This is a genomic window from Pseudomonas asturiensis (genome assembly GCF_900143095.1).
In the GTDB taxonomy this organism is placed as follows: domain Bacteria; phylum Pseudomonadota; class Gammaproteobacteria; order Pseudomonadales; family Pseudomonadaceae; genus Aquipseudomonas; species Aquipseudomonas asturiensis.
Map to the genome: position 1 here is coordinate 166,313 of NZ_FRDA01000001.1, position 56,278 is coordinate 222,590.

Below are 56,278 nucleotides of genomic sequence, written 5' to 3' on the forward strand. Positions count from 1 at the left end.
CGCCGGCGTTTATCGCCTTTGGTGCCAACAACCGTTCAGCGATGGTGCGGGTCCCTTATGGCCGTCTGGAATTCCGTCTGCCGGACGCCGGTTGCAACCCGTACCTGGTCAGCGCCGCGATCATCGCCGCAGGCCTGGACGGCATCGACCGCCAGCTGGAAATCGACCACGTCTGCAACGAGAACCTCTACAAGCTGAGCCTTGAAGAGATCGCCGCCCGTGGCATCAAAACCTTGCCGCAATCGCTCAAGGAAGCCTGCGACGCGCTGGAAGCCGATCCGTTATTCGCCGAAGTGCTTGGTAACGAGATCGTCGGCGAGTTCGTGCGCCTCAAGCGCATGGAATGGGTGGAATACAGCCGCCATGTCAGCGATTGGGAAGTGAAGCGCTACATCGAATTCTTCTGATCCAGCGGATCGTCACGCAACCGTTTTCGACGTCTTGCCGCTGGGCGGGACGTCTCTGCCCAGGAGTTGAGTCATGTGTGGAATCGTAGGGCTTTACCTGAAAAATCCGGCGCTGGAATCGCAGCTCGGCCAGTTGTTCGAACCGATGCTCGAAGCCATGACCGATCGTGGTCCTGACAGCGCAGGGTTCGCGATTTACGGCGATGAAGTGGCCGATGGCTGGATCAAACTGACCTTGCAGGCAACCACTGAGGCGTACGACTTCAAGGCGCTGATTGCCGAGATTGAAAGCACGCTGAACGTGCCACTGGACTGGTTTCAGAACGCCAGCGCCGTGGTCCTCAAGATTCAGGCAGAAGAAGCGACGGTGCGTGCTGTGTTGGCGCAACTCGCGCCGACCGTGCGCATCATGAGCGCCGGACAAAGCATTGAGATCCTCAAGGGCATGGGTCTGCCAAGGGAGATTTCCCAACGCTTCGGGCTCAGTTCGATGAAGGGCAGTCACATCATCGGCCACACCCGTATGGCCACCGAAAGCGCAGTCACCATGGAAGGCAGTCACCCGTTTTCCACCGGGGCTGACCTGTGTCTGGTTCACAACGGCTCGCTGTCCAATCACTTCCGCCTGCGCCAGAACCTGCGCCGCGAAGGCATTCATTTCGAGACCGACAACGACACCGAAGTGGCCGCCGGGTACCTGGCCTGGCGTCTGCAGCAGGGCGACAGCCTCAAGCAGGCTCTGGATAAATCCCTGGAGGACCTCGACGGTTTCTTTACCTTTGCCATTGGCACCCGCAATGGCTTTGCGGTGATTCGTGACCCGATAGCCTGCAAGCCGGCGATCCTCGCCGAAACCGACGATTACGTCGCCATGGCCTCGGAGTATCAGGCGCTGTCCAGCCTGCCGGGGATCGAGAACGCCAGGGTCTGGGAACCTGTCCCGGCCACCATGTACATCTGGGAACGCGAGTCGGCCTAAGGAGCACGCACATGAAAACCATCGATCTGTCCAACGCCACCGTGCGTGACCTCAATCAGGCCCTGCACGATCAGGTGAAAGCACTGGAAGACCGCGAGTGGGTGGTGACTCACCCCGACGGCGCTCATAACCTGGCGGTTGGCGTCAATGAAGCCATTTCCATCGATATTCAGGGCCATGCGGGCTACTACTGCGCGGGCATGAACCAGAAAGCCTCGATCACCGTGCATGGCAATGTCGGGGTTGGCTGCGCAGAAAACATGATGTCCGGCGCGGTCCGGGTCAAGGGCAGCGCCTCCCAGGCGGCGGGTGCCACGGCCCACGGCGGACTGCTGGTGATCGAAGGCGACGCCGGTGCCCGTTGCGGGATTTCCATGAAAGGCATCGACATTGTGGTCGGCGGCAGCATTGGTCACATGAGTTGCTTCATGGGCCAGGCCGGTCGACTCGTGGTCTGTGGCGACGCAGGCGATGCGCTGGGCGACTCGCTGTATGAAACCCGGATCTATGTCAAAGGCACCGTCGAGTCGCTGGGCTCGGACTGCATTGCCAAAGAGATGCGCGAAGAGCACCTGCAGGAATTGCAGGAACTGCTCAACCGCGCAGGTTTCAACGAGAGGGCGGCGGACTTCAAACGCTATGGCTCGGCCCGTCAGCTGTACAACTTCAAAGTCGACAACGCCTCCGCGTACTGATCCAGGAGCAAGACCATGAGCGATTCCACCTCTCCCAAAGCCCCGGTCCTGCGCGAGTCGGCCACGTTTGATCGCCTGACCATTCAGGAAATCCAGCGCGCCGCCGAAACCGGCATCTATGACATTCGCGGCGGCGGCACCAAGCGCAAACTGCCGCACTTCGATGACCTGCTGTTGCTCGGCGCCAGCGTGTCCCGGTATCCGCTGGAAGGCTATCGCGAGAAGTGCGGCACCGACGTGGTGCTCGGCAACCGTTTCGCCAAGAAGCCGCTGTACCTGAAAATTCCGGTGACGATTGCAGGCATGAGCTTCGGTGCGCTGTCGGCCAACGCCAAGGAAGCCCTGGGCCGCGGTGCGACCATCGCGGGCACCAGCACCACCACCGGTGACGGCGGCATGACGCCGGAAGAACGCGGCCAGTCCCAGCACCTGGTCTACCAGTACTTGCCGTCGCGCTACGGCATGAACCCGGATGATCTGCGCAAGGCCGACGCCATCGAAATCGTGCTGGGGCAGGGCGCCAAGCCAGGTGGCGGCGGCATGCTGCTGGGCATGAAAGTCACCGAGCGAGTCGCGGGCATGCGCACCTTGCCGGTGGGCGTCGATCAACGGTCGGCGTGCCGGCATCCCGACTGGACCGGCCCGGACGATCTGGCGATCAAGATTGCCGAGATTCGTGAAATCACTGACTGGGAGAAGCCGATCTACGTGAAGATCGGGGCCAGCCGTCCGTACTACGACGTCAAGCTGGCGGTGAAGGCGGGTGCCGATGTGATCGTGCTCGACGGTATGCAGGGCGGCACGGCGGCGACTCAGGAAGTGTTCATCGAACACGTCGGTATCCCGATCCTGCCCGCCATTCCGCAAGCGGTTCAGGCGCTGCAAGAGATGGGCATGCATCGCAAGGTGCAGTTGATTGTCTCCGGTGGCATTCGCAATGGTGCCGACGTGGCCAAGGCCATGGCGCTGGGGGCCGATGCGGTGGCGATTGGCACGGCAGCGCTGATCGCGCTGGGCGACAACCATCCGCGTCTGGATGAAGAACTGAAGAAGATCGGGTCGGCGGCTGGCTTCTACGATGACTGGCAGAACGGCCGCGACCCGGCAGGCATCACCACACAAGACCCGGAACTGTCCAAGCGCCTTGACCCGGTGGAAGGTGGTCGCCGTCTGGCCAACTACCTGCGCGTGCTGGTGCTGGAAGCCCAGACCATGGCCCGCGCCTGCGGCAAGTCGCACCTGCATAACCTTGATCCTGAAGACCTGGTGGCCTTGACCGTTGAATCCGCAGCCATGGCCCGCGTGCCACTGGCCGGAACGTCGTGGATTCCTGGAGGTGCCAGCGGGTATTGATTGGCTGAGTACAGATACAGTGGGAGGCGGCTTGCCGGCGATGCGTTTTTCCAGTCTGCCCATGAGTGACTGGCCCGACGCAATCGCCGGAAAGCCGCCTCTCACAGGGTCTGCATCTATCCAGTGAGACCTGCGTAGCTATGCGTGCTCTACGTGGGTAGCGCGCTGCGATCAGTGTGAGGGCTGAAGATGATCGTGCCCATGCTCCGCGTGGGTATGCAGCCCGTGACGCTCTGCGTCAAAACCGCGCCGCACCGTCATGGCGGCAAGTCACCCATAAGAGGCCTTGAAGGCCCATTGCTTCAGATAACTACCTTGGTTTACTGCCCGGCACTTTTCCATTCATTTGCAGGAGCTTTGAACATGGTCAATCGTCTACTCGGCAAACCCCTTCTGGCCTCACTTGTCCTCGGTATCTTTGCCCCGCTGGCACAGGCCGCAGAAACCCCCGTCCTCAATACCGGCAGTACCGCCTGGATGATCACGGCAGCGGTGCTGGTGCTGTTCATGTGCCTTCCGGGTCTGGCGTTGTTCTACGGCGGGTTGGTGCGCGCCAAGAACATGCTGTCATTGTTCACCCAGTGTTTCGGCATCGCGGGTGTGGTGGGCGTGCTGTGGGTGATGTATGGCTACAGCATGGTGGTGGATACCAGCAACATGGTCGAAGGCCAGGTGACCTTCAACAGTTTCGTGGGCGGGCTGAGCCGTGCGTTTCTGGCGGGCATGACGCCCGACAGTCTCGTCGGCGATATTCCGGAAGGCGTATTCGTGACCTTCCAGATGACCTTCGCCATCATCACACCGGCGCTGATTGCCGGCGCCTTCGCGGAACGCATGAAATTCTCCGCCGCCCTGCTGTTCATGGCGCTGTGGTTCACCTTTGTCTATGCGCCAGTGGCGCACATGGTCTGGGGCGGGGCGGGGGCGCTGATGCATAACTGGGGTGTACTGGATTTCGCAGGCGGCACTGCCGTACACATCAACGCAGGCGTCGCGGCGTTGGCGGCTTGCCTGGTGCTGGGCAAGCGCAAGGGTTATCAGAACGCTCCGATGCCCGCCCATAACCTGAGCCTGACCATGGCCGGTGCAGCCATGCTCTGGGTCGGCTGGTTCGGTTTCAACATCGGCTCTGGCGGTGGACTGAGCGGCACGTCCGGCATCGTCATGCTCAACACCCAGGTGGGAGCCTGCGCCGGGATTCTCGGCTGGATGTTCACCGAGTGGTTCAAGGTCGGCAAACCGAGTGCGCTGGGTCTGGCCAGCGGGGCGTTGGCAGGTCTGGTGGGGATCACGCCTGCATGCGCCTATGTCGGCGTCGGTGGCGCACTGGCGATTGGCGTTTTGTGCGGGGTGTTTTGCTATCTGAGCGTCACGGTATTGAAGAAACGCCTGGGCTATGACGACAGCCTCGATGTGTTCGGCCTGCACGGCATCGGCGGCATGATCGGTGCGGTTCTGACCGGCGTGTTCTGCGTGCCTTCTATGGGTGGCCTGGTGCCGGACGTGACCATGGGGGCGCAGGTTGTTGCGCAGATCAAAGGCGTGCTGTTCACCACGGTCTATTGCTTCGTGGTCAGTTGGGTGATTCTCAAAGGGGTCAAGGCGCTCATTGGCTTGCGAGCGCATGAAACCGTCGAAGAGCTGGGGCTTGATCTGTCCGAGCACAACGAGCGCGCCTATAACCATTGAGGTAAGGTACGTTTTTGTGGGAGGCCCCACCACTTCTTCGAGTTAGCGCTGTCGCGCAGCAAGCACCGGACTGTGGGAGGCGGCTTGCCGGCGATCTGCCGGGAACCGGCAGCAAAACCTGCGCAAGCGTTGTAATCAGATGCATTCAAGGGCTGCTGCGCAGCCCATCGCTGCCGTCGTAACCTGCGAGAGCTCCCACGCCCTCCGGGCAGAAGCAGATTCAACGCTTCTTCAACAGTCCGGTGTCTGCGGCGAGACTTTACCGAAACGCTGGCACCACGTGTTTGATGAACAGCTCCAGCGACTTCTTCTTTTCGGCGTGCGGCAGGCTGTTGTCGCACCAGAAGCTGAACTCGTCGACACCCAGTTCCTGGTAATACTTGATGCGCGGGATGATCTCATCCGGTGTGCCGATCATTGCCGTCTTGTGCAGGCTGTCGAGGGCGAATTCCGGGCGTTCGGCAAACTTCTCTTCCGGGCTGGGCGCGAGGAAACCGTTGACCGGTGTCTGCTTGTTGCCAAACCAGGCATCGAAGGTGCGATAGAACTTCGAGATTGCCCTGGCACCGACTTTCCAGCCTTCAGGATCATCTTCGGCATGCACGTGTGTATGCCGCAGTACCATCAGCTGCGGGCGCGGAACGCCCGGGTTGTTGGCCAGTGCGGCTTCGAATTTGTTTTTCAGGTCGACGACTTCCTCGTCGCCCTTCATCAGCGGCGTGACCATTACGTTACAGCCGTTGGCCACCGCGAAATTGTGTGAGTCCGGGTCGCGGGCGGCGATCCACATCGGCGGGGTGTTGATGGGCTTGGGCACGCAGGTCGACGTGGGGAATTTCCAGATATCGCCGTCATGGGCATAGTCGCCTTGCCACAGCGCACGCACTACCGGAACCATCTCACGCAGCGCCTTGCCACCTTCGGACGCGGGCATGCCGCCTGCCATGCGGTCGAACTCGACCTGATAGGCGCCGCGTGCAAGGCCCACTTCCATGCGCCCGTTGCTGATGACGTCCAGCAAGGCACATTCGCCAGCGACTCGCAGCGGATGCCAGAACGGCGCGATGATGGTGCCTGCGCCCAGGTGAATGGTGTCGGTTCTGGCCGCCAGATACGCCAGCAATGGCATGGGGCTTGGCGAGATGGTGTATTCCATCGCATGGTGCTCGCCGATCCAGACCGTGCTGAAACCGCCTTTTTCGGCCATCAGCGTCAGTTCGGTCAGGTCTTCGAAGAGCTGGCGGTGGCTGACAGTCTCGTCCCAGCGTTCCATGTGCACGAACAGCGAAAATTTCATGACGCTTACCTCGATCGGACCGGGGTGCGCAGGTGGCAGCACCCGTATTTTCAAATGGATGTGGAAAAAACCATGTACGTCAGGTGAGCGCGGGCAGGGTGCTCATCTTGCCTCGGCAGTACACCATCGGGTCGACAGGCTGTTGGGGCTGAATCAGGTTCTTGATCGCGCCGACCATAATCGCGTGATCGCCACCCTCATACTCGCGCCACAATTCGCACTCGATGATTGCCGTGGCGTTGTTCAGCAGCGGATTGCCTAACTCGCTCAATGTCCACGCGATGCCTTGCGCCTTGAGCTTGCCTTTGCGGGCGAACGCATAGGCTTCTTCCTGCTGACCGCCGGAAAGCAGGTGAATGGCAAAGCGTTTGCTTTTGATCAGCGTGGCGTACGAGTCGGAGCTGTAGTTGGGGCAGAAGAGGACCAGCGGCGGGTCCATGGACAGGGAACTGAACGCGCTGGCAGTGAGGCCGACGACTTCGCCATCCTCATCGAGTGTGGTGACAACGGTGACACCCGATGGAAAGGAGCCCATGACGTTCTTGTAGTCAGTTGCGTCGATCATTTGCTACCTCTGCTCGGTGTACCGACAGCGACAATTATTGTTTGTCTGATGGTATACCGTAATATTCGGTGTGCAAATGTTTTTTTCGATCAGATGCGCAGGCGGTTACGCAGCGCTTTTTGTCGAGCGCCGCGTTGGATTGATTCGTCGAATGTGGCTGTGACGCTCTGCAGAGACCGGTTACCTGTAGCGGTGAACGTGCCCACGAAGACTGACGTTCGCAAAAAGCACGTTGGCTGAATGGATCGCCCTCACTGACTGATGAGGGTGAGCCGCTTAGCTGCAGGCTTCGGTCTGAATGTACTCGGCGGTGGAGTCGCGAATCACCGGGCCCATGCCGCTGACCGCTTGAGCGCTTTCCATGATCTCCAGCGTTGAGCCGGTGCCCACCAGGTTGACCGTGTGGTTGGCGCAGTTATACACGCGTTTGGAGTAGATCACGCCCAATAGACTTTCGCGGCGGGTCACGACTATCCGGTTTGTCGGGGCACCGGTCTTTTCCACCAGTGCGTGCTGACCGGTCGGGTCGTGCGGGACCACAATATTTCTACCTTCGGCGTGTGCCGACATGGCGGGGATGATGAGTAGTAAAAACCAGGCATGAAATTTCATCGGTGCTCCTGCAGATGAATAAGGCTTCATTGGATCCAAACGTACGGCGATGTACGCCGGTTGGGTAGCCAGTGGCCATGCCTTCTGTCGGGTTTGCAGCGGGTTCCTGACGGGCGGTGATCCACGCCTGCCGTTTGTCGTCAATGCGCGTTTTTGAGTGAGCAGAATTCTTTTTCTGCCGATGTATCTGGTGAGGCTATGACGACGTATTCCTGAGCATCAGGCAAACGTCCGGGTGACCAGCGCAGCCACTACCAGATAGCGCAAGCCCTTGGCCAGCGTGACGATCAGCACAAAGCGCCAAAGCGGCTCTCGCAAGGCACCTGCGATCACTGTCAGCGGATCACCGATAACGGGTATCCAGCTCAGCAACAGCGACCAGTAGCCATACTTCAAATAAAATCCCTGAGCTTTTTCCAGCTGCGCTTCGCTGGCCGGAAACCAGCGTTTGTGGCGAAAGCGCAGGATGGAGCGGCCAAGCAGCCAGTTGAGAACAGAACCCAGCACGTTGCCGACGGTTGCGACCCACAGCAGCACCACCACCGGATAGGCTTTGCTGATGAGCATTGCGGCCAGTACGGTTTCCGATTGCATGGGCAGCAGCGTCGCCGCGCCCAATGCCGCCATGAACAGACCGAAGTAGCTTGAGAGTTCGAACATCGAAGGATGCCTTGTGCATGCAGGACCTTCGTGGGTGAAGGTGCCGCATTGTGTTGCAGCCGACAGGCTCCCACAAGAACACACACTGTTGCCTGGGCAACACCTGCTCGACACCTTTGCGGTCTGTCGACAGCGACTGTTCTCAATCAGGCTGATTAACTTATTGATCTTTAAGGAAATAACAGGCTGGCACGGTTGCTGCTCTGTCACTGGGTATCAAGCCCGCTCGATTCTTGCGCTCGGGACCCTGAAGCCGGAGGAGTAACGATATGAGTCAAACCCCTATCAAATTTGCGTACTGGGTACCCAACGTCAGCGGCGGCCTAGTGGTGAGCACGATCGAACAACGCACCAGCTGGACCATCGACTACAACAGAAAGCTGGCGCAGATTGCCGAAAAATCAGGCTTTGAATACGCATTGACGCAGATTCGCTTCACAGCCGGCTACGGTGCCGAGTACCAGCACGAGTCAGTCGCCTTCAGTCATGCGCTGCTGGCGGCCACCGATAAACTCAAGGTCATCGCCGCGATTCTGCCAGGGCCCTGGACGCCTTCTGTGGCGGCCAAGCAACTGGCGACCATCGATCAACTCACTGCCGGACGCGTAGCGGTCAACATTGTCAGTGGCTGGTTCAAGGGCGAGTTCACCGCCATCGGCGAGCCCTGGCTTGAGCACGACGAGCGTTATCGTCGTTCGGAAGAGTTTATCCGCGCGCTCAAAGGTATCTGGACCACAGACAATTTCACGTTCAAGGGCGATTTCTATCGCTTTCACGACTACACCCTCAAGCCCAAGCCGATCCAGCGTCCGCATCCGGAAATCTTCCAGGGCGGCAGCTCCAGAGCCGCGCGGGACATGGCTGCCCGTGTATCGGACTGGTACTTCACCAACGGCAATACCGTGGAAGGCATCAAGGCCCAGGTCGATGACATCCGTGCCAAGGCCGCCGCCAACGGGCATTCGGTGAAGATTGGTGTCAACGCGTTCATCATTGCCAGGGACACGGAGGAGGAGGCACACGCCGTGTTGGCGGAAATCGTCGACAAGGCCGACCCGGAAGCGGTCAATGCCTTTGGTGACGCGGCGAAACAGGCCGGCAAGGCGAGCCCGGAGGGCGAGGGCAACTGGGCCAAGTCCACCTTTCAGGATCTGGTGCAATACAACGACGGCTTCAAGACCAATCTGATCGGCACACCTGCGCAGATCGCCGAGCGCATCGTGCAGCTCAAGGCCGTGGGCGTTGATCTGGTGCTGTCCGCCTTCCTGCACTTTCAGGAAGAAGTCGCTTATTTCGGCGAGCATGTACTGCCATTGGTTCGTGAGCTGGAAACCGCGTCTGCGCATACCGCTGTGCAAAGCGCCGCAATAGCCTGACCCGTTCAGCACCCTCGCAACATACCCGCCCCACTTGCCGTGAGCCATCGCGCTCACGGCCCTTCAAAAAAAATTCCTGAGCATGTGATCCAATGTGCGCACTTGCGCGTATGTTGCCCCCTGTTTGCTGCTTGATCGGACGTGTTCAATTGCCAGGCGCAGCGTCGGGCGCTGAAGCTTGCGACCATTGGTGCCGATACAGGAATATCGATGTATCTGAACATTCATGCCCAGGTATCGTGCGCATCAGTTGCGCGAGCTCTCATTCGCTACGGAGGCAGGCTTTGAAACGCGATCTCAGGCTTGCCTCTTGGCTGATCTGTACAACCTGTACCTGTGTTGTGCTGCTCATGGTCTGGCAAACCTGGACTGCGCGCCAGAAAACCTTTGAAAACATCCAGACCAACAGCGCAAATCTGGCGAGCGCGCTAAGCACCTACACCGACGGTATTTTCAAACAAAGCGAAGTCATGCTGCTCGGCCTGACCGAGCGGGTTGAAAAGGACGGCACGGGGCCTGCGCAAATTGAACGCTTGAGGTCGGTCGTTGCACGTGGAATGGGAACGCTACCGCAGATCAGCAGCGTGTCGCTTTACGACGCCGAAGGTAACTGCATCTTTTCCACCAATGGGAACGCCATTGGCATCAACAGCACACAGCGTGAATATTTTCAGCATCACGCCAGGAACACCAGCCGTGCCACCTTCGTAGGCCCTACGATTCGCAGTCGCGCAACGGGTGAGTGGGTCATCTCGGTCAGCCGGCGCATTGATAATCGCGACTCAAGCTTCGCGGGTCTGATGGTCGCGACCATCGGTATCGATCACCTGCTCAAATTCTATTCCAACATTCAGATTGGCGAGTCAGGCGTCATCAGCCTGACCACCGCGACAGGTCAGGTGCACGTGCGGTACCCGTATCGCGAAGGTGACATCGGCCGTGATCTGTCTTCGACACCTATTTTCAACCTGTACCCTGACCAGCGATCCGGGACCACCGAGTTCGTTTCCCGGCTGGACGGGGTGCCTCGTTTTTACGCTTTTCAGCGCAGTGATGCCTACCCGCTGGTGACGGTGGTTGCACTGGGGCAGCAGGAGGCCATGCACGCCTGGATGGTGCAAGCCAAACAGTCGTTGTTACTGGTGTTGGTGTTGCTCGTGCTGGTGGTCGGTCTTGGCGTTCGCCTGATCGTCCACATTCACAGCCGCATTCGCGCCGAAGACGAATTGCGTGTGTCCCAGGCGACCCTGATTGAGCTCAACCAGCATCTGCAACTTATTGCATCCGAAGACAAGTTGACGGGACTTGCCAATCGCAGGCGCTTCGATCAGTTCATCGAGATCGAATTCAAGCGTGCCCGACGCGAGCGCAACATGCTGTCGTTGATCCTGCTCGATGCTGACCATTTCAAGCGCTACAACGACCACTTTGGTCATCTGGCCGGGGATGAGTGCCTGGTCGCGATCAGCCGGCTCGTCGAGCAGTGCATTCGTCGTCCGGGCGACATCGCCGCCCGCTATGGCGGCGAGGAGATCGCCGTGGTGCTGCCCAATACCGATGAAGCCAGCGCCCGTCAGGTGGCTGAAGGCATTCTGAAAAAACTGCAGGACAGCCGCATTGAGCACCCGGCGAGCCCTTTCGGGATCGTGACCGTCAGCCTGGGGGTGGCGACGTTTATCGGCACCGATCGGCAACTGGACCAGCGCGGGCTGATCCAGCTGGCCGACCGGGCGTTATATGCTGCCAAGTCACAGGGACGCAATCGGGTCAGCGTGGCGTCCGACGTCGTGACCGATACGGTGCCCGCCTGGACGCAGGGGCCACACCTTGCCGCGGACGCTGCGGCGGCGGATCACACGCCAGACGCGCGGAACTGAACTGAACGGATAGTCCCCCTGCGCCGTTTTGTCGCACCCGCCGCGCAGCCCATGACAGCGCGGCTCGCCCGCCAGCACGTTTTTTGTAACAGCATTCGCGGTGTTCGCCAGCAGCCGTGAGTGGTAAATTCGCCGCCATGAATTTCGTCCGAACCCACCGCTCGCTCATCGCCTGGATGCTGTACGGCTTCGTCCTGTTCAATGGCGTGGCGTGCGGATTCGGTCACGGGCAAATGCTGTCGGCGCTTTCATCGGCATCGGCATCGGCAAACGATATCTGCGGTGATGCTGGCGATTCATCACCTGCAATGGACAAGAGCACCCACGCACAGGTCATGCAATGGGTCGCCTTCGATTGCGCCTTTGCCGGCAAGCTGACCCTGGCGCTGCTGTTTTTCATCGGGCTGGGCTGGTTGTCGCGCATGCTCACTATCAGGTTGCGCATCCCGCAAGGGTTGATTCGCCAGTCCCCTCGTCATGCCTCGCCCGGTTGCATCGCGCAGGCACCTTGAGCCTGCGCGCCTATGCTCATCGGTTGTGACAAGGCATAGCAACACGCCTGCCTTGTCTGTTTACGGGAACGGTTGCTGGATTGAAGGCCAGCGGCCGCGCCTTATCCTTCAAGGGACGTAATACATGACGCAGAATTTCACCCGCCGCGAAGTGGTCTCGGGCCTCTCGCTGCTCAGCCTTGGCCTGCTGGCCGGTTGTGGCAACTCCAATGCCCTGCCGTTCAAGCATGGCAAGGACATGAGCAACGAAATCGTCGGCCGCAATTTCAGGCTCAAGGACTCGAAGGGCGAGGTCAAGACACTGTCGAGCTTTCGCGGCCTGATGCCGATGGTCTTTTTCGGCTTTACCCAATGCCCGGCCGTTTGCCCCACAGCGCTGGCCCGTGCGGCGCAAATCAGAAAGCTGATGGGCGAGGATGGCAAGACCTTTCAGGTGGTGTTCATCACCCTGGACCCGGAGCGCGATACGCCAGAGGTCATCGACGCGTATGTAAAAGCCTTCGATCCGACCTTCGTTGCGCTGTCCGGCACGCTTGAAGAAACCGCTGCCACGGCGAAAGAGTTCGGTGTGTTCTTCGAAAAGGTCCCGCTTGGCGATACCTATACGATCTCCCACACGGCCACCAGTTATGTCTACGACACCCGTGGCGTGCTGCGCCTGGGGCTGTCACACAAGCTGACTGCCCAGCAATGCACCGAAGATTTGCTCACTTTGATGGAAGTATGTTGATGAATACGCTGATTCGTAACGCCGTAAAACCCATGCTGTTGGCCGTTTCGTTGCTGGGCCTGAGCGCTCAGGCGTTTGCCCAGACGCAGGTCGATGACGCCTGGGTGCGCGCCACCGTGCCGGGACAACCTGCCACCGGTGCCTTCATGCGTATCACCAGCAGCGAGGACAGCAAGCTGGTCGATGTCGCGTCGCCAGTCGCCAAAACTGTTCAGATCCATCAGATGAGCATGAAAAACGACGTGATGAACATGCAGCAGGTGCCTTCGGTCGACCTGCCTGCGGGCAAGTCAGTGGTGTTCGACGCCAACGGTTATCACGTCATGTTCATGGGGCTGGCGGCGCAGGTCAAAGAAGGCGATCAAGTGCCGTTGACCCTGACGGTGGAAAACGCCAAGGGCGTGAAGGAGTCGATCAAGGTAACGGCAGTGGCCAGATCCCTGACGACTGATGAACACAGCGGCCATGGCGACCACAGCGGTCACTGACCGCTACCGGCTGAGCGGCCATCTCAGCCTGACCGTCCAGGTGTAAGGTAGGCGGGCATCACGACTATTTTCTCTTTTTACCGGAGGTGAATATGAGTGCTCCCATGCTTTCCAAGACCCAGATCAACGGCTATCAGTTGATCAGCGTCAACCGCGGACCCTGGACGGTCTGTACACCCAAAGACCGACTCGCTTCATTCGACACCCGTCAGGAAGCCATGGCCTATGCCGCTTCCCTGCCGGTTCGTGAATGGCGCAGGTCGCGTCCGTCCTGACAGAAGCCCCCATCCTTCTATATTTCTTAAAAGAATAACAATCGAACCAAATATTCTTTTCAGGAACAAGCGTCTTTCAGCCATGATTGCCTTGCCACATCAACTTTGGAAAGGTGACTGATACCAACAGAACCTGGATTTTTATCAAAAAAATGCAGGAGTGTATCAATGGGCAATCTCCAGACCGCCGTCAGCGCACAGGCTGTGCCACGGCGCCAGACGCCGGGTGGCGACCTGGTCGATCTGGGGCGTCCTTTTCGTGGCCCCTTGTCGTCGTCGCGACTGCACAGCACCCCCAGACCTGTACTCGGACGTCGAGAAGCCATACTGCTGGGTGGATTTGCACTTGTGCTGCACGGCGCAGTGATTTACTGGCTGAGCCAGAAACCGACGCCCGTGTTGCCGGTTGTGCCGCCGGAAATACCGCCGATGACCATCGAGTTCTCCCAGCCTGCGCCGCCAGTCGTGGAGACGCCGCCACCGCTACCGGAGCCCATCGTGCAGCCCGTGGTCGAGGAACCGCCGCCACCCGTGGAAGACGAACTGGCCGTCAAACCGCCGCCACCTAAACCGATTCCCAAACCCAAGCCGGTCGCCAAGCCTGTGCCCAAGCCCGTTGCCAAACCGGTCGAACAACCGCCAGCGCCACCGGCTCCGCCACAACCGGTTGCAGCCCCGGCACCGCCAGCACCCCCTGCGCCCAAACCGGTGACGCCGGCCTCCGCCAGCGCTGGTTACTTGAAAAACCCGGCCCCGGAATACCCATCGCTGGCCATGCGGCGCGGGTGGGAGGGCACGGTGTTGTTACGGGTGCACGTATTGGCCAGCGGTAAACCCGGCGAGATCCAGATCCAGAAAAGCAGTGGCCGTGAGCAACTCGACGATGCGGCATTGGCCGCAGTGAAACGCTGGAGCTTCGTGCCCGCCAAGCAGGGTGATGTCGCCCAGGACGGCTGGGTAAGCGTGCCCATCGATTTCAAGATCAACTAAACCCACGCATTCGATTGACCATGCGGGCTACCTGACAAAAGGCGCATCGCGACACCCATGCCTTGTTCAGAGAGAGCTGCGCCATGAACCTACTTGCTTCGCCGTTTGAGTCCATTGAACACGCCGTTATCTGGCTGCTGGTGATCTTTTCCGTCGCCACGTGGGGCCTGGCCTTGCTCAAGGGCGTGCAGTTCTCGCGCCTCAAGTCCCAGGACCGCAAATTCCACACGCAATTCTGGGCCGCATCGAGCCTGGATTCCGCCGCTCAACTGGCTCACGAACACCCAGGTGCGGCGGCTCGCGTTGCGCTGGCCGGTTATGCTGCCATTCAGGTCAGTGAAGGCGCTCAGCCTCAAGATCTCAGTCAGTCCATCAATCATCAGGATCGACTGGAGCGGTCGTTGCGCCAGCAGATCGTGCGTGAGCGCCGTTCGCTGGAGAATGGTCTGGCAGTCCTCGCCAGTATCGGCAGCACCTCGCCCTTTATCGGTTTGTTCGGTACGGTCTGGGGCATCATGTCGGCACTCAAGGGCATCAGCGCCGCAGGATCCGCCAGCCTTGAAACCGTGGCGGGTCCCATCGGTGCTGCGCTGGTGGCAACAGGCGTCGGGATCGCGGTCGCCGTGCCCGCGGTGTTGGTTTACAACTATTTCCTGCGCCGCCTGAAGCTGACGGTTGCCGACCTGGACGACTTTGCCCACGACTTCTACAGCCTGGCGCAGAAGAGTGCCTTCCGGGTGCTGCTGCATCCTGTGCTCAAATCCGGCGCCAACAGCACCGGGCAAAAAGTGAAGGAGGCGTCCTGATATGGCCTTTTCCACACAAGACAGCGATGAGGTGCTGAGCGAGATCAACGTCACGCCGCTGGTGGATGTGATGCTGGTGCTGTTGGTGGTGTTCATCGTCACCGCGCCGCTGCTGACCAACTCGATCCCGATCAACCTGCCCAAGACCGAATCGGTCGCGCCAGTTGAGCAGAAAGACCCGCTGGTGGTGAGCATTGACGGGCAGGGCAAGCTGTTCATCAACAAGGACGAAATCCAGCCGGACCTGCTGGAAACCAACCTCAAGGCTGCCAAGGACAAAGCGCCGGACGTGCGCGTGCAGTTGCAGGCCGACAATGGCGTGAACTACGGCGAAGTGGCACGGGCCATGGCTTCTATCGAGCGTGCCGGGATTACCAAACTGTCGGTGATCACCGCCAAATAGAACTCCGCGCTCAAACAATTCATTTTTTCAGGGTCGTATTCTCAGGCAGATACGGCCCTTTTTTTATGGCTCATCCCGGCCTTTTTCGAGTTGACCAAAACGTTGCAGCTTATGCGTTATTAGTATTTAAAACCTGATATTTAATGGCGTTAAGCTATAACGCATCGGACCACCGCACCATTAATCCAAATCGTAATGATCGCCACCGTCCACCGCACGGATCGCTCGTTGTCACCAGAACACGATGTTCTGGATCAGGGAATTCAAGGGGTAGCGGTATGGGGAGCTTCAAACGCAGTGTATTGGCCACGGCGATTTTCTCGGCCAATGTGCTGGGCGCCGTTACGGTGAGTTCAGCAGCCTGGGCCGACGAGCCTGCGGAGCAAAGCAACAGTTCGACAACCTCCACGCTGGGCACTGTCATCGTGACGGGGACCCGCGCACAGGAGCGCACCGCCAGCGGTTCATTGTCACCTATCGACGTGATTTCCGGCGACAGCCTGCGCAGCTCCGGCTCCAGCGAGCTGGGCACGGTGCTGGCGCGGCTCATTCCGTCCATCAACTTTCCGCGTCCCAGCCTGGTGGACGGTGCCGAGCTGGCGCGGCCTGCGCAATTGCGCGGTCTGTCACCTGATCAGGTGCTGGTACTGGTCAACGGCAAACGCCGCCATACGTCGGCCTTCGTCAATCTGGGTGGCGCGGTAGGGCGTGGCTCGGCGCCTGCCGACCTGAATGCCATCCCGCTGTCGGCCATCGACCACATCGAAGTGCTGCGTGACGGTGCTTCGGCCCGTTATGGCTCTGATGCTATCGCCGGGGTGATCAACATCATCCTCAAGAACGCAGACCACGGTGGCTCGGTGTCGACGCGTTACGGTCAGTACAAGAAAGGCGACGGCATTCAGCGGCAAGTGGCGGGCAATACCGGTTTCGCACTGGGCAGTAATGGCTTTTTCAATCTGTCAGGCGAGGGCGCCAATAACGACTACACCAACCGCGCCGGCGATGATCTGCGCGCCTCCAGTGTCGGCTCCACGACCTATGGCCAACGCGTGTTCCGGCAGGGCGAGCCGGAAACCGAGGAGGGCAAGGTTCAATTCAACACCGAGTACAGTTTCAGCGATGCGCTGGAGTTCTACAGTTTCGGCGGATACAGCAAACGTCGCGGCGAAACCGCTGCCTTTTACCGGCCCAGCAACGCCTCGAACAACAACGCTGCGATTTTCCCCAATGGTTATCTGCCATTGATCAACGGCACCCTGCAAGACACCTCGCTGGTGGCAGGCTTGCGCGGCGAGCTGGCGGATGACTGGCATTACGACCTGTCGGCCAACTACGGAAAGAACAGCTATGAGATTCGCACCAAAACCATCAATACCTCGCTGGGCCTGGCCACGCCGCGCTCATTCGACAATGGCACGCTGACCAATGATCAAAAGCAGCTGAGCCTGGACCTGTCTCGGGAGTTCAGTGCGGCCTGGCTGCCGTATCCGGTGTCGGTGGCGTTCGGTGCCGAGTACCTGCGTCAGGGTTACCAGATTGAAGCAGGGCAGGCCGAATCGTATTTCCAGACCGGCAGCTCCGGATTGGGCGGGTTCCGGGCGGCTGATGCGGGCAGTTCTTCACGGCACAACTTTGCGCAGTATCTGGACGTGGAAACCAACCTGACCGAGAAACTCGGCGTGTCGGCGGCGGTGCGTCATGAGGACTACAGTGACTTCGGCTCCAACATCAGCGGCTCGCTGTCGGCCCGCTATGACTTCACCCCGCAGGTCGCCTTGCGTGGCAGCGTGTCGACCGGTTTCCGTGCGCCGTCATTGGCCCAGCAGAACTTCACTTTTACTTCATCGCAATTGATCGGTAACACCATTCAGGAGGCGGGCACATTCCCGGCGTCCAGCAATGTCGCGCAACTGCTCGGTGCCGAGGACCTCAAAGCCGAGAAGTCCCGCAACTACAGCCTGGGGCTGGTGCTGGAGCCGCTGGACAACCTGACTGTCACGGCCGATGTGTATCGCATCGACATTCGCGACCGGATCTCGCTGTCGTCCAACCTGGTGCTCAACAACACTGCCATCAACTACCTGCGCAGCAACGGCGTCGGCGACATCAATTACACCAGTGCCCGCTACTTCACCAACGCCACTGACACCCGTACCGACGGCATCGATCTGGTGGCCAACTATCGTTATCAGCTCGATAACGGGGTGCGTTGGAACAGCACAGTGGGCTACAACTACAACCACACCAAGGTCACCGACGTTAAAGCCAACCCAGGGATACTGGATCAACTGGGTGTGAATCTGGTGCGGGTCGATCGACGCGAACGCATCGGTCTGTTGGGGGACACCACGCCTCAGCACAAGCTGAGCCTGGGCAACGACTTCACGTTCGGGCCTTGGGCGTTGCATTCCAATCTGGTTCGCTACGGCGAGTTCACCAGCTATCAGGCCGACAAGGTCAACGATCAGACCTTCAGCGCGGCCTGGCTGCTGGACCTGGCGGTGGATTACACGCACAAGAACTGGGTGTTCACGCTGGGTGGCGACAACGTCACTGACAAATACCCCGAGAAGCTCAACGACTTTTCCTCCAGCGGCGGCAACCTGGCGTACAGCACGTTTTCGCCCTACGGGTACAGCGGGGCTTTTTACTATGGGAAGGTGACGTACAACTGGTAAGGGCTACAGAGCAGACGCCCGTTCTGCGGGCGTTCCCGTAGCGTTTCGACGCTACGGACTCGACTAGCAAGCGCAGTGCTCGTGGAAGCGAGCCTGCGCTTATCAAAAGCGGTTTTCGTAGGACAGCGCGTCGAAGACGCGCCTGGGGCTCAGCTGCCTTGGAGAGGTTTCGCATCCTGGAAGAAATAGTCTTTCCACGACGCGGGCTTGTTCTTGATTGCGCCGACGCGGTGCAGGAACTCGGCCAACGGGTAGGTGTTCCTGGGTGTAATGGTGAACTGGAATTCGGGCTGGTCGATGATCTTGAGCAGCTCGGTACGGTCGATTTTGGAGCGGGTCACGCGGATGTAAGTGTCGGCGGCAGCGCCGATATCTTTGCTGACCCACTGCTCTGCTTCGCTCAAGGCTTCGATGAAGGCCTTATAGGTCTTGGGGTTGTCGTTGCGAAACTTCTCGGTGGCGAACAGCAAGGTCGGCGAGTTCGGACCCAGCAGGTCGTAAGTGTTCAACACCACATGCACGTTGGGATTCTGCAGTTCCTGGTCCTGATAGGGCGGGTTGGAAAAGTGCCCGGTCAGTTCGGTGCCACCTGCGATCAGGCTGGCGGCTGCGTCCGGGTGCGGCAGGCTGACGGTGTACTTGTCCAGACGCGCGAACTCCTTGTCTCCCCATAGCCTGGCCGCAGCATACTGAAGGTAACGCGACTGCACCGAAACGCTGACGGCCGGCACGGCGATGCGGTCTTTTTCGGTGAAGTCGGCGATGGTCTTGACCTTGGGGTTGTTGCTGACCAGGTAATACGGAAAGTTGCCCAGCGACGCGACCGCCTTGACGTTCTGGCGACCGAGGGTGCGGTCCCAGATGGTCAGCAGCGGGCCGACGCCTGCGCCAGCAATGTCTATCGAGCCCGACAGCAGCGCATCGTTGACCGCCGAGCCGCCGGACAGTTGAGTCCAGTCGACCTTGATGTCCAGCCCATCTTCCTTGCCGTGCTTCTCTATCAGGCGTTGATCGCGCACCACGTTGAGCAGCAGGTAGACAATCCCGAACTGTTCGGCAATACGGATTTCCCCTTCAGCCTGCGCCGTGGCCGGCACCAGCAGCGATCCGGCGATCAGTGTTGCGCCCAGGCCAATGGCGGCAGCGAGTCGCGTGAGGCGTGAGGTGGGTGTGTCGGTCGTTGACATATGCCGCTCCAGTGAAAGGGGTGTTTTCTGAGCATATCGCTATAAAAAATATTATTTAAATAACGTTAATGAATAACCATAAGCCGCTTCGAAAGACCTTTCACGCGAGCTTGAATTGCCGATCCCATAGCGGTGACACATCAATCCGTTCACTCAACACACCCGCTTCGAAAAACACATCAGCCACTTCCTGTTGCGAGGCGATGGCCTGATCGTCAATGGCCCTGAGTTTCCAGGGCTGGCTGCGGTTCGCGATTTGATCGGCGAAGACGGCCTTGTCGATGCCCAGCAGTTTTCCGGATTTCTCCGCCCACTCTTCAGGGTGATCGTTGATCCATTCCAGGGTCTGGCGTTGGCGCCTGAGGTAATCGGTGATGGCCTGACGACGCAGCGGATCGGCCAGGGCAGCGGGGCGGGCGGCCAGCAGGTAGTTGCCGGACAAATAACCCAAAGCGGTTTTCAACACCCGTGCGCCGCTGCGAAATTTCGCCAACTGGATGAAGGTGCCGTACGTGACCCATGCGTCAAGCTGGCCGCTCTGAAAGGCGGTGAAGCCGTCCTGCGGCGTGAGCGCAATGGCTTTGACGTCCTCCATGCTCAAGCCTTGCTCCTTGAGCGCCTGGATCAGGAAGTAATGAGCGGTGGTGGCTTTGACATACCCGACGCGCTTGCCCCGCAATTGGGCAACCGATTCGACGCGGGAGTCTTTGGGAATCAGAAACACCTGGTTATTGACGTCACCTTCCATCACGGCGATCAATTTGGGCTGGCGGTGGCTCTGAATCGAAAAGATCGGTGGTATCTCGCTCATCGAGCCGATATCGATGCTGCCCGATGCCAGCGCTTCGACAATCAGATTGCCGCCTGGAAATTCGGAAAACTGCACCTTGTAGGGACGATTGTCGTTGCCGGCATTTTCGTTGAAGTTGGCATCTCCGCCCCGGTAGGTGGCGACCTGCAGCGTCAGGTCGGCCCATTGATCCTGGGCGAATAACCGGGGCGCCATACCCAGTGTGGCAGCGCCCAGGGTCACGGCGCTGGCAGTCAGAAAATGTCGTCGGTTGAATGTCTGGTTCATACGGTCTCGTCCTTGCGGTCCGGCAAGCCTGAAAGTGGACTGCTCCTGATTCACTCAGGAATATCGAGCGCCGATGTAAGCATAATGATGAATTTTAATATTCTATTTTTTTATAATTATCTTATAAGTAAATGTGCTTTTTAATTGATTTCTTATGCGCATAGTCTTGCGTCATCGATTGCCAATCACAGGGAGCCATCATGAGCAATGTCAGTGCCTTGCCAGTCCAGACGGACACGGCCACTTCGTCACAATCGAGCGTGCGGGACCGGGTTTCCCCGGAAGAATGGGAGATTCGGGTCAAGCTTGCCGCTGCCTATCGTCTCGCTGCTCTCAAGCGTTGGACCGATCATATCTACACACATTTTTCTGCCCGCGTGCCGGGGCCAGACGAGCACTTTCTGATCAACCCCTTTGGCCTGCTGTTCGATGAAATCAACGCGTCCCACCTGGTCAAGGTCGATATCGACGGCACGATTGTCGATGACCCGACCGGCCTGGGGATCAACTACGCAGGCTATGTCATTCACAGCGCCATTCACGCCGCGCGCCCGGACTTGCAGGCGGTGCTGCACACCCACACTCGGGACGGTATTGCGGTGTCGGCGCAGAAGGACGGCCTGCTGCCGATTTCCCAGCACGCCATCGCCTTTTCCGGTCGCGTGGCGTACCACGGCTATGAAGGCATTGCGCTTGATCTGGATGAGCGCGAACGGCTTGTGGCCGACCTGGGTGACAAGAGCGTGATGATCCTGCGTAACCATGGGTTGCTCACTGGCGGCGTCAGTATCGAGCACGCGTTTCAGCAACTGCATAATCTGGAATACGCCTGCAACATTCAGATTGCCGCGCAATCGGCAGGCAACGCCGAGCTGGTTTTCCCTCCGCAAGCGGTCATCGCCAAGGTTGAAGAGCAGGCCAAAGTCATCAAGGACGGACACGGTCCGGGTGTGGCGCGGCACTGGGATGCGCTGATCCGTGAACTGGAACGCACCGACACGACCTACAAGACCTGACTGACGAATCACCCGCACAAGGACGCACAGAATGGGTTTCACATATTGGGTCAGAAGCTGCGCTGCCTTGCTGTTTTTCAGTACGTTGGTGGGCTGCGGCAATGACGACAGGCAAGTGGTTTCCAGTAACGAAGCGGTGGACTGGTCGAAGGTCAAACTGGTGCTTGGCGATCAGGCCAAAGGCTTACGCACGGTCGTTGAAGCATCAAAGGCATTCGAGGGCCTGCCGTATCAGGTCGAGTGGGCCAATTTTCAGGGGGCAGCGCCGCTGTTCGAGGCCCTGCGCGCCGGAGCGGTGGACCTTGCACCTGCTGGCGATACCCCCGTGCTGGCGGCGGCCACTGGCGGTGCGCCGCTGCGCATTGTCGGCGTGCGGCGCAGTCAGTCGCGCAGTATCGCGATTCTGGTGCCCAAGGCATCTGCGATTCAATCCGTGGCCGACCTCAAGGGCCGCAATGTGGTGATCTCTTCCGCACGCGGCAGCATCTCCCAGTACCTGTTGATCCGTGCGCTGGCCAATGCCGGGGTCAACGAGGCTGACGTCAATATCGGTTTCGTCATGCCCACCGACGCGCTGCCTGCATTCAACGCTGGCAAGATCGAGGCCTGGGCCACGTTCGGCGTTTATCAGGCATTCGCCGAAGAGCAGGGCGCTCGGGTGTTACTCAGCGGCGAGGGCATCAACACGGGCCTTACCTTTATTACCGCGTCGGACGAAGTGCTGACCGATCCCGTCCGGCGTCAGGCCATCAATGATGTGCTGAAGCGCCTTGCCAGGGCGTTCGACTGGGCGCGCAACAACACCGATCAGTACGCCGAGGTCTTTGCCAGGGTCAACGACATTCCGCTGCCAGTGTCGCGTCGCTTGCAGAGTTGGGGGATCGAGGCGCTTGAACCGGTCGAAAACCGTGATATCGAGGCCTTGCAGCAGGTCGATGATCTGTTCGTCGAGAAGAAAATCTTCCCGCATGCCGTCAAGGTTGCCGAGCTGGTCGATCGGCAGGCGTTTGCGAAAGACCGTGATATCACGTCGCGATGATGCGAGGCGTCCTGGGTTGGTGTAGTGTGCGCACCCAAAACAAGGGGCGCACACATGCAAGACCTGCTGAACGAAATCCTCGATGAAGTAAGACCCTTGCTCGGTCAGGGCAAAGTCGCCGATTACATTCCGGCGCTCGGTGGGGTAAGACCCGATCAATTGGGCATCGCGGTGTACGGCAATGACGGTCAGATGTTCAGCGCCGGAGATGCCGAGACACGGTTTTCGATCCAGAGCATTTCCAAGGTCTTCAGCCTGGTGCAGGCCATCGGGCATTCCGGTGAGGACATCTGGCAGCGCCTCGGCCACGAGCCTTCCGGCCAGCCTTTCAACTCACTGGTGCAGCTGGAGTTCGAGCGGGGCAGGCCGCGCAATCCGTTCATCAATGCCGGTGCGCTGGTGATCTGCGACATCAATCAGGCGCGCTTCGCCGCTCCGTCGTTGTCGATGCGCGACTTTGTGCGGCGCCTGTGTGGCAACCCTTCGATCACCTCTGATTCCAAAGTGGCTGAATCCGAATACCAGCACCGTTCGCGCAACGCTGCAGCGGCGTACCTCATGAAGTCGTTCGACAACTTCCACGGTGATGTGGAAGACGTGCTGCGCAGCTACTTCCACCATTGCGCCCTGAGCATGAGCTGCATCGACCTGGCCCGTGCGTTCGGCTTTCTGGCCAACCAGGGTTTCTGCACCCACAGTGGCGAGCAGATTCTCAGCGCGCGGCAGGCCACTCAATTGAACTCGATCATGGCCACCAGTGGCCTTTATGACGAGGCGGGCAACTTTGCCTACCGTGTCGGTCTGCCCGGCAAGAGTGGCGTGGGCGGCGGGATTGTCGCGGTCGTGCCAGAGCGGTTTTCGGTCTGTGTCTGGTCCCCGGAGTTGAACGCGGCAGGCAATTCGCTTGTCGGTATGGCTGCACTGGAAAAACTCAGTGCGAGGATCGACTGGTCGGTGTTTTAAGCTAGAACACTGACGCCCACCTCTGAAGCACCGCCAGCGGAGTCATGGATTGAAACGACGTTTGTTCAAGTCGCTCACGATGAGCGTCGCGCTGATATTACTGGCCGCGTGCGGCACTCAGCGCCCCCAGGAACCTGAGCTGACGCCCGAGCAGGCGCGGGCACGTATTCTGCGCCTGATGCCGGCCACGGTCAGTGATCGCCAGGCGTGGGCTACGGATATCCATGCGGCCTTCGCTGCGCAGAAAATCCCCCTGACCACCGAAAACCTGTGTTCCGTGCTGGCTGTGACCGAGCAGGAGTCCACCTATTCAGTTGATCCGGCAGTGCCGAACATGGGCCGCATCGCGCGCGCCGAGATCGACCGCCGCGCGGCGCGACTGCACATTCCTAATGCCTTGATCGCGACCGCACTGCGGGTCCGCTCCCCGGATGGAAAAACCTACGGCAAGCGCCTCGATGCTGCCCGTACAGAGAAGGAACTGAGCGCGATCTTCGATGATTTCATCGGTATGGTGCCGTTGGGTCAGGCGCTGTTCGGCACCTTCAACCCGGTCAAGACCGGTGGTCCGATGCAGGTCAGCATCGCCTTCGCGGAAAAACGCGCCGAGGACTATCCCTACCCGGTAGATGGCTCGATCAGACGCGAGGTCTTTACCCGACGCGGCGGCATGTACTTCGGCATCGCACACCTGCTGGGTTACCCGGTGAGTTATGACAAGTCGCTGTATCGCTTCGCTGACTTCAATGCCGGCTGGTACGCAAGCCGCAATGCGGCCTTTCAGGCAGCCGTCAGCCAGGCAACCGGCATCGACCTGGCGCTGGATGGCGACCTGATTCGCTTCGACTCCACCTCGCCGGGTTCTACCGAGCTGGCCGTTCGGACCCTGGGTGATCGCCTGGGCATGAACAAGTCGCAGATATGGAGCCAGCTCAAGCAGGGCGATACGTTCGAGTTCCAAGACACCGAGCTGTACCGAAAGGTGTTCGCGATGGCCGACCGGGCGGCGGGTAAGCCGCTGCCTCGCGCGATTTTGCCGGGCATTACGCTGAAGAGCCCGAAGATCACTCGCAACCTGACCACCGCCTGGTTCGCCGAGCGCGTGGACGATCGGCGTGAGCGTTGCGTACAGCGTGCTCCGGCGGGGGTGTGACGCTGGACACACAGGACTCTGGAGCGGACTCAACCACTGACCCGCGTCACCGTCATCGCATCCAGCTCGCCATCGAAAAAGGTGTCCAGCACCTCCTGAAAAATCGTCCGGTCAGGCGCTGCGAGTTTGAACAGGGTCATGCTCGACTGCAGTTTCATGTCGTCCGGTGAGCCGAATATTTGCCGAGCCGTGCGTTCTACCTGAGGCGCTATGAGTCGGGCGCACTGCTCAAGGCGTGGGCCGAGCAGCGGGTGTTGCAGGTAGGCCCGCGCTTCATCGAGGCTGCCGATGGCGTAGCGCTGGGCCATGTCGCTGCGGCCCAGCCCACGGATTTGCGGAAACACGAACCACATCCAGTGACTGCGTTTCTTCCCGGCTTCAAGCTCCGTCAGTACTTCTGGAAACACGGGGTACTGAGCATCAACAAAGCGTTGCAGGTTGTGAGCATCGTTCATGATGGACCTCCTGTTTTTTAGCGAGCCAGCGTCTGCGGCCGTATGATGGCCGACCTCTACGGGGTTGGTTCTGTATCCAGAGTTCTTTTACGTATGCCGGTTCTCAAGCGTTTTTCATCTTTCATGCAGCAGGCCTTTCGCGCGATGCAACTGGTCTGGACCACCTCGCGGTGGCTGTCACTGGGGTTGATCCTCGCCACGTTGGTGGCTGGCCTGTTGCCTGCGCTGGCTGCCTGGTTGGGCCAGCGCATTGTGGACGCCGTGGTCAGTGCCATGCAATTGCATGCCAGCAGCGGTGAGGCTCCCCTCTGGCCGGTGCTGCGCTACGTGCTTTACGAAGCGGGCGTGCTGGCATTGCTGGCCGCTGCCCAGCGAGGCCTGTCGGTGCAGCAGGCATTGTTGCGCGTCTTGCTGGGGCAGAAGGTCAACACCTTGATTCTGGAGAAGGCGCAGACCCTGTCGTTGATGCAGTTCGAAGACTCGGAGTTCTACGACAAACTGGTGCGTGTGCGGCGTGAAGCCTCGACAAGGCCGCTGGCGCTCGTCACCAAGTCGCTGGGCCTGCTGCAGAACCTCATCTCGCTGATCAGCTTTGCCGTGCTGCTGGTGCATTTCTCGCCTTGGGCGCTGGCGATCCTGGTGCTGGGCGCGTTACCGGTGTTCTTTGCCGAGGCGCACTTTTCCGGCGATGCATTCCGGCTGTTCACGCGCCGCGCCCCGGAAACCCGTCGGCAGAATTACATCGAAACGCTGCTTTCTCACGAGGGCTATATCAAGGAGGTCAAGCTGTTCGGTTTCGCGCCGCTGCTGCTCAAACGCTATCGCGAGACCTTCGAACGGCTTTACGCCGAAGACCGCCGCCTGACCGTGCGCCGCGACGGCTGGGGATTTCTGCTGGGTTTGCTGGGCACTGCGGCGTTCTATCTGGCTTACGCGTGGGTGGTAGTCGATGCCGTCCATGGCCGCATCACGCTTGGCCAGATGACCATGTACCTGGTGCTGTTCAAGCAGGGGCAGGCAGCCGTGAGCAGCAGCCTCAGCGCGATCAGTGGCCTGTACGAGGACGGGCTGTACCTGTCGGATCTTTATGTCTATCTGGCCCAGCCGGTCATCGCACCGACCGGGAGCCTGGCTCACGGCGTATTGCCGGGTGACGGCCTGCGCTTCGAAGACGTGAGCTTCACCTATCCCGGCACCAGCCGTCCGGCGCTGGAACACATCGACCTGCATCTGGCGCCGGGCCGCAGCGTGGCGTTGGTGGGCGAGAACGGTTCGGGCAAGACCACCCTGATCAAACTGCTGACCCGGCTCTACAAGCCCGATCATGGGCGCATCCTGCTCGACGGCAGTGACCTTCAGGAATGGGACGAAGAGGCATTGCGTACCCGAATCGGCGTGATCTTTCAGGATTTCATCCGCTACCAGTTTCTGGTCGGCGAAAACCTCGGGGTTGGCGACACTGAAGCGTTTCATGACGAAGCACGCTGGCGCGAGGCCGCCGCTCAGGGCATGGCCGCGCCGTTCATCGAACAGCTCGACAAGGGTTACGAAACACAACTGGGACGCTGGTTCGCGGGCGGCCAGGAGCTGTCCGGCGGCCAATGGCAAAAGATCGCGCTGTCGCGTGCCTACATGCGCCGTGACGCCGACATCCTGATTCTCGACGAGCCGACTGCCGCGCTGGATGCGGGGGCGGAAGCGGCGGTGTTCGACCATTTTCGCGAGTACGCCAAAGGCCGCATGACGCTGCTGATTTCCCATCGCTTTTCCAGCGTGCGCAATGCCGAACACATTGTGGTGCTGGAGCATGGGCGTGTGCTCGAACGTGGCAGTCACGACAGCCTGATGGAGGCGGGAGGGCGCTACGCCGCGCTTTTCGACCTCCAGGCTCAGGGTTATCGCTAGATGAAAACTGTCATCAAAAGCAACAAAAGTCCTTGCAGTGCGTCACCTGTCGGCGTTTTATAGGGTTCGTTTTTTGTGGCGCCCCTGTGCGCTTTCCTATCTACCGGATGGAGTGATCAATGCAATTTCGTTCATTGGGCAAGACTGATCTGTCGGTCAGCGCCATCACCCTGGGCACCATGACCTGGGGCGAGCAGAACACGCAGGATGAGGCCTTCGAGCAGATTCGCATGGCCAAAGAGGCCGGGGTCAATTTCCTCGACACCGCCGAGATGTACCCGGTGCCGCCGCGTGGCGAAACCTATACCAAGACCGAAAGCATCATTGGCGAATACTTCAAGAAGTACGGCGATCGTAGTGACTGGGTGCTGGCCAGCAAGGTCGCAGGTCCCGGCCGCATGGAACACATCCGCGATGGCAATCCACGTCTGGATCGCCACAACATCATCACCGCGCTGGATGCCAGCCTCAAGCGCCTGAACACCGACTATCTGGACCTGTACCAACTGCACTGGCCGGACCGCAAGACCAACTTCTTCGGCGTACTGGGTTATACCCACGACCCTGACGACGTCGCCGTGGAAATCGAAGAAACGCTTTCGGTGCTGGGCGATCTGGTCAAAGCGGGCAAGATTCGTCATTTCGGCCTGTCCAACGAAACGCCGTGGGGCACCCAGCGCTTCCTGCATCTGGCCGAAAAGCTGGACCTGCCGCGAGCGGTGTCGATCCAGAACCCGTACAACCTGCTCAATCGCACCTTCGAAGTCGGTCTGGCAGAAATTGCCATTCGCGAGCAGATCGGTCTGTTGGCCTACTCGCCGCTGGCGTTCGGTGTACTGGCGGGTAAATACCTGGACGGCGCACGTCCTGCCGACGGTCGCCTGACCCTGTTCGAGCGCTTCCAGCGTTACAACAACCCGCAGGCGGTCAGTGCGACGGCCCGCTACGTGGCGCTGGCCCGCGAGCACGGTCTTGACCCTTCGCAGATGGCGCTGGCGTATGTCACCAGCCGGCCTTTCGTGACCAGCAACATCATTGGCGCAACCAAGCTGGATCAACTCGCGGTCAACCTGGCGAGCATTGATGTCACGCTGTCGGACGAAGTGATTGCCGGAATCGAAGCCATACATATTTCGCAACCTAACCCGGCGCCGTAAGCCGAACGCCACTGAACTAACTTTCAGCCTCGCGAGTCAGCATCTAACGCATGCACTAGCAGACTTCGAGGCTGAAATCCGATGCACATCTCTCTCAAGCAACAAGTCGCACTCGTGACCGGCGCCAGTTCCGGTCTTGGCGCTGCGGCAGCGCGTGCGCTGGCAGACGCCGGCGCGGCGGTGGTCATCAATTACCATTCCAAGGCGGAACCGGCCGAGAAACTGGCGGACGAGATTCGCGCGTCGGGCGGACAAGCCATCGCCATCGGTGCTGATGTGTCCAAAGAAAACGAAGTCGAACGGATGTTCGCCCAGACCATCGAGCAGTTCGGCGCGCTGGATATTCTGTTCGCCAACTCGGGCCTGCAAAAGGACGCCGCGTTCGTGGACATGAGCCTTGAGGACTGGAACACCGTCATCAATGTCAACCTCACCGGTCAGTTCCTGTGCGCACGCGCCGCCGTGCGCCAGTTCATCCGCCAGGGCATGCGTGAGCATGTGTCACGGGCGATGGGCAAGATCATTCACATGAGTTCGGTGCACCAGGTCATTCCGTGGGCGGGGCATGTCAATTACGCGGCCTCCAAGGGTGGCGTCGATCTGCTCATGCGCAGCATTGCGCAGGAAGTGGGCGAGCAGAAAATTCGCGTGAACAGCGTTGCACCCGGCGCGATTCGCACGCCGATCAATGCCGATGCCAGGCAGGGCGATGCTGAGAGCAAGATGCTCGAACTCATTCCCTATGGTCGCATCGGTGAACCCGAAGACGTGGCCAACGCAGTGGTCTGGCTGGCGTCCGATGCATCCGATTATGTCCACGGTACGACCCTGTTCATCGACGGAGGGATGACCCTCTATCCGGAGTTTCGTGGCAATGGCTGATCTCCCGGAAGAAGCACAGAACCCCATCGAGAACCACGGCATCATCGGCGACATGCGCAGTGCCGCCCTGATTGCCGATACCGGCAGCATCGATTTCTGTTGCTGGCCGGACTTCGACAGCCCATCAATCTTTACCGCGTTGCTGGACACCAACGACGCGGGGATTTTCCAATTGGCGCCGGATTTGCCTGATGCGCGTCGATTGCAGATCTACCTGCCGGACACCAACGTACTGCAGACCCGCTGGATATCGGAAGAGGCGGTCGTGGAGGTCACGGACCTGATGCCCATTGGCGAAAACAAGGACGATTTGCCGCGCATCGTGCGTCGTGTTCAGGTGCGCTTCGGCAAGGCCACGATACGCATGCGCTGCAAGGTGCGTATGGATTACAGCCGTGTCGAGACCACCGCGCACCTGGAAGGCCGCGACGTGTGCTTTCAGGCCACGGGCCAGCCGGGCATGCGCCTGTCCGCGACAACACCGTTGCATGTGGAGCATGACGCGGCACTGGCCGAGTTCCAGATGGAAAAAGGGCAGACCATCGAGTTCATTCTCGGCGGCGTGGATGATCCGCAGGTCGCGGCCGGCAGATGCTCACGGTATTTCGACGACACCCTCGCGTTCTGGCGACGCTGGGCCGGGCAGTCCCTGTACCACGGGCGCTGGCGCGAGATGGTCATGCGCTCGGCGCTGGCGCTCAAACTGCTGACCTCGCGCAAGCACGGCGGCATCATCGCCGCGGCAACCTTCGGTCTGCCGGAAACACCCGGTGGTGAGCGTAACTGGGATTACCGCTACACCTGGATCCGCGATGCGTCATTTACGGTGTATGCCTTCATGCGTCTGGGTTACACCGATGAAGCCAACGCATTCATGGGCTGGATGCGCGGTCGTCTGGATGATTGCTGCGAGGGCACTGAAAAGATGGGCATTCTCTATGCCCTCGACGGCCGCGAAAAGCTGCCTGAAGAACACCTCGATCACCTGACTGGCTATGGCGGCGCATTGCCCGTGCGGATCGGCAACGAAGCGTACGAGCAGACGCAGCTGGATATCTACGGCGAGCTGATGGACGCCGTTTACCTTGCCAACAAATATGGCGATGCGATTTCTCACGATGGCTGGAAGCATGTGGTGCGTCAGGTGGATTACGTGTGCGAGCACTGGGATGATCGCGACGTGGGTATCTGGGAAATGCGCGGCGGTGATCAGCATTTCCTGCACTCAAGGCTGATGTGCTGGGTGGCGCTGGACAGGGCGCTGCGTCTGGCTTTCAAGCGCTCGCTGTCAGGCCCCTTCGAGCGCTGGACCAAGGTACGCGAGCAGATTCACGACGACATCTGGGACAACTTCTGGAGCGAAGAGCTGGGACATTTCGTGCAGTACAAAGGCAGCCGCAACCTGGACGCCTCAATGCTGCTGATGCCGCTTGTCCGCTTTGTCGGGGCCAGCGACCCCAAGTGGCTGGCGACGCTGGACGCTATCGAGCGCACGCTGGTACGTGACGGTATGGTGTTCCGTTATCGCAATGATGACGATCACGATGATGGTCTTGAAGGTGAAGAGGGCGCGTTTGTCGCGTGCTCGTTCTGGTACGTCGAATGCCTGGCCCGCGCCGGGCGGGTCGGGCAGGCGCATCTGGAGTTCGAGCAATTGCTGCGTTACGCCAACCCGTTGGGGCTGTACGCCGAGGAGTTCGACGCCCACGCCCATCATCTGGGTAATACGCCACAGGCGTTGAGTCATCTGGCGCTGATCAGCGCGGCCACTTTTCTGGACCGCAAGCTGAGTGGCGATCAAGCACTCTGGCAACCCTGAGCCTTCCTGCACCGTCGGGATTTGCATTACCTGGCATGTAATGCAAATCCCACCGACTGGTCTTCCAGTGTGTAATTGTCTGCGATCATCCCGCAGTAGCTCAGACGTGCAAGGTAGACGCCTGGATTGCCGATATAGGGGCGAATGTCGACGTTATCCCCGCACATGGCGAGCTTGCGATCACGCAGCAAACCCATCGCCTGCCCGGAGCGAATTGCGCCCATGGGCGTCCAGTCAGCAATGATCAACGCTCCCTCAGGCACCAATTGCTCGTAGGCCTTCACGAACTGTTCGGCAGAGCGGTCGGGCAAGTAGGGCACCATGAAGTAGTGGATGTCATCGCGAAACGGCAGTTTCTCCTTGTGGGTCGGCAGATTGACCACACCGCTGGCATACAGCGAGTAGGCCAGCATAATCACTAGCGGTGACGTCAACACTGAGACGTTCAGCAGCGCAATGCCTGTCCGATTGCGCGGCAGCAGCGCAGGCAACTGAATCATGCCGATTATGCTCAGCATCGCGATGCCCGGCAGGAAGAAGGTGAAGCGGTCAGTGACGTTGTAGGAAATCGCGAAAAGCAGATTCAACAGCGCTGCACTCCACAGCAGGCGCAATCGGCTGTCTGCGGGAAATAACAGCAACCCGGCAATCTGTGGGCCGATCAACGACAGCAACAGCAGCACCACCGAGTTCTTCTCGTGCCACAGGTCGTCGAATCGAAACAGGCTGCCTTCCCACTCGGGGCCAGCGAGGGTCGTCGAGGCGCCCGTCAGGTAGCGCCGAACGATATCGATCAGCCCCATTCCCGCGTTCAGGTCGTTGGACACTGCCACGGCGGCAGTTGCGAACCCGAGGATGAAACCAGGCACCGTCATCAACATTCGCGCCTTGTGCTGGTACAGCAACTGGATGTAAAGCGGCAGCATCACAATGAAGGTCAGTTGATGAATCGAGGCGCTCAGTCCGGTCAGTACGCCGATGACGAACAGTTTTTTCAGAGGCGTCAGACGCGGGCTGGCACTGAATTGCACCGCATAGCCCAACAGCACGAACAGGGTGTGCAGCAGGTAGACCTCGGCCTTGGTCGACACCCAGAACACCGCGTGGGCCAGTATCGTGGCCGTGGCGGCCAGCACCGCTTGACGCGCTGTAGCACCGACCCGGGTTGCCAGTTGGTAGATGATCCACGCCAGCGGCAGTAACAGCAGGGAGTTCATCAGGCTGAGCACCTGCGAGCCGAACACCGCATAAAACACCGAACTGAAGAAGTGAAAGAATGGATGATCCAGCGGGCCAAGTGACTGGCTGAAATATTCACCGGCAGTGGCGTCGGCCAGGAACATGCCGTTGTCCATCCACTGGATCGGGCCGCTGGAGGCGATGAAGCTGGCCGTAATGGCGGCGCACAGCAACAGCAGTGCCATCGCGATTGAAGGTCGAACGGGGGATGAAGTCATTGAGAAGCTCCTCCTTGAGGCGGGTGGTCTTGTCCGATGGCATCGCCTTATCGGGCTGGATGTTCCATCGACGTCGAGTCCTTGAACCGGCTGAGCATGACTGCGCCGATGGCGACCGCAAACCACAGGGTCGCGAGGCGAATCAGAATTGTCGCGGCAATCGCGTCTGCAGCGGGCATTCCCTTGAACATCAGCAGCCTGATCATCACCGCCTCTGCACCACCCAGCCCGCCGGGCATGAAACTCAATGCACCGGCCAGCATCGCGAGTGCGTAGGTGAACACCGCAAACGTCAGTGGAATCTCTGCGCCCATCCAGCCAAGCACCCAATGAAACGCAAGCGCCTCGGCGCTCCAGGCGGTCAGGCTGAGCAGGCTGGCGCCCAGCAGCACATGCCAGCGATGGCAGTGACGAGCAGCCAGCAACACGTCGAGCAGGTGCCTTAGCAGCGTCGGCAGTCGAGCAGTGGCTTGCGCAATCGTCCCACGCAACCCTTCCAGCAAGCGACGTTGCGACAGGGTCAGCAACCCCGCCATCACCAGCGCCAGACCCACAGCAATCATCGGTTGCGCAGCCGGGTACCAGGACAGGCCGAACAGCGTGAGCAGCGCAATCGCCAGCAGGTCGGACAGCCGCTCGCTGACAAACGCCGCAAAACTCTGCGGGTAAGGCACGCCCAGCGGCTTGAGCAATACGCCACGCAGCGCTTCTCCCGCCTTGCCCGGCGTGGTGGTCAAGGCAAAGCCTGCCAGGTACGCAGGCAGGCTGTCGCGCCACGCCAGCGGGTGGCCGAGCACCTGCAGATAGAGCTGCCAGCGCAGGAAGCGCAGCCCGTAGTTGACCGCCGACATCAGCAGCGTAAGTGCGATGCCGGCCGCGCCGACTCTTGCTGTGGCCTGCGCTACTTCGTGCCAGCCGCCCCACAGACAGAACGCCAGGTAGCCCAGCGCCGAGCCAATGACCGAGAGCACCACGGCCCGGTAGCGCCATCCCGACAGCCAGGGCGTGCCTGTCACAGGTTGAGCCTCTTGAACAATGGCTGTGGAATCGAGCGGATCACCAGCATGATCCACGCCCAGAACCCCGGCGCGTACAGACTCGTGGACTGACGGGCGATGCCGTTGACGATCCGTTCGGCGACCTGCTCGGGTTGAGCGAGCAACGCAGCGGGCAGCGACAGGCCTTGTGTCATCGGCGTGTCGACAAAGCCGGGCTTGATGGTCAGCACATGCACGCCCAGCTTGAACAGCCGCGCCTGCAAGCCATCGCAAAAGGTCGTGACCGCCGCTTTGGCCGAGCCGTACAGGTAGTTGGACGGCCGGCCCCGTTCACCCGCGACCGACGAGATCACCGCCAGCGTGCCGCACCGCTGAACCTCGAAGTGCTGAGCGAGCAGGGTCAGCAACGCGATCACCGACGCGCTGTTGGTGATGAACTCCTGCAGTGCCAGCCCGACATCCTGCTCGCAGGCGCGCTGATCCGGCAGGGTGCCATGAGCGATCAACACGACGTCGATCTGACCGAGGGTTTTGAGACAGTCGGCCAGCATGGCGGGGTGTTCGGCGAAATGCGTGGCGTCCATTTCATACAACGTGACGGTCTTTGCGCCGCGTCCTTTGAGATCGGCCGCCGTGACCTGCAGTTTGTCGGCACTGCGCGCCACCAGAAAGAATTCACAGCCTTGTGCGGCCCATAGACGAGCGCAGGCGTGAGCGATGGCCGAGGTGGCTCCGATGATCAGAATTCGTTTCATGGCAGGACTCGTTTCCAGAAGCGGGACATCAGGGAAGGGTCGCGCAGGGCTTCCAGTCGCTCCCAGGCCGGGTAGGCCTGGCGGAAATCGCTCCCGTTCATGTGGGCGTCCTTGGCCGGGTACAGACGTCCGCCGGCCTCATGGACAATGGCGTCCAGACGCGGAAATAACGACCCGGCAAGGTCGCGGTGTTGCGGAAAATCCAGCGCCAGCGAAGTGCCCGGCATCGGGAACGACAGCAGGCCGGGCGAGGCGATGTCACCACAGCGCTTGAGCACCGCCAGAAATGAGCCCTGACCGGATTCGGCGATGACAGTCAGCAGCGCCTGCATGGCGTCCTGCGCGCAGTCTTCAGGAATCACGCACTGGTATTGCTGAAAGCCCTTGGGCCCATAAATCCGGTTCCAGTGCAGTACACGGTCGAGCGGATAGAAAAACGGCTCGTAGGTGCTGCGCCGTGGCGTAGGTCGGGCAGGGTGGGCGTGCCAGTACAGCGAGTTGAACAGGCGCAGCGACAGGTTGTTGATCAGCGACAGCGGCGGGGTGAGGGGCACACTCAGTTTGCTGCGCCGCTCGACCTCAAGCGAGCCGAAGCGCGCATGGTTGCCGACGATGTACACACCACGCCCGCTATGGCTGCCTCGCGCCAGACAGTCGATCCAGGCCACGCTGTATTCGTGCTGATGATCCAGCTCCCGCGACAGCGCAAAGAACTCGCCGAGGTTGGCGAAGCGCACCACGGTGCTGTCGATCTGGCTGGTACGAATCGGCATCAACTGCAGATCGGCCCAGTGAATGACCCCGGTCAGCCCCAGCCCGCCGATGCTGGCGGCGTACAGCAACGGGTTCTCGGCCGGCGAGCAGATCATCGGTTGCTCGCGGTGACGCAGCAGGCCGAAGCGCGGTACATGGCAGCCAAAGGTGCCGCGCAGGTGATGATTCTTGCCATGTACGTCATTGGCGATTGCGCCGCCTACCGTGACGAATTGTGTGCCCGGCGTCACCGGCAGAAACCAGCCCTGCGGGATGGCGGCGGCGAGTACCTGCGCGAGGGTCATGCCCGCTTCGACGCGCACCACGCCGGTCGTCCAGTTGGCCGCGATAAAACGGTCCAGCCGGTGCATGTGCAGCACGTGCCCGCTGCTGGCCAGGCAACTGTCGCCGTAGCTGCGCCCATTGCCGAAGGGCAGGCTGCTTTCATGCAGGGCCAGCGTGGTGTCCAGATGCTGTGACAGATCATCGATCCACGTGCATTCATGGCCCTGCTGCGCGATCAGGGGATACCGCCCCCACGGATAGAGAGGCGCCGTCATGCGGCAATCCAGAACACCAGGAGGAACAGCGCGCCGACCCCCTGACTGATGCGGTCGCGTATGGCGAACACCACCGGATCATCATTCATCAAGCCGCGATGGGTGAGCATCCACAGCCGGGTGATCCAGAACAACAGCAACGGGCACGCCAGCCAGATGACATGCGGGTGTTGATACAGCACCACAGTGGCGCCTTCGTGTATGTAGAGCGCCAGAACCATTACGGCGAGGTTGCCGGATGACGCGCCCAGCGAGGCAATCATGTCCAGATCGCTGGGGTAATAGCCGCGACCGCGCGTCTTGCCTTCGACCTCACGCACCCGCGCTTCGCGCAACTCGGCGTAGCGTTTGACCAGCGCCAGACTCAGGAACAGGAACATCGAGAACGCCAGAATCCAGAACGTGAGTGGCAGATGAAAGGCCGCTGCACCTGCCAGAATGCGTGTGGTGTAGAGCATGGCCAGCACAATGACGTCCACGGCCATGTGCCGCTTGAGGTACAGCGAGTACACCAGCGTCAACACGTAGTACGCCCCCAGCACCGCCGAAAACTGCCACGGCAGAAACCAGGCAGCTCCGCCGAAAGCCAGCAGCAACAAGGTCGGTACAGCGATCAGGCCCGACCTGATCGGCAGACGGCCACTGGCGAACGGTCGATTGCGTTTGCTGCGATGGTGTCGGTCGTCCGCCAGGTCCAGCAGGTCGTTGAGCACATAGACGCTCGATGCACAGAGGCCGAAGAGCAAAAACGCCAACAGGCCGTCGATCAACTGTTGCGGCTGCTGGATCTGGTGCGCCGCCAGCAGCGGCACGAAGATCAGTGCGTTCTTGAGCCACTGATGCAGGCGCAGTGCCTTGCGCCAGTCCTTGAGGCTCGACGCGTTGGCATTCATGACCTGCTCGACATTGCCGTGTGCCAGCGCCTGGCGTTCGACGCCGGTGTGCGGGTTGGCGACGATGGCCTTGCGCGCGACAGTCCAGATGCACAGGTCGTCCGAAGAATTGCCGATGTAGTCGAAACCGCCGTGACCGTAGTGGCTGATCAGCAGATCCCGCTTGCGATGGGCCGAAAGATTGACCTCACCGTCTGAGGCCCACACCTGATCGAACAGATTCAGGTGCGCTGCAATGCGATTGGCCAGGGTTTCATGAGCGGCGGTGGCAAGAACGATCAGTCGGCCTGTGCTGCGTTGCACCTCAATGTATTTGAGCACCTGCGGGTCATAGGGCAGAAGCGCAATATCGACCGAGCTGGCCAAGGCCAGACCCTGTTTCAGCGCTGCCTTGCCCTTCAACAACCACAGCAGCAGTGTGAAGACCTGGAGCGGATGTTGCCGCACGAACGCCATGGCCGTTTCAAACAGCAAGTCTGAACGTAGCAGCGTGCCATCCAGGTCAACGACCAAGGGTGGATGGACTTCGAGAATTCTTCCCTGAATGCCAGACATGGACAGTGGCTCCTGTGAAAGTGAGCGCACTATGGAACGAAAATGGACAACCGCCACTTCAATAAAATTAAACACGGCGGATTTAATTGCCGTCTGCATGGCGTCAGAAAAGACCGGGATAATAAAGCGGTCGACCGTTAACTCTATTGTTTCATTCAAGTAACACATTCACGCCGTCGAGAGGCGATATATCCGCCGCGGTGGGGGCGTTTATAATGACTGCCGACCAGGTGTGATCGGACCTTTAATAGGTACTGGAATAGATACTGGTTTTTTACGGGCGCCGAAGTCCTCGAATCACGATGTTAAAACAGGGATGGTGAGTTTCAAGACAGGAGTCATAATGACACCCTTTGTGCCGTTGTCCGGGAGTCAAGATGACCCATCCATTGCTACGCGCGCTGGTACCGCTGGTTGCCGATCTGTCACGCGAGCTGCCCGACGAGGAGCGTTATCGGCGGTTGCTGCAGGCGCTGCGGCAATGGCTGCATTGCGACGCTGCAGCGCTGCTCAGGCTGGACAGCGATGTTCTGATTCCGCTCGCCGTGGATGGATTAAGCCCCGATACGCTGGGGCGACGCTTCAAGGTCGACGAGCATCCTCGTTTCAAGGCGTTGCTGGAAAGCCCGGTGCCGGTGCGCTTTTCCTACGATTGCCCGCTGCCTGATCCCTATGACGGCCTCGTCGAAGGGCACGGCCCTCTTGAAGTCCATGATTGCCTGGGCTGCGTGCTGTATTTCCAGGAGCGGCCGTGGGGGCTGATGACCCTCGACTCGCTGGACCCGTCCAGCTTCGGCAAGGTCGATCTGGATAACCTGCAGGCATTCGCCAGTCTCGCCGCCGCCACGGTCATGGCCAGCGAGCGCATCCAGCATCTGGCACGCGGGTTCGAGGATCAGCGACAACTGGCGGAAGTCTATAAGCGCGCAGCCGGTGGACGAGCGCCGCGTGAGCTGATCGGCCAAAGTGCTGTACTGGAACGTCTGCAGCAGGAAATCCAGTTGGTCGCCAACAGCCCGCTGACCGTTCTGGTCACCGGCGAAACGGGCGTCGGCAAGGAGCTTGTCGCCGAGGCCATCCACCTGCATTCCCCCAGGGCTCACAAGCCGCTGATCAGCCTTAACTGTGCAGCGCTGCCGGAAACACTGGTTGAGAGCGAGCTGTTCGGGCATGTCAAAGGCGCGTTCTCCGGTGCCGTCAATGGTCGCAGCGGCAAGTTCGAGCTGGCGGATGGCGGCACCCTGTTTCTGGACGAAGTCGGCGAACTGCCGCTTACCGTGCAGTCCAAGCTGCTGCGTGTGCTGCAGAGCGGCCAGTTGCAGCGTGTGGGCTCCGATCATGAGCATCACGTGGATGTAAGGATCATCGCGGCCACCAATCGCAATCTGGCTGAGGAGGTGCGCTCAGGCCGGTTTCGCGCCGATCTTTATCATCGTTTGAGCGTCTACCCCTTACAGGTGCCGGCACTGCGCGAGCGTGGCCGCGACGTGCTGTTGCTGGCCGGCTACTTTCTGGAGGAAAACCGGCTGCGCATGGGTTTGCGCAGCCTGCGCCTGAACGCGGATGCGCAGCGAATGCTGCTGGCGTACGCCTGGCCGGGCAATGTCAGGGAACTGGAGCACCTGATCAGTCGCGCGGTGCTCAAGGCACTTTCGGCCCATGCGCAAAGGCCGCGCATTCTGACCATCGAGCCCCAGGCACTGGGCCTTGATGAACCTCTCGACAGTGCCTTGTCAGCGCAACTGGCGCTGGACTGTCCGCCGCTGATTCAGGGGCAGGGACTCAAAGCGGCTGTGGACGCCTATCAGCGGGCGTTGATTGCCGACGCTCTTGACCGCCATCAGGGGCGATGGGTGGACGTAGCCCGCGAGCTGTCGGTCGATAGAGCCAATCTCAATAGACTTTCAAAGCGACTGGGCATCCGCTGATGACGTCGATCGGTGTTCATTGGTCGCCGATATCTGAAAAAGAGTGAATTTTTTCATAACGACTTGGGTCACCTATTATTCAAGCCACCACTGAAAAAGGATCAGGCTTTCAATGGCACTGCCCAAGCACTTTCGCATTGATTATCTTTTGAATGGCTCTTTCAAGAGTTTCTATATACGAACCGAACATATGGATACGGTCGAGGCCTGGCATTACGCAAGTGTCGATGCAGGTCTGGCGCGCATCCCCAAGTATCGTCTGGAGAAGGTGCCGCGCGTCACCAAACCTTACGCTGAGCACTTCGGCATCAGTAACGTGGAATGGGCTCAGGCGTGAGCCCATCCGTGCATTGTTTCAACGATGAGCAATGTTTTCCAGCGCCAGGTTTCGCGTGCGGGGCCCGAAACCCCCGATGGTCACGATGACGATCAGCATGCTGCTGACGATGAATGCCAGCACGCCGGGCGTGCCGAAATGCTCCAGAAAAATGCCGATCAGCAAGCTGCTGAACACCGTCGACAGTCGACTGAACGAGTAACAGAAGCCGACCGCCCGAGCCCTGATATTGGTGGGGAATAGCTCGCCTTGATACGAGTGATAACTGAAGCTCAACCACGCATTACAGAATGTGATCATGACCCCGCAAACAATCAGCCCCACGGCGCTGGTCTGAAAGGCGAACAGCGTCCCGAAGATCATCGACCCCAGGGCTGATCCCACGATCTGCCATTTGTTTTCAAACCGATTGGCAAACTTCACGAACAACAACGGACCCAACGGATACGCCAGTGTGATCACGAAGGCGTAACCCAGACTGTGGGTGACGCTGACGCCCTGGCCGGAAAGCAGCGCCGGCAGCCAGTTGCCAAAACCGAAGAACCCGATGGCCTGGAAGACGTGGAAGGCGATGAGCATCAAGGCGCGACGACGGTAAGGTGGCTGCCAGATGTCGGCAAAGCGACCCTTGCCCTCGACCACTACATGCGCCAGCTCGGGTTCGTCCAGCGGCTTTTTATGGTCCTTCAGGCAGCGTGCCTCCAGATCGTCCACCACCTGCTCGGCTTCCTTGAAACGCGCCTGTTGCGCCAGCCAGCGTGGCGACTCCGGCAACGCCGAACGCAGCCACCAGATGAACAGGGCAAACACCGCGCTGCTGATGACCACCCAACGCCAGCCGGAGTAACCGAACGGCGCCTGTGGCACCAGCCACCATGACATCAGGGCAACGCTGGGTACCGACAGAAACTGAATGAAGAAGGCAAACGCGAACGCCGCGCTGCGCATGCGTTTGGGCACCAGTTCCGACAGGTAGGCATCGATGGTGACCAATTCGACCCCCAGGCCGATGCCGACCAGAAAGCGCATGCCGATCACGCCCATCGCGGAGGTTTGCAGGCCCATCAGCACCGTGGCCACGGTGTACCAGATCAGCGCGAAGGTGAAGATGGCGCGACGCCCGAAGCGATCGGCAACCGGGCTGAGCAGGCTGGCACCGAAGAACAGGCCCAGAAAGGTTGCTGACGCGAATGCTGCCTGATCGGAGAAGCCGAACAATCCCTGACTGCCGGTGGCAAAAATCCCGTCGCGGATCAGGCCGGGGCTGATGTAGGCGGTCTGGAACAGATCGTAGAGTTCGAAAAATCCACCGATGGACAGCAGCGCGACCAGTTTCCAGATCGTCGCCACGGCGGGCAGGCGGTCGATGCGCGCCGAGATCAATGCGGCGCGATGGGCGTCCGTAAGGGTGTCAGTGGCCAGGGGCGTGGAGGGCATGGGGAGGCTGTCCAGAAAAAGAGGATGGGCCATATTACGCGTTTTACATTTGGTAATACTTGCAGAATAAGGCTATTTTCGGGGTGTAAAAGACAGTTTATTGCTGAAAAAGTGTTTTAAAGGGTGATTTGTGTAGCAAGTATGACGATTTCTTTAAGATTTCCGTTGTCATGTAATCGACGCCGGATGAATGATTAACGACCTGTGAAACGCGATACCCAGCCCGTTTACGGGCGTCGATGTATCAGAATGTGTCGCGAAACTTTAGGATAAGTGCTTCGCTTCCTGCCTCATCGGGTTCCTGTGACGTACAAACTGCCTACCACTGCAACGGCTCCATTCTGTCCCTCTGCAACGACCGACAGCGTCGCTATTGCGCCCAACGCTTCACTGCTGCGCAAGATGATGTTGTTCGTGGGTCCCGGCTTGCTGGTCTCCATCGGCTACATGGACCCTGGTAACTGGGCGACGGCCATTGAGGCCGGGTCGCGTTTCGGTTATGCGCTGCTGTTCGTGGTGGTGCTGGCGAGTCTGTCGGGCATGGTGCTGCAGAACCTGTGCTCGCGTCTGGGCATCGCCACAGGGCGTGACCTGGCGCAATTGTCGGCCGCGCGTTACAGCCGTAACGTCGCCAAGGGGCAGTGGCTGCTGGCCGAGTTGTCGATCATTGCCACTGACCTGGCCGAGGTGCTGGGCGCGGCGTTGGCGTTTCACCTGCTGTTGGGCGTTTCGATTACCACGGGTGTGGCACTGACGGCTTTCGATACCTTGATCGTACTGGCCTTGCAGGGCGCCAACTTCCGCCGTCTGGAAGCCATTGTGCTGGGGCTGATCGCAACCATCGCTGCCTGCTTTGCCGTCGAGCTGATCCTGATCAAACCGTTCTGGCCGGACGTTGCAGCCGGTCTAAAACCCAGCTGGGACGTGCTGAGCAGTCAGGAACCGCTGTACATCGCCATCGGCATCCTGGGCGCGACGGTTATGCCGCATAACCTCTATCTGCACTCCTCGGTGGTGCAGACACGGGTCAACGGTTCTGACCTGGCAAGCAAGGCCACGGCCATTCGGTTCGCGCGCCTGGACACGATCGGCTCGCTCAGCCTCGCGCTGTTGATCAACGCGGCCATTCTGATTCTCGCAGCTGCTGCCTTTCACAAGACCGGTCACACCGACGTGGTGGAGATTCAGGACGCCTACCATCTGCTTGACCCGCTGGTGGGCGGCGCGTTAGCCAGCGTGTTGTTCGGTGTGGCCTTGCTGGCAGCGGGGCAGAGCTCGACCTTTACCGGCACTATCGCAGGCCAGGTCGTGCTTGAAGGCTTTCTGCAGGCGAAGATTCCTTGCTGGCAGCGACGCCTGATTACGCGTGCGCTGGCATTGATCCCGGCGCTGATCGGTGTGATCTGGCTGGGCGACAGCTCGGTCGGCCAGATGCTGGTGCTCAGTCAGGTGGTGCTGAGCCTGCAATTGCCGTTTGCGCTCTGGCCGCTCATTCGCTTCACCAGTGACAAATCTTTAATGGGCCCGTTCGTTAATGGCCGCGTGGTGCAAATCGTGGCCTGGGGCCTGTTTGGCTTGATCTCGGCCGCCAACCTGACGCTGCTGTGGTTCTGGGTAAGCTGAACTTAGGTATTGCTGCACGGCTCTCACTCCTGACAACAGGTCCGCCGTGAAGGAATCCGGAAATGACGACCCTCCAGACCGCTGACAAAGGGCAGGTATTCGAGACTGACTTGCCTGCCAGGCTGGACCGATTGCCGTGGGGGCGTTTCCACACCTTGCTGGTGGTGGCGCTGGGGATCACCTGGCTGCTCGACGGGCTTGAAGTCACCCTGGCCGGTTCTGTCGCCGGCGCGCTTAAAGCCAGCCCGACGTTGAACATGAGCAATGCCGATATCGGTCTTGCGGGCGCTGCTTACATTGCCGGAGCGGTATTGGGAGCGTTGTTTTTCGGTTGGCTGACCGATCGTCTCGGACGACGCAAATTGTTCTTCATCACCCTGGCGCTATACATCTGCGCCACCTTCGCGACGGCATTTTCGTTCAACGTCTGGAGCTTCATGCTGTTTCGGTTTCTGACCGGCATGGGCATCGGCGGTGAATACACGGCCATCAACTCGACCATTCAGGAGTTCACACCTGCGCGCTATCGCGGCTGGGTAGACCTGACCATCAATGGCACCTTCTGGCTGGGCGCGGCGCTCGGTGCGGTGGGTTCAATCGTGTTGCTGGACCCCGAACGCGTGGGCGCCGAACTGGGCTGGCGGCTGTGCTTCGGCATTGGCGCGGTGCTGGGGCTGTTCATTTTACTGATGCGCCTGTGGCTGCCGGAAAGTCCGCGCTGGTTGATGATTCATGGTCGCTCGGGCGAAGCGCGCAAGATCGTCGAGCAGATCGAAGCCAGCATGCAGCAACGAGGGCACGTGCTGCCTGCCGTGAAAGGCAAGCCGCTGCGCCTGCACGCCCGCGACCACACACCGATTGGCGAGATATTCCACACGCTGTTCGTGTCTTTGCGCCAACGCTCGCTGGTCGGCCTGACGCTCCTGACCGCGCAGGCATTTTTCTACAACGCAATCTTCTTCACCTACGCGTTGGTGCTTACTGATTTCTATGGCGTACCGGCTGAACAGGTGGGCTGGTATGTGCTGCCGCTGGCACTGGGCAATTTCTGCGGACCGTTGCTGCTGGGACGGCTGTTCGATCTGGTCGGTCGGCGCATCATGATCAGCCTGACCTACGGGCTTTCCGGTGTTCTGCTGGCGATCAGTGGCTATCTGTTTCAGCAAGGTCTGCTGGACGTGACCCAGCAAGCTATCGCCTGGATGGTGATTTTCTTCTTCGCGTCGGCCGCCGCCAGCTCGGCTTACCTGACGGTCGCCGAAACCTTCCCGCTGGAAATTCGTGCGCTGGCCATCGCGGTGTTCTATGCGTTCGGTACAGGGCTGGGCGGGATCATCGGCCCGACGCTGTTTGGTGAGTTGATCGAGACGCATGATCGCAGCAATGTGCTGATCGGTTATCTCATCGGGGCGGGGTTGATGCTGCTGGCGGCGTTCGTGCAGTCAATCTGGGGCGCGGCAGCGGAACGCAAGTCGCTGGAGGAGGTGGCGCGGCCGTTGTCTCAGGCCAGGGATGATTAGCTGTTGAACACGCCGCGCAGATCCTGGACCGATGCCTTCAGTCCCTGAATCTGCTCGCTGACGGCACGAGCTTCAGTCGAACGCGAGTGGCTCTGCAAGTAAGCGAGATGGCCTGCCATGTTACGCGACACGCGCTCTAGGTCGTCAGCGGTACGCTGTACATAGGCCTGAATGTCTTTGAGTTGCTCGATTTGCACCGGTGCATTCCTGTTGATCGCATCCGAGCGCACTGAGTGAAGAGGTTCCACGAGACAGTTACCAGTCTATCGGCGTTGATGGCATTTTGCTTTAGGGCAGCCGCCAACTTTATGTTCAGGCCTGGTCGTCGTCCTCATCGTCCTGTTCGGAGTAGGAGTCGAGTAACTCGGCCAGCGCCAGGGTGCGATCCAGGCCGGTCAGGCTGGACATGATTTCGGCCACTGCCTGAGTGGCCGCGACCCTGGCGGCTTCGCGTTCGGCATCAGTGTTATTGGGCGTGGCATCCTGCGCCGCTTCAATAATCGACTGCTCAAAGGTATTCATGTTGCTCGCTCTCGAGGGCTGAGCTTGCTGTGATACAGATAATGACCGATTGTTTCAAGATCAATCAGTCGCCTTCATAAGGGAAGTCCTGCAAGGTCTGGGTCAGGGCGACATCCTGCGGCCCTTGCAGGTCGTCCAGCGCCCAGCAGCCATTGGGGTTTTTGACCATTCGCATGCGTGTCGTCTGAGTGGCGGCCGGTTGCTGGGGGGCATCCTTGTAACCCAATAGATAGGTCATTTCGACCACGGCCTGTTTGTCCGCATTCGACACTGTTGCCCATTCGATGGGCTTTTGCACATCGCCGTCCTGGGCATCGGTCCAGGGGTTGGCACCAATGGCACACTGGTCCCCGCCCGGGCCCTGGCAGGTCCAGTCTCTTTTCAGCAGGCTTAGCAACGGTTTCGACAGATAGTCCGCCGCGCCTTTGCCATTGATATAAAAGTCCTGGTGTTTCTCATAGATCCATCGGGCTGTATCGACCGGCGTCGCGGCCGGGCAGGCAGCCTGTGCAGTGGACGAGAGCAGGCAGGCAAAGGCGATCGCAATAGGTCGGGACATGTAACGAAGCTCGCAATTGAAAGACGGACGATGATTGCACCGTGATGACATCGCATTTGTAGTCCTTGCGATCAAAAAAGCAATTGTTTTGTGTCGCGCCACGCAGGCTGTGCCGAAGGGGCTAACGCAGAAGGGTAATTTTCTTCAATACGCCTGTTGTCCCGGCTCATTACCTTGATCGCGTCTTTCTGATCGCGGTCGAGGTTTTTCATGAGTCTGTTCATTTCCATGGCAGCGTTTGCGCTGGCATCGTCCATCACACCGGGGCCGGTCAATATCGTGGCTCTGAGCACCGGCGCCCGTTACGGGTTCTGGTCCGGCATGCGCCATGTGCTGGGTGCGACGTTGGGGTTCACGCTGTTGCTGGTGCTGATCGGTTTTGGCCTGCACGAAACCCTGCGCCAATGGCCCTCTCTGACTCGAATCATTCAGTGGGCAGGCGTGGCGTTTCTGCTGTACATGGCGGTGCGATTGGCGATGGACGATGGCCAGTTGAGCCTTTCACAGCCGGGACGCGCACCTTCGATGCTGCACGGCGCCATCATGCAATGGCTCAACCCCAAGGCCTGGCTGGCCTCGATAGCGGGCATGGGCGTGTTCGTCGCCAATGGCGAGGCGCTGCTGATCGGCCAGTTTGCGGCAATCTATTTCGTTGTCTGCTATGCCTCGCTCGGCTGCTGGGCCTACGCGGGCAGCTTTCTGAGTCACTACCTGCGCAGCGCCAGGGGCGTGCGAGTGTTCAATCGGCTGATGGCGGTGTTGCTGGCAGGGTGTGCGCTGTATCTGGTCATCTGAAACAACGTCTCAGAAGCGGTACTGCCCTGGCGTTGCAGCCAGGTGTTTCTTGAATTCGCGTTGAAAATGCGCCTGATCGGCAAAGCCGGTTTCCTGCGCCACGTCAACGATCAGTCGCCCCTCACGTAACCGGGTGCGTGCATGCTGAATGCGCCGGTTGAGCAGGTAGGCGTGAGGCGTCATGTGGTACCGCTGTTCGAACGAGCGAATCAGGTACGACGCTGACAGGTTCGCCGCGTCGCAGATATCGGCGAGCTTGATGGCCTGGGTGAAATGCTCGTTGATGTACTCGGCAGCGCGCGCCACTTTGGGTGATGGCTTGTCGGGCACTGAAATCTGCTCGCCCAGCGTCTTCTGCATGAGGGTAAAGAAGGACACTGCGGTGCAGTGTTTCTGCAAGGTATCGGACTGCGCATCGACGAGCGTGCGGTACAGCGCAGTCAAGGCGCCGAACAGCGCAGGGTCGCGGCTGTGGGTGGGGGCGAGCGGTTGAAACGCAGCATCGGCTTCATGCTGGATCGCGCCCAGCCAGTCACTGTCGACGTACAGCATCAGGTACGACCACGGCTGGTCCTGGATCGGGTTACAGGCGTGGACATCCCCCGGATTCATCAACACGACAGTACCTGCGGACACGCGCTGCGCGGTCTTCTCGTGCAGGTAAGTGCTTTGGCCGCGCGTGATCGCGCCAATGGAAAAGATGTCGTGGGAATGGCGTGCGTAGCACACCTTGCGGCCATCCTGAACCGAGCGCGCTTCGATGAACGGCAGGTGTTCGTCACGCCAGAAGAACGGCGTGCTGTCTGACGGGCTGAGAGGAGGGTTGGCCATGCTGAAGTCCCTTTTGGCGTGATATTACCTGTGCTGCGCCGAGGGTAGCCTATTGCGGCCGGGCCGTGTCACTGAACTGATCAAGCGGGAGCGCCGTGTGACGCTCCCTCGAACCTGATTACTTCTTGATCGGTACGATGTCGACGATCTGTCCGTTGACCTTCTGGAAACGCACGTACTTGTCATTGATCTGCACCCACTCGCTTTCCTTGGCAGGTGCTTCCAGGCCTTTGCTCTTCCAGTCTTTGATGCTGGAGTCGCTGCGGCGATACTTCTCGGGCACGCGCGAACCCATTTCAAGCTCATGCGTGTTGTCCCTGGACTCGGCCACTTTCGGTTCCGGCGCATCCGCTGCGTGAACGGGCAGGGTGGCGACCGAGAAACAGCCGAGCAACGTCATGCAGGCGATCAACGATTTGCTTTTCATGTGAAGACTCCCAGTCTTGTCGTAATGCGATGGCAAATGCCTTTCGTACTGACTGGGACCTTCACGGTTGAAAATCATTCGATCGGGTTTGCCTGCATCAGCCTTTCAGGGCTGCGCTGATGGTCACGGGCAGCGGCGTGGTGGGACGGCCGATCAGGCGGCTCAACTGGTGACTATCGTCGAACAGCGCGCCTTTGGAGGCTGCGGTGTCTGAGTCGGCGAGCAGATGGGCGTAGACAGCGGGCAAACCTGCCTGCAGCAGCGCGGCTTCGAATTCAGCTTGTGGCATGTCCACATAAGGAATGGTCTTGCCACTTTGCCTGGAGATTTCTGCGGCAAATTCCGACAGGGTGTAGGCCTCATCGCCTGCCAATTCATAAGTACGCCCTGACTGATCTTCTTCTGAGGTCAGCACTGCCACTGCGGCCTCGGCGTAATCGAGGCGCGCCGCCGAACTGATACGGCCCTGGCCCGCGCTGCCCATGAACGCCTCATGCGCCAGTGCGCCGGGAATGGAGGCTGCGTAGTTCTCGGTGTACCAGCCATTGCGCAGCAAAGTGAACGGCACGCCGCTGTCGCGCAGGTAGGCTTCGGTTTCGACATGCTCATCGGCAAGCCCCAGCGCCGAGCTGTCCGCACGCAAAATACTGGTGTAGGCCAGCAATTTGACGCCGGCCTGTCTGGCGGCATCAATCACGGCCTGATGCTGGGGATAGCGCTGGCCTATCTCATTCGAGGAAATCAGCAGCACTTTGTCCGCACCTGCGAACGCACTGGCCAGGGTCGAAGGTTTTGCGTAGTCGCCCTCGCGTACATGCACGCCCAGCGCCGCGAGGTCAGCGGCCTTTTCCGGGCTGCGCACCGCGGCAACGATCTGCGTTACAGGGACGGTTTCAAGCAGCTTTTCAATGACGAGGCGACCCAGTTGGCCGTTGGCAGCGGTGACGACGATCATGACAGTGTCCTTGTGTTCGGTTGAAAGAACGGCGAGCATAGCCATAGCGCTTACCTTTCGTAAGTACGCACAAAAAGGTAAGTGCAATGTCCGATTCATCTTCTCCAATGCCGATCAGCGACGGCGAGTCCATGTTGGCAACCATTCGCCAGGGACAGGTGCTGGCCAGTGACTGCCCGTCCAGAGTGATCCTCAACCATGTCTGCGGACGCTGGGGCGTGCTGGTGCTTATTGTGTTGCGCGGTGGCATGCACCGGTTCAGTGAGGTGCGGCGCAAGATCGGCGGTGTCAGCGAAAAGATGCTCGCCCAAACGTTGCAGCATCTGGAGCAGGACGGCTTCGTGCACCGCAAGGCTCTGCCCGTGGTGCCGCCGCATGTCGAATACCGGCTGACAGCCATGGGTGAGGAGGTCGCGTTGCAGGTAGAGACGCTGGCGCTGTGGGTCGAGACGCACCTGCCGGACATCATGCGTGCCCGCGAAGCGTCACAGATGCTGCGGGAAGAGGCTGAGAATGAACCTGCATGACCGTTTACTGACAGATTCTTCATCCGGTGATTGCCGGGTCAAGCCCCCTGCAATCATCACTTCTTGGTATGGTGCGCGCCGAAATATTTTTTTACATGTTGGCTGCGTCGTTACCTTCACCGAGAAGCTGTAGAAATGCCCGAACCCATTCCTCTTAAAGACCACGAGAAAGAGACGCGGCTGGTCAACCAGCGACTGATCGCCTGCGCCATCCTGGTCGCCGTGCTGGCTGCCTGCCTGGTTGCACGGATGTATTTCCTGCAAGTCACCGAGTTTGATTACCACTCGACCATATCCGAAAACAATCGCGTACACGTGCTGCCGATTCCGCCGGAGCGAGGGTTGATCTTCGACCGCAATGGCGAAGTTCTGGCCGACAATCGCCCCAGTTTCAACCTGACCCTGACCCGCGAGCGCGCCGGTGACTGGCATAAGGTTATCGATGAGCTGATGACGCTGCTGGCCTTGCCGGACGAAGACCGCATTCTGTTCGACAAGGAGTTGAAGCAGGTTCGGCATCCGTTCGAGCCCGCCACGTTGCTGTATGAGCTGACCGAAGAGCAGATCGCGATACTGGCCGTTAACCAGTACCTGCTGCCAGGTGTGGATGTCGCGGCGCAGTTCGTTCGGCATTACCCGTTGGGCGATCACTTTGCCCATTCCATCGGCTATGTCGGGCGTATCAACGAGAAAGAAGCCTCGCAACTGGACAACGAATATCGCGGTACGCAATCGATCGGCAAGACCGGTATCGAACGGTTCTATGAGTCCGAGCTGCACGGCCGGGTGGGCTATGAGGAAGTCGAAACCAACGCCCAGGGCCGCGTATTGCGTGTGCTGAAACACACCGATCCGGTGCCTGGCAAGAACATCACCCTGAGCCTTGACGTGCACCTGCAGGCTGCCGCCGAGAAGGCCCTGGGTGATCGTCGCGGTTCTATCGTGGCGCTGGACCCCGAAACCGGGGAAGTGCTGGCGATGGTCAGCAAACCGAGCTTCGACCCCAACCTGTTCGTGACCGGTATCAGTTTCAAACAGTACGCCGCCTTGCGTGATTCCATCGACCGTCCGCTGTTCAACCGCGTGCTGCGCGGGCTGTATGCGCCGGGCTCGACGGTCAAGCCAGAAGTGGCGATTGCCGGCCTGGACAGCGGCGTGGTCAACGCCTCGACCAAGGTCTTCGACCCCGGCTATTTCCAGCTGCCGGACTTCGATCACAAGTACCGCAACTGGAACCACAGCGGCGACGGCTGGGTGGACATGGACACCGCGATCATGCGGTCCAACGACACGTATTTCTACACGCTTGCGCACAAGCTGGGCATCGACCGTCTGCACGACTACATGACCATGTTCGGCATCGGCCAGAAAGTCTCGCTGGACATGTTCGAAGAGTCGGCAGGACTGATGCCGTCTCGTGAGTGGAAGCGCGCCACGCGCCGTCAGGCCTGGTTTCCCGGCGAAACCGTCATTCTTGGCATCGGTCAGGGCTACATGCAGGTCACGCCGCTGCAACTGGCCCAGGCGACCTCGCTGATTGCCAGCAAAGGTGTCTGGCATCGCCCGCATCTGGCGATCGAGGTCGGACACGTGGCTCCTGTGGATGAGCACCCGATGCCCAACATCGTGCTGCATGACCCGCGTGAGTGGGACCAGGTCAATGAGGGCATGCAGATGGTCATGCACGATCCTCGCGGCATCGCACGGGATGCGGCCAAAGGCGCGCAGTACCGCATCGCAGGCAAGAGCGGTACGGCGCAGGTGGTCGCGATCAAACAGGGCGAGCGTTACAACCGCCTGAAGACACTGGAGCGTAACCGGGACAACGCCTTGTTCGTCGGCTTCGCCCCGGCAGAGCACCCCAAAATCGTGGTGTCGGTCACCATCGAGAACGGCGAGGCGGGCGGCCGCGTGGCAGGCCCCGTCGTTCGTGAAGTCCTTGATGCCTGGCTGCTGGACAGCGATGGCAAGCTCAAGCCGCAATACGCGGTGCCGAGCAAAGCGACCGGCAATCCGCACGCCTGATCGTACCCATCGCGTGTGAGCATGAAGGCATACCCTGTGGGAGGCGGCTTGCCGGCGACGGTGTCAGTTCAGTCACTGATAGGTCGCTTCTGACAAAGCCTCGCCGGCAAGCCGCCTCCCACAGTTCGTTGGCTGCAGCAAGGCGTGTGTAAAACGATGAACGCTGCGCGTCACAAATGGCACAGACTGCTTATCCCGTTCACCGTTTACTCGGCTTCATAGGGCTTTGGCCTGCCCACCTGAACACCCCTCAGTTTTCCGGAACTGTCGAGCGCACAACCGGTCGACCACAACAGGCGTAGCAGAGCGCTGCGCATGTTTCTTCCAGTAAGGAAGCCGAACCCCTTTGCCTCGACAAGGAACCCCGCATGTCCAAGACCATTGCCGATCATCTTGCGCAAACCCTCGCAGCGGCAGGTGTTTCTCACATCTGGGGCGTTTCCGGTGACAGCCTCAACGGCCTGACCGACAGCCTGGAACGCACCGACTCGATTCGCTGGATGCACACCCGTCATGAAGAGGTCGCCGCGTTCGCCGCCGGTGCCCAGGCTGCGAGCAGTGGCAAGCTGGCGGTGTGCGCCGGCAGTTGCGGTCCGGGCAATTTGCACCTGATCAATGGCCTGTACGACTGTCACCGCAACCGCGTACCGGTGCTCGCCATTGCCGCGCATATTCCGTCCTCGGAAATCGGTCTGGATTACTTTCAGGAAACCCACCCGCAGGAACTGTTCAAGGAGTGCAGCCACTTCGTCGAACTGGTCAGCAACCCCGAGCAATTCCCTCGCGTGCTGGAGCGTGCAATGCGCGCCGCGATCAGCCAGAAGGGCGTGGCGGTGATCGTGTTGCCCGGCGATGTTGCGCTCAGTGCCGCGCCGGATGTTCCGGCCAAATGGGTCGAGCCCACGCCGCCGACCGTTGTTCCGGCTGAAAACGACCTGCAGACGATGGTCGAACTGCTCAACGCTTCCAAAGCCACGACCCTGCTGTGCGGTGCTGGTTGCGCGGGCGCTCACGAGCAAATAGTGGCGCTGGCCGAAAAGCTCAGCGCGCCCATCGTGCACGCCCTGCGGGGCAAACAGCACGTCGAGTACGACAACCCGTTCGACGTGGGCATGACCGGCCTGATCGGCTTCAGCTCCGGCTACCACGCCATGCTGTCCTGCGACACACTGGTGATCCTGGGCAGCAGCTTCCCGTACCGTAATTTCTACCCCGAGAAAGCCAAGGTCATCCAGATCGACCTGGACCCGACCCAACTCGGCCGTCGCACACCGGTGACGCTGGGGCTGACCGGCGGTGTGCGTGAAACCCTCGATGCGCTGTTGCCAAAACTCAAGCCGCACTCGGACCGCCGCTTTCTCGACAAGGCCCTCAAGCACTACGCCAAGGCCCGCGAAGAGCTGGACGAACTGGCCACACCAACGCCTGCGGACACGCCCATCCATCCGCAATACCTCACGCGTCTGATCGACGAGCAGGCCGACGCTGACGCCATTTTCACCGTCGACGTAGGCACGCCCACGCTCTGGGCGGCGCGCTACCTGCACATGAATGGCCAGCGCAGCCTGCTGGGCTCGTTCAACCACGGTTCGATGGCCAACGCGCTGCCGCAGGCGCTGGGCGCCAAGGCCGAACACCCGGATCGACAAGTGGTTGCGCTGTGTGGCGACGGCGGCCTGTCGATGTTGATGGGCGACCTGTTGAGCATTCGTCAGTTGAACCTGCCAATCAAAATGGTCGTGTTCAACAACAGTTCGCTGGGCTTCGTCGACATGGAAATGAAAGCCGCTGGCTACGTGCCCCACGGCACCGATTTCCATGAGACCAACTTCGCCGGTGTCGCTTTGGGGGCTGGCATCCTTGGCCTGCGCGTGCAGAGCGCCGAAGAACTGCCCGCCGCCTTGCGCAAAGCCTTCGACCATCCAGGCCCGGTGTTGATCGACGTCGTGACTGCCAAGCAGGAGCTGGGCATTCCGCCAAAAATCAAACTCGCCCAGGCCAAAGGCTTCAGCCTGTACATGATGCGCGCCGTGTTCAGCGGCCGTGGCAGCGAAGTGCTGGAACTGGCCAAGACCAACCTGCGTTAATCACACGAGGGCAGGGGCTCTGCAGGCCGGTCGGCGGGGTGATTCACCCCGTCATTGGTCGGCACCGGTCCCAGGTCGAACGGGTTTACGCCGTCCAGACAGGCGACGTTATAGCCGTATTCATGCGGATTCGAGCGTCGCCGGTGGTGGGTATAAACCCCGCACCGGCCACAGAAATAATGCTCGGCCGTGCGGCTGTTGAACTGATACAGCTTGAGCACACTCTGCCCGTGAATCACGCGAACACCGTCTTGCGCCACCGTCGCCACGATGGCACCCCGACGTCGACATAACGAACAGTCGCAGCGTCTTGGGTCTACGATACCGTCCGGCAAATCCAGCTCCAGCACGACTGCGCCGCAATGACAGGACGCGAGATGAACCGGTTTTATCCCGGTCGGTCCGACTGTTTTGATCATGGGGGTTTCCTCCTTGTCGTTTGTTCAGGTTAACGCCTGAGGGGAAGGGTTGCCCAATCCAGTGGTCGCTTGATGCGCAACATTCATTGGCGAGCGTGATACGGCTTTGCGGTACTATCTGATGTCGAATTGCCATGTAAGCCGCACAAGGATGTCCATCATGCGTGTTCCCCTCTGTCTTGCCCTGATCGCCGCGTTGTCCGGCTGTGCCGACTCTCATCAATGGTCCCCCTTGCAGAACGGCTCTGCCCGAATTGCCAAAACCGACAGGATTTACATCTCGATCCCTGCTGACGGCGAGTATGGCGACCACGTCTATCGCGGCTCGGGTCGTAACACGTCCAGCATCCTTTCCAGCGCTGTCAGCAAACACTCCCGTTGGGTACGCGTAGGCGGCGTGACCGATAACTTTCAGGACGCCATCGAACAGGCGCAGAGCCTTGGCCAGGACGTTCTGATCTTTCCCAAAATCCTGCACTGGGAAGACCGTGCAACGGAGTGGTCGATGATTCCCGACAGGGTTGAGATCAAGTTCGACGTGGTGCAGGTGGCGTCGGGTGATGTGATCAGCTCCGGGATCATCACGGGCAAGAGCGGGCTTTCGACGCTGGGAGGCGATCATCCGCAGGATTTGTTGCCTGAGCCTGTTGCAGAGTTTGTGGATTCGCTTTTTTTCTGATCACTGGCAAACAGCCTCTCAAGGTCGGGTAATTGCTGCGATACAGCGATTCGTTGAAGACCCGACGGGAATTCACTCAGCACACCTATACAATCCTCCCGTCCCACATTCGTGCCTACTGACGTCAAAGCCTCGCCTCGCAGGCACCTTGATCATCAGCCATGGAATCTCTCTCATGAATCGCAACGACCTGCGCCGCGTCGACCTCAATTTGCTGGTGATTTTCGAAGCGTTGATGTTCGAGCGCAATCTCACGCGTGTGGCAGAAAAACTGTTCATCGGCCAGCCTGCGGTCAGTGCGGCGCTGGGTCGGTTGCGTGATTTGTTTGATGACCAGTTGCTGCTGCGCAACGGGCGGGCGATGGAGCCTACGGTTCGTGCGCTGGCGATTCTCAAGGAGATTCGGCCTGCTCTGGACACCATTTCCGGGGCGGTGAGTCGGGCCAAGGAGTTTGCCCCCTCGACCAGCAGCGATGTGTTTCGCATCGGCCTGTCTGACGATGCGGAGTTCGGTTTGCTGCCGCCGTTGCTCTCGCGTCTGCGTGAGGAGGCGCCGGGCATCATTGTGGTGATTCGTCGGGCCAACTACCTGTTGCTGCCTGCACTGCTAGCCTCTGGAGAGATATCGGTCGGGGTCAGTTACACCGTCGATCTGCCGGCCAATGCCAAGCGCAAGAAGTTGCGCGACATCGGTTGCAAGGTGATCCGGGGCGACGCGCGACCAGAGCCGCTGACGCTGGACGAGTACTGCGAGCGGCAGCACGCGATGGTGTCGTTCTCCGGCGATCTGAGCGGCAATATCGATCTGGACCTCGCGCGCGTCGGACGGGCACGCAAGGTCGTGTTGGCGGTCCCCCAGTTCAATGGCTTGCGGGCGCTGCTGGCAGGCACCGAGTTGATCGCCACGGTGCCGGATTACGCAGCGTGTGCGCTGATCGAAGGCTGTCAGTTGCGTGCCGAGGAGCCGCCGTTTCCGATCGTGCCCGCCGAGTTGTCGATGGTCTGGAGCGGAGTGCACGACAACGATCCTGCCGAGCGCTGGTTGCGTGGCCGGATTGCCGAGCACATGTCCGGTCCGCTGGACATCAAGACGCTGCAGTAAGGCAGGCAAAAACAAAGACAGCACATACGTTCAATTTCTGACGCTGGTTTGACGGCAGTATCGTCGACATCCTGAGCCGTACAGATTCGACTGGCCAGGACCTGATATTTACTTCACGTCACTGGAGCCACTGGTCATGTCCGATTCCGTTCGTCTCGACACCGAAGCTCATGTTATCGGCAGTGCGGTCTTCAATGAAGTCGTCACCCTGGTCATCAAGCATCGGGTCAAGACCGGGCAGGAAAGCGCCTACGAGAGCTGGTTGCGTCGCATCGTGACCATTGCCAGCGGCAAGCCCGGCCATCTGGGCGTGGATGTGATCCGCGCGAAAGAAGGCGGTTTGCAGATGTTCACCAGCGTGCTGCGCTTTCATTCGACGCAGGCCATGCAGGACTGGCTGGACTCCGATGAGCGCAAAAAGCTGGTGCAGGAAGCAGAGCCTATGCTTGCCGATGGCGATCAGACCCTGGTCAACCCGCACAATGAATTCTGGTTCACGCCGAACAGCGAAGAAGGCAGTCCGCCGCCACGCTGGAAGCAGGCGTGCGTCTCGTTCATGGTCATCCTGCCCCTGACGTTGTTCGTTCCCCTGTTCTGGGGGCCGATTTTTGCCCGTGTCCCCTGGCTGTCCAGCTACTTCGTCAGCACCGCGCTGGTGACCGTGACCATCGTTCTGCTGGTGGTCTACCTGATGATGCCTGCCGCAACGCGTCTGATGGCGCCATGGCTGAACGCGTCCGCGAAAAAACCACAGGGAGGGTGATCCGATGACAGATGACAAAACCGATCTGCAACGACGCCGCTTCCTTGCCAAGAGCTCACTGCTGAGCGCGGCTGCGGCGATCCTGCCTTCTCTGTCTTTCTCCGGCCTGGCCGGTGCCTCTCAATCTTCCGCCAAAGGTGTAGCGATGAATGCCGAACTGATTCTGTTCAATGGTCAATTCCATACGGTTGACCGCGAAAAGCCCAAGGCCAGCGCTGTGGCGATCAGCGGTGGCCGGTTTGTCGCGGTGGGCAGTGATGCAGACGTCATGGCCTTGCGCGGCAGTGCGACACAGGTGATCGACCTCAAGCAGCGCACGGTGATTCCGGGTCTCAATGACTCTCACCTGCACCTGATTCGTGGGGGTCTGAACTACAACCTCGAATTGCGCTGGGAGGGTGTGCCTTCGCTGGCCGACGCACTGCGCATGCTCAAGGATCAGGCTGATCGCACGCCGACCCCGCAATGGGTGCGTGTAGTGGGCGGCTGGAACGAATTTCAGTTTGCCGAAAAACGCATGCCGACCCTGGAAGAGCTCAATCAGGCCGCACCTGACACGCCGGTGTTCGTGCTGCACTTGTATGACCGCGCCTTGCTCAACCGTGCCGCTTTGCGCGTGGCAGGCTATACCCGTGACACACCGAACCCGCCGGGCGGCGAGATCGTTCGTGATTCGCAGGGCAACCCGACCGGCATGCTGGTGGCCAAGCCCAACGCGATGA

56 protein-coding genes (2 of these 56 cut by a window edge) are annotated in these 56,278 nt (G+C 59.9%); 35 read left to right on the forward strand and 21 right to left on the reverse strand.

Annotated features, from left to right (window positions below):
- From glnT to BUB69_RS00925, 5 genes are all read left to right on the forward strand, one after another.
- A protein-coding gene (glnT, locus tag BUB69_RS00905; RefSeq protein ID WP_024685133.1) for a type III glutamate--ammonia ligase crosses the window boundary here: on the forward strand, window positions 1-407 show its 3' end. Its footprint begins 928 nt before the window's first position; 407 of the gene's 1,335 nt are visible here — the last part of the coding sequence; its start codon lies off the left edge, out of view; the stop codon is at window positions 405-407.
- Window positions 408-480: 73 nt separating this feature from the next.
- Entirely contained in the window at window positions 481-1,386 is a 906-nt protein-coding gene (locus BUB69_RS00910; RefSeq protein ID WP_073161850.1) for a class II glutamine amidotransferase, read from the forward strand.
- An 11-nt stretch (window positions 1,387-1,397) separates the two neighbouring features.
- A complete protein-coding gene (locus tag BUB69_RS00915; RefSeq protein WP_024685131.1) occupies window positions 1,398-2,081 on the forward strand; it encodes a GltB/FmdC/FwdC-like GXGXG domain-containing protein in 684 nt (227 codons plus the stop codon).
- A 15-nt stretch (window positions 2,082-2,096) separates the two neighbouring features.
- Complete coding sequence (locus BUB69_RS00920; protein WP_073161851.1) at window positions 2,097-3,434, forward strand: FMN-binding glutamate synthase family protein; 1,338 nt, start codon at window positions 2,097-2,099, stop codon at window positions 3,432-3,434.
- Window positions 3,435-3,797: 363 nt separating this feature from the next.
- Window positions 3,798-5,123 carry an ammonium transporter gene (locus tag BUB69_RS00925; protein ID WP_073161852.1) on the forward strand — a complete coding sequence of 442 codons (1,326 nt, stop codon included), beginning with the start codon at window positions 3,798-3,800 and terminating at the stop codon, window positions 5,121-5,123.
- 259 nt (window positions 5,124-5,382) lie between these two features.
- On the opposite strand, the gene BUB69_RS00930 is transcribed toward BUB69_RS00925, so the two are convergent.
- The 4 genes from BUB69_RS00930 to BUB69_RS00945 all read right to left on the reverse strand — a co-directional run bounded on the left by BUB69_RS00930 (window position 5,383) and on the right by BUB69_RS00945 (window position 8,257).
- Complete coding sequence (locus BUB69_RS00930) at window positions 5,383-6,420, reverse strand: LLM class flavin-dependent oxidoreductase (RefSeq protein WP_073161853.1); 1,038 nt, start codon at window positions 6,418-6,420, stop codon at window positions 5,383-5,385.
- Between the two features lie 79 nt (window positions 6,421-6,499).
- Complete coding sequence (locus BUB69_RS00935) at window positions 6,500-6,985, reverse strand: flavin reductase family protein (protein ID WP_073161854.1); 486 nt, start codon at window positions 6,983-6,985, stop codon at window positions 6,500-6,502.
- A 276-nt stretch (window positions 6,986-7,261) separates the two neighbouring features.
- Window positions 7,262-7,597, reverse strand: a complete 336-nt coding sequence (locus BUB69_RS00940; protein WP_073161855.1) for a hypothetical protein — start codon at window positions 7,595-7,597, stop codon at window positions 7,262-7,264.
- Window positions 7,598-7,816: 219 nt separating this feature from the next.
- Window positions 7,817-8,257 carry a YqaA family protein gene (locus tag BUB69_RS00945; protein ID WP_073161856.1) on the reverse strand — a complete coding sequence of 147 codons (441 nt, stop codon included), beginning with the start codon at window positions 8,255-8,257 and terminating at the stop codon, window positions 7,817-7,819.
- A 269-nt stretch (window positions 8,258-8,526) separates the two neighbouring features.
- Between BUB69_RS00945 and sfnG the strand changes: the two genes are divergently transcribed.
- The 10 genes from sfnG (at window position 8,527) to BUB69_RS00995 (ending at window position 18,395) form a co-directional block, all read left to right on the forward strand.
- Window positions 8,527-9,633, forward strand: coding sequence for a dimethylsulfone monooxygenase SfnG (gene sfnG, locus BUB69_RS00950; RefSeq protein WP_073161857.1), 1,107 nt, complete (start codon window positions 8,527-8,529; stop codon window positions 9,631-9,633).
- Window positions 9,634-9,917: 284 nt separating this feature from the next.
- Window positions 9,918-11,510, forward strand: a complete 1,593-nt coding sequence (locus BUB69_RS00955) for a sensor domain-containing diguanylate cyclase (protein WP_073161858.1) — start codon at window positions 9,918-9,920, stop codon at window positions 11,508-11,510.
- Window positions 11,511-11,647: 137 nt separating this feature from the next.
- Window positions 11,648-12,022 (forward strand): hypothetical protein, encoded by a 375-nt coding sequence (locus tag BUB69_RS00960; RefSeq protein ID WP_073161859.1) that lies wholly within the window; start codon window positions 11,648-11,650, stop codon window positions 12,020-12,022.
- A 124-nt stretch (window positions 12,023-12,146) separates the two neighbouring features.
- Entirely contained in the window at window positions 12,147-12,752 is a 606-nt protein-coding gene (locus tag BUB69_RS00965) for an SCO family protein (RefSeq protein ID WP_024687166.1), read from the forward strand.
- On the forward strand, window positions 12,746-13,240 hold the full coding sequence (locus BUB69_RS00970; RefSeq protein WP_175561626.1) for a copper chaperone PCu(A)C: 495 nt from the start codon (window positions 12,746-12,748) through the stop codon (window positions 13,238-13,240). Before BUB69_RS00965 ends, BUB69_RS00970 begins: the two co-directional genes overlap by 7 nt.
- Before the next feature lie 92 nt (window positions 13,241-13,332).
- Window positions 13,333-13,515, forward strand: a complete 183-nt coding sequence (locus BUB69_RS00975) for a DUF2188 domain-containing protein (RefSeq protein WP_073161861.1) — start codon at window positions 13,333-13,335, stop codon at window positions 13,513-13,515.
- 168 nt (window positions 13,516-13,683) lie between these two features.
- Window positions 13,684-14,505 (forward strand): energy transducer TonB, encoded by an 822-nt coding sequence (locus tag BUB69_RS00980; protein ID WP_073161862.1) that lies wholly within the window; start codon window positions 13,684-13,686, stop codon window positions 14,503-14,505.
- Between the two features lie 83 nt (window positions 14,506-14,588).
- Window positions 14,589-15,311, forward strand: coding sequence for a MotA/TolQ/ExbB proton channel family protein (locus BUB69_RS00985; RefSeq protein WP_073161863.1), 723 nt, complete (start codon window positions 14,589-14,591; stop codon window positions 15,309-15,311).
- A 1-nt stretch (window position 15,312) separates the two neighbouring features.
- Window positions 15,313-15,714 carry an ExbD/TolR family protein gene (locus BUB69_RS00990; protein ID WP_073161864.1) on the forward strand — a complete coding sequence of 134 codons (402 nt, stop codon included), beginning with the start codon at window positions 15,313-15,315 and terminating at the stop codon, window positions 15,712-15,714.
- Window positions 15,715-15,992: 278 nt separating this feature from the next.
- On the forward strand, window positions 15,993-18,395 hold the full coding sequence (locus BUB69_RS00995; protein WP_073161865.1) for a TonB-dependent receptor plug domain-containing protein: 2,403 nt from the start codon (window positions 15,993-15,995) through the stop codon (window positions 18,393-18,395).
- Between the two features lie 149 nt (window positions 18,396-18,544).
- Here the strand turns inward: BUB69_RS00995 and BUB69_RS01000 are convergent, their stop codons facing one another.
- Both BUB69_RS01000 and BUB69_RS01005 read right to left on the reverse strand, forming a co-directional pair.
- Entirely contained in the window at window positions 18,545-19,582 is a 1,038-nt protein-coding gene (locus tag BUB69_RS01000; protein ID WP_073161866.1) for an ABC transporter substrate-binding protein, read from the reverse strand.
- A 100-nt stretch (window positions 19,583-19,682) separates the two neighbouring features.
- A complete protein-coding gene (locus BUB69_RS01005; protein ID WP_073161867.1) occupies window positions 19,683-20,660 on the reverse strand; it encodes an ABC transporter substrate-binding protein in 978 nt (325 codons plus the stop codon).
- Between the two features lie 200 nt (window positions 20,661-20,860).
- On the opposite strand from BUB69_RS01005, the gene BUB69_RS01010 reads away from it, so the two are divergent.
- The 4 genes from BUB69_RS01010 to BUB69_RS01025 all read left to right on the forward strand — a co-directional run bounded on the left by BUB69_RS01010 (window position 20,861) and on the right by BUB69_RS01025 (window position 24,831).
- Window positions 20,861-21,676 (forward strand): class II aldolase/adducin family protein, encoded by an 816-nt coding sequence (locus BUB69_RS01010; RefSeq protein ID WP_073161868.1) that lies wholly within the window; start codon window positions 20,861-20,863, stop codon window positions 21,674-21,676.
- Window positions 21,677-21,707: 31 nt separating this feature from the next.
- The gene (locus BUB69_RS01015) at window positions 21,708-22,715 is read left to right on the forward strand and encodes an ABC transporter substrate-binding protein (RefSeq protein WP_073161869.1); all 1,008 of its coding nucleotides are present in this window, start codon (window positions 21,708-21,710) and stop codon (window positions 22,713-22,715) included.
- Window positions 22,716-22,769: 54 nt separating this feature from the next.
- Window positions 22,770-23,678, forward strand: coding sequence for a glutaminase B (glsB, locus tag BUB69_RS01020; RefSeq protein WP_073161870.1), 909 nt, complete (start codon window positions 22,770-22,772; stop codon window positions 23,676-23,678).
- Window positions 23,679-23,757: 79 nt separating this feature from the next.
- Window positions 23,758-24,831, forward strand: coding sequence for a DUF1615 domain-containing protein (locus tag BUB69_RS01025; protein ID WP_073162231.1), 1,074 nt, complete (start codon window positions 23,758-23,760; stop codon window positions 24,829-24,831).
- A gap of 29 nt (window positions 24,832-24,860) precedes the next feature.
- Here the strand turns inward: BUB69_RS01025 and BUB69_RS01030 are convergent, their stop codons facing one another.
- The gene (locus tag BUB69_RS01030) at window positions 24,861-25,286 is read right to left on the reverse strand and encodes a DUF1810 domain-containing protein (RefSeq protein ID WP_073161871.1); all 426 of its coding nucleotides are present in this window, start codon (window positions 25,284-25,286) and stop codon (window positions 24,861-24,863) included.
- A gap of 93 nt (window positions 25,287-25,379) precedes the next feature.
- Here BUB69_RS01030 and BUB69_RS01035 point away from each other — a divergent pair, with 93 nt between their 5' ends.
- The 4 genes from BUB69_RS01035 (at window position 25,380) to BUB69_RS01050 (ending at window position 31,049) form a co-directional block, all read left to right on the forward strand.
- Window positions 25,380-27,191: an ABC transporter ATP-binding protein gene (locus BUB69_RS01035; protein WP_073161872.1), complete on the forward strand. Its 1,812-nt coding sequence runs from the start codon at window positions 25,380-25,382 to the stop codon at window positions 27,189-27,191.
- Window positions 27,192-27,310: 119 nt separating this feature from the next.
- Window positions 27,311-28,348: an NADP(H)-dependent aldo-keto reductase gene (locus BUB69_RS01040; protein ID WP_073161873.1), complete on the forward strand. Its 1,038-nt coding sequence runs from the start codon at window positions 27,311-27,313 to the stop codon at window positions 28,346-28,348.
- An 81-nt stretch (window positions 28,349-28,429) separates the two neighbouring features.
- Entirely contained in the window at window positions 28,430-29,230 is an 801-nt protein-coding gene (locus tag BUB69_RS01045; protein WP_073161874.1) for a glucose 1-dehydrogenase, read from the forward strand.
- Window positions 29,223-31,049, forward strand: coding sequence for a glycoside hydrolase family 15 protein (locus BUB69_RS01050; protein ID WP_073161875.1), 1,827 nt, complete (start codon window positions 29,223-29,225; stop codon window positions 31,047-31,049). The genes BUB69_RS01045 and BUB69_RS01050 overlap by 8 nt, the downstream gene beginning before the upstream one ends.
- A gap of 26 nt (window positions 31,050-31,075) precedes the next feature.
- On the opposite strand, the gene BUB69_RS01055 is transcribed toward BUB69_RS01050, so the two are convergent.
- From BUB69_RS01055 to BUB69_RS01075, 5 genes are read right to left on the reverse strand one after another with little or no spacing between them, the layout of a single operon-like run.
- The gene (locus tag BUB69_RS01055; RefSeq protein ID WP_073161876.1) at window positions 31,076-32,506 is read right to left on the reverse strand and encodes a DUF2723 domain-containing protein; all 1,431 of its coding nucleotides are present in this window, start codon (window positions 32,504-32,506) and stop codon (window positions 31,076-31,078) included.
- Between the two features lie 47 nt (window positions 32,507-32,553).
- Complete coding sequence (locus BUB69_RS01060) at window positions 32,554-33,522, reverse strand: lysylphosphatidylglycerol synthase transmembrane domain-containing protein (protein WP_073161877.1); 969 nt, start codon at window positions 33,520-33,522, stop codon at window positions 32,554-32,556.
- Complete coding sequence (locus tag BUB69_RS01065; protein ID WP_073161878.1) at window positions 33,519-34,259, reverse strand: SDR family oxidoreductase; 741 nt, start codon at window positions 34,257-34,259, stop codon at window positions 33,519-33,521. Before BUB69_RS01065 ends, BUB69_RS01060 begins: the two co-directional genes overlap by 4 nt.
- On the reverse strand, window positions 34,256-35,572 hold the full coding sequence (locus tag BUB69_RS01070) for an FAD-binding oxidoreductase (protein ID WP_073161879.1): 1,317 nt from the start codon (window positions 35,570-35,572) through the stop codon (window positions 34,256-34,258). The genes BUB69_RS01065 and BUB69_RS01070 overlap by 4 nt, the downstream gene beginning before the upstream one ends.
- Window positions 35,569-37,020 (reverse strand): UbiA family prenyltransferase, encoded by a 1,452-nt coding sequence (locus BUB69_RS01075; protein WP_073161880.1) that lies wholly within the window; start codon window positions 37,018-37,020, stop codon window positions 35,569-35,571. The genes BUB69_RS01070 and BUB69_RS01075 overlap by 4 nt, the downstream gene beginning before the upstream one ends.
- Before the next feature lie 377 nt (window positions 37,021-37,397).
- On the opposite strand from BUB69_RS01075, the gene norR reads away from it, so the two are divergent.
- Together norR and BUB69_RS01085 are read left to right on the forward strand one after the other, a co-directional pair.
- A complete protein-coding gene (gene norR, locus BUB69_RS01080; RefSeq protein WP_073161881.1) occupies window positions 37,398-38,948 on the forward strand; it encodes a nitric oxide reductase transcriptional regulator NorR in 1,551 nt (516 codons plus the stop codon).
- 112 nt (window positions 38,949-39,060) lie between these two features.
- A complete protein-coding gene (locus BUB69_RS01085; RefSeq protein WP_024687190.1) occupies window positions 39,061-39,285 on the forward strand; it encodes a DUF6555 family protein in 225 nt (74 codons plus the stop codon).
- An 18-nt stretch (window positions 39,286-39,303) separates the two neighbouring features.
- Here the strand turns inward: BUB69_RS01085 and BUB69_RS01090 are convergent, their stop codons facing one another.
- Window positions 39,304-40,722 carry an MFS transporter gene (locus BUB69_RS01090; protein ID WP_073161882.1) on the reverse strand — a complete coding sequence of 473 codons (1,419 nt, stop codon included), beginning with the start codon at window positions 40,720-40,722 and terminating at the stop codon, window positions 39,304-39,306.
- Window positions 40,723-41,025: 303 nt separating this feature from the next.
- Here BUB69_RS01090 and BUB69_RS01095 point away from each other — a divergent pair, with 303 nt between their 5' ends.
- Both BUB69_RS01095 and BUB69_RS01100 read left to right on the forward strand, forming a co-directional pair.
- Window positions 41,026-42,345 (forward strand): Nramp family divalent metal transporter, encoded by a 1,320-nt coding sequence (locus BUB69_RS01095; protein ID WP_073161883.1) that lies wholly within the window; start codon window positions 41,026-41,028, stop codon window positions 42,343-42,345.
- A gap of 62 nt (window positions 42,346-42,407) precedes the next feature.
- Window positions 42,408-43,865 carry an MFS transporter gene (locus tag BUB69_RS01100; RefSeq protein WP_073161884.1) on the forward strand — a complete coding sequence of 486 codons (1,458 nt, stop codon included), beginning with the start codon at window positions 42,408-42,410 and terminating at the stop codon, window positions 43,863-43,865.
- Here the strand turns inward: BUB69_RS01100 and BUB69_RS01105 are convergent.
- The 4 genes from BUB69_RS01105 to BUB69_RS28760 form a co-directional block, all read right to left on the reverse strand.
- Entirely contained in the window at window positions 43,862-44,062 is a 201-nt protein-coding gene (locus BUB69_RS01105) for a hypothetical protein (protein WP_073161885.1), read from the reverse strand. The genes BUB69_RS01100 and BUB69_RS01105 overlap by 4 nt on opposite strands.
- 115 nt (window positions 44,063-44,177) lie before the next feature.
- Complete coding sequence (locus BUB69_RS01110) at window positions 44,178-44,387, reverse strand: hypothetical protein (protein WP_073161886.1); 210 nt, start codon at window positions 44,385-44,387, stop codon at window positions 44,178-44,180.
- A 64-nt stretch (window positions 44,388-44,451) separates the two neighbouring features.
- Entirely contained in the window at window positions 44,452-44,946 is a 495-nt protein-coding gene (locus tag BUB69_RS01115) for a DUF3828 domain-containing protein (protein ID WP_122695757.1), read from the reverse strand.
- Between the two features lie 71 nt (window positions 44,947-45,017).
- Entirely contained in the window at window positions 45,018-45,158 is a 141-nt protein-coding gene (locus BUB69_RS28760) for a hypothetical protein (RefSeq protein ID WP_163032038.1), read from the reverse strand.
- Between BUB69_RS28760 and BUB69_RS01120 the strand changes: the two genes are divergently transcribed.
- Entirely contained in the window at window positions 45,157-45,741 is a 585-nt protein-coding gene (locus tag BUB69_RS01120; RefSeq protein WP_163032039.1) for a LysE family translocator, read from the forward strand. The genes BUB69_RS28760 and BUB69_RS01120 overlap by 2 nt on opposite strands.
- Window positions 45,742-45,750: 9 nt before the next feature.
- Here BUB69_RS01120 and BUB69_RS01125 read toward each other — a convergent pair whose 3' ends face one another.
- The 3 genes from BUB69_RS01125 to BUB69_RS01135 form a co-directional block, all read right to left on the reverse strand.
- Window positions 45,751-46,572: a helix-turn-helix transcriptional regulator gene (locus tag BUB69_RS01125; RefSeq protein ID WP_073161888.1), complete on the reverse strand. Its 822-nt coding sequence runs from the start codon at window positions 46,570-46,572 to the stop codon at window positions 45,751-45,753.
- 118 nt (window positions 46,573-46,690) lie between these two features.
- Window positions 46,691-46,999: an RcnB family protein gene (locus BUB69_RS01130; protein ID WP_073162233.1), complete on the reverse strand. Its 309-nt coding sequence runs from the start codon at window positions 46,997-46,999 to the stop codon at window positions 46,691-46,693.
- A gap of 97 nt (window positions 47,000-47,096) precedes the next feature.
- Complete coding sequence (locus BUB69_RS01135; RefSeq protein WP_073161889.1) at window positions 47,097-47,954, reverse strand: SDR family oxidoreductase; 858 nt, start codon at window positions 47,952-47,954, stop codon at window positions 47,097-47,099.
- Window positions 47,955-48,040: 86 nt separating this feature from the next.
- On the opposite strand from BUB69_RS01135, the gene BUB69_RS01140 reads away from it, so the two are divergent.
- The 3 genes from BUB69_RS01140 (at window position 48,041) to poxB (ending at window position 52,593) form a co-directional block, all read left to right on the forward strand.
- Entirely contained in the window at window positions 48,041-48,481 is a 441-nt protein-coding gene (locus BUB69_RS01140; protein WP_073161890.1) for a winged helix-turn-helix transcriptional regulator, read from the forward strand.
- Window positions 48,482-48,616: 135 nt separating this feature from the next.
- Window positions 48,617-50,506 (forward strand): penicillin-binding protein 2, encoded by a 1,890-nt coding sequence (gene mrdA / locus BUB69_RS01145; RefSeq protein WP_073161891.1) that lies wholly within the window; start codon window positions 48,617-48,619, stop codon window positions 50,504-50,506.
- A 368-nt stretch (window positions 50,507-50,874) separates the two neighbouring features.
- Window positions 50,875-52,593: a ubiquinone-dependent pyruvate dehydrogenase gene (gene poxB, locus BUB69_RS01150; RefSeq protein ID WP_073161892.1), complete on the forward strand. Its 1,719-nt coding sequence runs from the start codon at window positions 50,875-50,877 to the stop codon at window positions 52,591-52,593.
- Here the strand turns inward: poxB and BUB69_RS01155 are convergent.
- Window positions 52,590-53,012 carry a GFA family protein gene (locus BUB69_RS01155; RefSeq protein ID WP_073161893.1) on the reverse strand — a complete coding sequence of 141 codons (423 nt, stop codon included), beginning with the start codon at window positions 53,010-53,012 and terminating at the stop codon, window positions 52,590-52,592. The two genes, poxB and BUB69_RS01155, sit on opposite strands and share 4 nt — an antisense overlap.
- Before the next feature lie 160 nt (window positions 53,013-53,172).
- On the opposite strand from BUB69_RS01155, the gene BUB69_RS01160 reads away from it, so the two are divergent.
- From BUB69_RS01160 to BUB69_RS01175, 4 genes are all read left to right on the forward strand, one after another.
- Window positions 53,173-53,691 (forward strand): DUF4823 domain-containing protein, encoded by a 519-nt coding sequence (locus BUB69_RS01160; RefSeq protein WP_084537019.1) that lies wholly within the window; start codon window positions 53,173-53,175, stop codon window positions 53,689-53,691.
- Between the two features lie 175 nt (window positions 53,692-53,866).
- Window positions 53,867-54,793, forward strand: a complete 927-nt coding sequence (locus tag BUB69_RS01165; RefSeq protein ID WP_073161895.1) for a LysR substrate-binding domain-containing protein — start codon at window positions 53,867-53,869, stop codon at window positions 54,791-54,793.
- A gap of 136 nt (window positions 54,794-54,929) precedes the next feature.
- Window positions 54,930-55,556, forward strand: a complete 627-nt coding sequence (locus BUB69_RS01170) for an antibiotic biosynthesis monooxygenase (protein WP_073161896.1) — start codon at window positions 54,930-54,932, stop codon at window positions 55,554-55,556.
- A gap of 145 nt (window positions 55,557-55,701) precedes the next feature.
- On the forward strand, window positions 55,702-56,278 hold the beginning of the coding sequence (locus tag BUB69_RS01175; protein WP_073162234.1) for an amidohydrolase. It continues 1,262 nt past the right edge of the window; 577 of the gene's 1,839 nt are visible here — the first part of the coding sequence; its start codon is at window positions 55,702-55,704; its stop codon lies off the right edge, out of view.

Bases quoted from the DNA above. Each gene is read 5' to 3' on its own strand.
- BUB69_RS00930 (WP_073161853.1), bottom strand. From the start codon at position 6,420: ATGAAATTTTCGCTGTTCGTGCACATGGAACGCTGGGACGAGACTGTC.
- BUB69_RS01010 (WP_073161868.1), top strand. From the start codon at position 20,861: ATGAGCAATGTCAGTGCCTTGCCAGTCCAGACGGACACGGCCACTTCG.
- BUB69_RS01065 (WP_073161878.1), bottom strand. From the start codon at position 34,259: ATGAAACGAATTCTGATCATCGGAGCCACCTCGGCCATCGCTCACGCC.
- BUB69_RS00925 (WP_073161852.1), top strand. From the start codon at position 3,798: ATGGTCAATCGTCTACTCGGCAAACCCCTTCTGGCCTCACTTGTCCTC.
- BUB69_RS01015 (WP_073161869.1), top strand. From the start codon at position 21,708: ATGGGTTTCACATATTGGGTCAGAAGCTGCGCTGCCTTGCTGTTTTTC.
- BUB69_RS00995 (WP_073161865.1), top strand. From the start codon at position 15,993: ATGGGGAGCTTCAAACGCAGTGTATTGGCCACGGCGATTTTCTCGGCC.
- BUB69_RS01170 (WP_073161896.1), top strand. From the start codon at position 54,930: ATGTCCGATTCCGTTCGTCTCGACACCGAAGCTCATGTTATCGGCAGT.
- poxB (WP_073161892.1), top strand. From the start codon at position 50,875: ATGTCCAAGACCATTGCCGATCATCTTGCGCAAACCCTCGCAGCGGCA.
- BUB69_RS00990 (WP_073161864.1), top strand. From the start codon at position 15,313: ATGGCCTTTTCCACACAAGACAGCGATGAGGTGCTGAGCGAGATCAAC.
- sfnG (WP_073161857.1), top strand. From the start codon at position 8,527: ATGAGTCAAACCCCTATCAAATTTGCGTACTGGGTACCCAACGTCAGC.
- BUB69_RS01035 (WP_073161872.1), top strand. From the start codon at position 25,380: ATGCCGGTTCTCAAGCGTTTTTCATCTTTCATGCAGCAGGCCTTTCGC.
- BUB69_RS01160 (WP_084537019.1), top strand. From the start codon at position 53,173: ATGCGTGTTCCCCTCTGTCTTGCCCTGATCGCCGCGTTGTCCGGCTGT.
- BUB69_RS00915 (WP_024685131.1), top strand. From the start codon at position 1,398: ATGAAAACCATCGATCTGTCCAACGCCACCGTGCGTGACCTCAATCAG.
- BUB69_RS00910 (WP_073161850.1), top strand. From the start codon at position 481: ATGTGTGGAATCGTAGGGCTTTACCTGAAAAATCCGGCGCTGGAATCG.
- mrdA (WP_073161891.1), top strand. From the start codon at position 48,617: ATGCCCGAACCCATTCCTCTTAAAGACCACGAGAAAGAGACGCGGCTG.
- BUB69_RS01165 (WP_073161895.1), top strand. From the start codon at position 53,867: ATGAATCGCAACGACCTGCGCCGCGTCGACCTCAATTTGCTGGTGATT.
- BUB69_RS01115 (WP_122695757.1), bottom strand. From the start codon at position 44,946: ATGTCCCGACCTATTGCGATCGCCTTTGCCTGCCTGCTCTCGTCCACT.
- BUB69_RS01135 (WP_073161889.1), bottom strand. From the start codon at position 47,954: ATGATCGTCGTCACCGCTGCCAACGGCCAACTGGGTCGCCTCGTCATT.
- BUB69_RS01090 (WP_073161882.1), bottom strand. From the start codon at position 40,722: ATGCCCTCCACGCCCCTGGCCACTGACACCCTTACGGACGCCCATCGC.
- BUB69_RS00960 (WP_073161859.1), top strand. From the start codon at position 11,648: ATGAATTTCGTCCGAACCCACCGCTCGCTCATCGCCTGGATGCTGTAC.
- BUB69_RS01040 (WP_073161873.1), top strand. From the start codon at position 27,311: ATGCAATTTCGTTCATTGGGCAAGACTGATCTGTCGGTCAGCGCCATC.
- BUB69_RS01030 (WP_073161871.1), bottom strand. From the start codon at position 25,286: ATGAACGATGCTCACAACCTGCAACGCTTTGTTGATGCTCAGTACCCC.
- BUB69_RS01045 (WP_073161874.1), top strand. From the start codon at position 28,430: ATGCACATCTCTCTCAAGCAACAAGTCGCACTCGTGACCGGCGCCAGT.
- BUB69_RS01025 (WP_073162231.1), top strand. From the start codon at position 23,758: ATGAGCGTCGCGCTGATATTACTGGCCGCGTGCGGCACTCAGCGCCCC.
- BUB69_RS00940 (WP_073161855.1), bottom strand. From the start codon at position 7,597: ATGAAATTTCATGCCTGGTTTTTACTACTCATCATCCCCGCCATGTCG.
- BUB69_RS01120 (WP_163032039.1), top strand. From the start codon at position 45,157: ATGAGTCTGTTCATTTCCATGGCAGCGTTTGCGCTGGCATCGTCCATC.
- BUB69_RS00945 (WP_073161856.1), bottom strand. From the start codon at position 8,257: ATGTTCGAACTCTCAAGCTACTTCGGTCTGTTCATGGCGGCATTGGGC.
- norR (WP_073161881.1), top strand. From the start codon at position 37,398: ATGACCCATCCATTGCTACGCGCGCTGGTACCGCTGGTTGCCGATCTG.
- BUB69_RS00935 (WP_073161854.1), bottom strand. From the start codon at position 6,985: ATGATCGACGCAACTGACTACAAGAACGTCATGGGCTCCTTTCCATCG.
- BUB69_RS01075 (WP_073161880.1), bottom strand. From the start codon at position 37,020: ATGTCTGGCATTCAGGGAAGAATTCTCGAAGTCCATCCACCCTTGGTC.
- BUB69_RS01110 (WP_073161886.1), bottom strand. From the start codon at position 44,387: ATGAATACCTTTGAGCAGTCGATTATTGAAGCGGCGCAGGATGCCACG.
- BUB69_RS00980 (WP_073161862.1), top strand. From the start codon at position 13,684: ATGGGCAATCTCCAGACCGCCGTCAGCGCACAGGCTGTGCCACGGCGC.
- BUB69_RS01125 (WP_073161888.1), bottom strand. From the start codon at position 46,572: ATGGCCAACCCTCCTCTCAGCCCGTCAGACAGCACGCCGTTCTTCTGG.
- BUB69_RS01070 (WP_073161879.1), bottom strand. From the start codon at position 35,572: ATGACGGCGCCTCTCTATCCGTGGGGGCGGTATCCCCTGATCGCGCAG.
- BUB69_RS00975 (WP_073161861.1), top strand. From the start codon at position 13,333: ATGAGTGCTCCCATGCTTTCCAAGACCCAGATCAACGGCTATCAGTTG.
- BUB69_RS01050 (WP_073161875.1), top strand. From the start codon at position 29,223: ATGGCTGATCTCCCGGAAGAAGCACAGAACCCCATCGAGAACCACGGC.
- BUB69_RS01100 (WP_073161884.1), top strand. From the start codon at position 42,408: ATGACGACCCTCCAGACCGCTGACAAAGGGCAGGTATTCGAGACTGAC.
- BUB69_RS00970 (WP_175561626.1), top strand. From the start codon at position 12,746: ATGTTGATGAATACGCTGATTCGTAACGCCGTAAAACCCATGCTGTTG.
- BUB69_RS01005 (WP_073161867.1), bottom strand. From the start codon at position 20,660: ATGAACCAGACATTCAACCGACGACATTTTCTGACTGCCAGCGCCGTG.
- BUB69_RS01130 (WP_073162233.1), bottom strand. From the start codon at position 46,999: ATGAAAAGCAAATCGTTGATCGCCTGCATGACGTTGCTCGGCTGTTTC.
- BUB69_RS28760 (WP_163032038.1), bottom strand. From the start codon at position 45,158: ATGAAAAACCTCGACCGCGATCAGAAAGACGCGATCAAGGTAATGAGC.
- BUB69_RS00985 (WP_073161863.1), top strand. From the start codon at position 14,589: ATGAACCTACTTGCTTCGCCGTTTGAGTCCATTGAACACGCCGTTATC.
- BUB69_RS00965 (WP_024687166.1), top strand. From the start codon at position 12,147: ATGACGCAGAATTTCACCCGCCGCGAAGTGGTCTCGGGCCTCTCGCTG.
- glsB (WP_073161870.1), top strand. From the start codon at position 22,770: ATGCAAGACCTGCTGAACGAAATCCTCGATGAAGTAAGACCCTTGCTC.
- BUB69_RS01055 (WP_073161876.1), bottom strand. From the start codon at position 32,506: ATGACTTCATCCCCCGTTCGACCTTCAATCGCGATGGCACTGCTGTTG.
- BUB69_RS00920 (WP_073161851.1), top strand. From the start codon at position 2,097: ATGAGCGATTCCACCTCTCCCAAAGCCCCGGTCCTGCGCGAGTCGGCC.
- BUB69_RS01140 (WP_073161890.1), top strand. From the start codon at position 48,041: ATGTCCGATTCATCTTCTCCAATGCCGATCAGCGACGGCGAGTCCATG.
- BUB69_RS01155 (WP_073161893.1), bottom strand. From the start codon at position 53,012: ATGATCAAAACAGTCGGACCGACCGGGATAAAACCGGTTCATCTCGCG.
- BUB69_RS01000 (WP_073161866.1), bottom strand. From the start codon at position 19,582: ATGTCAACGACCGACACACCCACCTCACGCCTCACGCGACTCGCTGCC.
- BUB69_RS01085 (WP_024687190.1), top strand. From the start codon at position 39,061: ATGGCACTGCCCAAGCACTTTCGCATTGATTATCTTTTGAATGGCTCT.